Raw genomic sequence first — 55014 nt, 5'->3', positions numbered from 1 at the left:
CGCTGCGCCCGGTTCGACACGACGAGACGCTCGCCTGCTCCGCCGCCTTCCCGCGTTCATCGGGGGTCGAGCACGAGCGCGTGCGCCGACCCCGTCGATGCCCCGAATCCGCCATGCGCACGGAAGCCGTGGTCGAAACACCCGCCGCTCGTCCGGCGAGTACCCGCACTTGTGACGAATGATGAGACGGAAGCAGTACGCCTCGGCGCGCGTCGCTGCGGTTGCCCGCCTCGGCTCCGGTCTCCGTCGCCTCGCGGCGCTCAGCGGCCGAGCGCGTCGAGCAGCTTCCCCCAGATCCCCCCGAACGCGCCGTTCGACATGGCGACCACCGCGTCGCCCGTGCGGCTCGCCGCGGCGATCGCGGGGACCATCTCGTCGACGCTCGCGAAGGCGCGGGCCGGCTTGCCGGCAGCGGAGAGGTCGCGGACGAGGGCGTCCACGTCGAGCCGCTCGCTCTCCGGTACGCGGTCCGTCGGCGCGGGCCGGAGCAGGAACACCTCGGCGGCGTCCGCCCAGGTGTCCTTCGAGGCGTACTCGCGCTGGTGCAGGTTCCGGCGGCTCGTGTTGGAGCGCGGCTCGAACGCGGCGAGGAGGCGCGCGCCGGGGTAGGCGCCGCGGATCGCCGCGAGCGTCTTCTGCACGGCGCGCGGGTGATGGGCGAAGTCGTCGATCACCGTGACGCCGCCCGCCTTGCCGCGCACCTCCTGGCGGCGCTTCACGCCGTGGAAGGCGCCGAGGCCGGCGGCGATCTCCGCGGGGGAGAGCCCGAGGGCGGTGGCGGCCGCGGCCACGCCGAGCGCGTTCTCGACGTTGTGGGCGCCGCCCACCGGGAGCAGCACCTCGGCGAGCGCGTCCCCCTTGCGCACGAGCGTGAACCGCGCCCCGTCGGGCGAGAGGGCGAGCCCGCGCGCCTCCCAGTCCGCCCCCGGGCGATCGACCGAGTAGGTCTCCACGCGGCACCGCGCGCCGCGCGCGATGCGGAGCACGCTCTCGTAGCTCGCGCAGGCGGCGAGGAACCCGTCCGCCGGGAGGATCTCGACGAAGCGCTCGAACGCGCTCTCGTAGTGCGCCTCGTCGCGGTAGATGTCGGCGTGGTCGAGCTCGCAGCTCGTGAAGATCGCGGTGCGCGGGCGGTAGTGGAGGAACTTGGGGCCCTTGTCGAAGTAGGCCGTGTCGTACTCGTCCCCCTCGACCGCGAAGTGCGGGCCCGCGCCGAGCCGGTAGTTCGAGTCGAAGTCTCGCGTCACCCCGCCCACGAGGAAGGAGGGGTCGCGCCCGGCGTGGTGCAGGAGGAAGCCCATCATCGCCGAGGTGGTGGTCTTCCCGTGCGTGCCCACCACCACCACGCCGTGCCGCGGGCCGATGAACGCCTCGCCGAGCGCCTGCGGGAACGAGACGTGGGGCAGCGCGCGCTCGCGCATCGCCGCGGCCTCGGGGTTCACGCTGCGGACGACGTTGCCGACCACGACGAGGTCCGGGCGCGCGCGGTCGAGGTTGCCCGGGTCGTAGGGCGTCATCACCTCGATGCCCCAGCGCTCGAGCTGCGTGGACATGGGCGGGTAGACGTTCTCGTCCGAGCCCGTCACCGCGTACCCCGCCGCCTTGAGCATCCCCGCGAACGAGCCCATGCCGGTGCCCGCCACGCCGATGAGGTGGATGCGCTTCACCTGCGACCAGTCGATCACGCTGCGGCTCTCCTTGAACGACACCCCGACCTCGATCCCCACCCCGACCTCGACCTCGACCCGACCTCGACCCCGACGCCCTCTACCCGATCCCCAGCCCCTCCGCCACCGCGTCATGGAACCGGCGGCGCAGCTCGCGGATTCGCGTCTTGTCCGACTTTCCGGAGGGGTGGACGTGGTTCGTGAGCAGGGCGCAGACCACGCCCGCGTCGAGGTCGATCCAGAGCGAGCAGCCGGTGTAGCCGAGGTGCCCGATGGCGCCGCGGGGGCCGCGCCCGAGGCGGCTGCCGATCGCCGGCGCCGCCCCGCTCGGAGTGTCCCAGCCGAGGGCGCGCGCGCTGCCAGGGGTCGTGCGGTCGCGACGGGCGAACTCCCGGGCGGCGTCGCAAGGGATGGGGCCGCGCCCGCCCGACAGCGCGTCGAGCCACGCCTGGCCGAGCGCGGCGACGTCGGCCGCGGTGGAGAAGACGCCCGCGTGGCCGGCCACTCCGCCCATGGCCCAGGCGTTGTCGTCGTTCACCGTGCCGCACAGGTCCTCGCGCCGGGGGGCGCTCCGTCCCGTCGGGACGAAGACCCGGCCGGCGGCGGGTGCGGGACGGGCGGCGTCGAGGAAGCCCATCGATGCGAGGCCCAGCGGGCCGAACACGCGCCGCTCGGCGAGCCCGGCGAGCGGCGTCCCGGCGAGCGCCTCGATCGCGAGGCCCAGCGCGATGAAGCCGGGATCGCCGTACACGGCCCGCGCGCCGGGCGGCGCCTCCAGCGCCTCGGCGAGGACGAGCTCCCGCACGATGGCGCGGCCCCGGACCGCCGCCGCGGCGAGGAGCGGCGGCGGAGGCCGCTCGCGGGGGGGCAGGAAAGCCTGGCCCGCGACCGGATCCCGCGCGGCGTGCTCGAAGTAGGGCCGCCACTCCGGGAGCCCGCTCGCGTGCGAGAGCAGGTGGCGCGCGGTGACCGCGCCCTTGCCGGCCGCCTCGAAGCCAGGGAGCGTCTCCGCGACGGGTACGTCGAGCCGGAGCGCCCCCGCGCCCGCGAGCTGCGCCGCGAGCGTGGTCGTCGCCATCACCTTGGTGAGCGAGGCGACGTCGAAGAGATCGTCGGCCCGCAGGGCGCGGGAGCCCGGCCCGTCGAGCGCGCCGTGGCAGCTCGCGTGCACGCGCCGGCCCTCGGCGATCACCACGGCCGACAGCGCTCCCGCGACGCCCTCGCGATGGCCGGCCTCGAGCACGCCCGCGACGGGCGCGAGCACCGCGGTCACGCGGCGCCCCCCCCGTCCGTCCAGCCGTCGAAGACGAGCCGCGGCGCGCCGCCCTCGCCAAGCGCCGGGGCGACGAGCGTGGCCCGCGCGCCGAGCGGGAGCGCGAAGTTCGCGTCCTCGTGCCCGGCGGGGAGCCCCTCGATGGCGGGGACGCCGAGCGCGAGGATCGCCTCCCGGACCACGTCGGCGCCGTGCGCGTTGGCGTCGTCGCAGCCGGTGAGCTGGCCCACGGCGATCCCGGCGACGCCGCGGAGCGCGCCGGCGAGGGCGAGGTGCGTGAGGTAGCGGTCGAGCCGGTAGGGCTTCTCGGCCACGTCCTCGAGGAAGAGGATCGCGCCCTCGAGGCGCGGCGCGTAGGGGGTGCCGGCGAGGTGCGAGAGGAGTGTGAGGGAGCCGCCGAGGAGCGGGCCGGAGGCGCGCCCGGGCCGCACGGTGGCGCGCCCCACGAGCCCCGCGCCCGGCGCGGGCGGCGCGCTCCCGGCGGGCGGCGCGCTCCGGCGGAGCAGCGCCTCGAGGTGCTGGAGCGCCTCCTCGGGCAGCCGCGGGAGCTGGGTCACGCCCGGCCCGTGCACGGTCGCGAGGCCTGCGCGGTTCAGGAGCGCGTGCAGCGCCGTGATGTCGGAGAAGCCCACGAGGAGCTTCGGGCGGGCGAGGAGCGGCGCCGGGTCGATCGCCGGGAGGATGCGCAGGGCCCCGTAGCCGCCGCGCGCGCAGACGATCGCGCGCGCCTCGGGATCGGCGACCGCCTCGCGCCACTCCTCCGCGCGGCGCGCGTCGTCGCCGGCGAGGTAGCGCCAGCGCGCCGCCACGTCGGCGCGCATGCGCGGCCGCAGCCCGAGCCGCGCGGAGAGCACGGTGAGCCCGCGCTCGAACGGATCCGGGTCGAACGAGCTCGACGGGGCGATGACGCGGACGACGTCTCCGGGACGCAGCGCGGGGGGGAGGATCACGGCGCTCCGAGGATAACCGCGTGCGGAGGTCCGGTCGAGACGGCGCGCCGCGCCGCGTCACGAGGTTGTGAGCGGCCTCCCAGGGGCGGCGCGACGATCGCCCCCCACTCGGGACCGGCTTTCGCTACCCTGCTCTGAGAATTCTTTTCGGCTACACCCATGGACACCCCCCGCTCTCCGGCGGTCCGCCGCGGGCCGGCGCCCGGGAGCAAAAGGAGTCGCGTCATGAAGAACCCGCAGGAGCTCGAGGGTGAGGTCTTCTCCCCTTCCGCCGAGGTCGTCGCCCAGGCCCGCGTGAAGGACTGGGAGGCGCTCGCGCGCCGCGCCGCCGACGATCTCGAGGGCTTCTGGGCCGCCGAGGCCGAGGAGCTCGAGTGGTACCGCAAGTGGGACAAGGTCCTCGATCAGTCCGAGCGGCCGTTCTTCAAGTGGTTCAAGGGCGCCCAGACGAACATCGTCCACAACTGCCTGGATCGACACCAGCGCACCTGGCGAAAGAACAAGCTCTCGCTCGTGTGGGTCGGCGAGAAGGGCGAGGTCCGCACCTACTCGTACTTCGCGCTGAACCGCGACGTCTCGAAGTTCGCGAACGTCCTCAAGGCCATGGGGGTGAAGAAGGGCGATCGCGTCACGATCTACATGCCGCGCATCCCCGAGATCGTCATCGCGATGCTGGCGGCCGCCAAGATCGGGGCGATCCACTCGGTGGTCTACGGCGGGTTCTCGGTCGACGCGCTGCAGGGGCGCATCGAGGACTCCGAGTCGAAGGTCGTCGTGACCGCCGACGGCGGGTTCATGAACGGCAAGGTCGTCGAGCTCAAGAAGACCGTCGACGACGCGGTCCGGCGCTGCCCCACCGTGGAGACGGTCATCGTCGTGCAGCGCACCGGGCACGAGGTGCGGATGGAGCCGGGGCGCGACTACTGGTACCACGAGCTCATGAAGCTCCCCCTCGCCACGGGCCACTGCCCGACCGAGGTGATGGAGTCGTCCGACCCGCTCTACGTGCTCTACACCTCCGGCACGACCGGCAAGCCCAAGGGGCTCATCCACGGGCACGGCGGCTACATGGTCGGGATCTACTCGACGCTCAAGTACGTCTTCGACGTGAAGGACGAGGACCGCTACTGGTGCGCCGCGGATCCGGGCTGGGTCACGGGCCACAGCTACATCGTGTACGGGCCGCTGCTCATGGGCGCGACGACGTTCATCTACGAGGGCGCGCCGACCTACCCGTACCCGAACCGCTGGTGGTCGCTCGTCGAGAAGTACGGGATCACGATCCTCTACACCGCGCCGACCGCCATCCGCGGCCTGATGCGCTTCGGTGAGTCCTGGCCGAACCGCCACGATCTCTCCACGCTGCGGATCCTGGGATCGGTCGGCGAGCCGATCAACCCCGAGGCGTGGAAGTGGTACCACCGCGTCATCGGGAAGGGCCGCTGCCCGATCATGGACACCTGGTGGCAGACCGAGACCGGGATGTTCCAGATCACCCCGGTCCCGTCGCTCCCGCTCAAGCCGGGCTCCGCCGCGAAGCCGTTCTTCGGGCAGGAGGCGTCCATCCTCGACGAGCAGGGCAAGGCCGTCGCCGACGGCGAGGAGGGCTTCCTCGTCCTCGAGAAGCCCTGGCCCGCGATGGCGATGACCATCTACCGGGACCCGGAGCGCTTCGTGCGCACGTACTGGGGCAAGTACCCCGGCAAGTACATGGCGGGCGACTCCGCCAAGCGCGATCGCGACGGGTACTTCTGGGTGATCGGCCGCACCGACGACGTCATCAAGGTGTCGGGCTACCGGCTCGGCACCGCGGAGATCGAGAGCGCGCTCGTCTCCCACCCGGCCGTCGCGGAGGCGGCCGTGATCGGGCTGCCCCACGAGGTGAAGGGACAGGCGATCCACGGCTACTGCCTGCTGCGCCAGGGCTTCAAGGCGAGCCCGGAGCTCGAGGACGAGGTGAAGAACCACGTCGCCCAGCACCTCGGCCCCATCGTGCGGCCCGAGAAGGTGATCTTCGTCGACGCGCTGCCGAAGACCCGCTCCGGCAAGATCATGCGCCGCGTGCTGAAGGCCCGCGCGCAGGGCCTCCCGGAAGGTGACGTGTCGACCCTGGAGGAGTGAGGAAGTTTCGGGCGGCGCCCGGCCGGACGATGGGGGATACTCGCGCGCCGATGCCGTTCCGCGCACCGCTCTGGAAGAGACCCCGCGCGCAGCTCATCGCGCTGACGGCGGTGGTCTGGGCGCTCGTCCTCGCGATCTTCCTGATCGCGTGGCCGGTGCTCCTGCCCTTCGTGCTCGCGGCGCTCGCGGCCTACGTGCTCGATCCGCTCATCTCGCGGCTCTCGCGCACGCGCGTCGCCGGGCGCCCCGTCCCGCGCTGGACCGCGGTGCTCGTGGTGTACGCCGCGCTCGGAGCGCTCGCCTACCTCGCGGGCGTCTCGATCCTGCCGCAGATCTACCGCGAGGCGGTCCGCGGCCTCGTCGAGCTGCGCGACTTCCTCGCGAGCATCACGCCCGAGAAGATCGAGGGCTGGGTGCGCAGCATGGACGCGTTCCTCGAGCGCTACGGGATCCCCGTCGACGTGCTGCCCTACGAGGGGACGCGCCAGGGGGCGCGCTTCTCGGTGGACCTCGCGGCGGGGATCGCCGACGCGCTGCACCACGCCAGCGAGGGCATGCGCGGGCGCGTCGGCGACGTGGTCTCGTTCTCGCGCCTCGTCATCGCGGGCACCATCCAGACGCTGTTCTTCTGCATCCTGCTCTTCATGCTCACCGCGTTCATCTCGATGGACGCGCCGCGCATCGTGCGGTTCTTCGAGTCCCTCGTGCCGCGCAACCTGCGCGACGACTTCCGGCGGCTCCTGCGCGGCATCGACTCGGGCCTCTCCGGCGTTGTGCGCGGCCAGCTCACGATCATGGTCGTGAACGGCACGCTCACGCTCGTCGGCCTCCTGCTCATCCCCGTGCCGTTCGCGTTCGCGCTCGCCGCCCTCGCGACCGTCCTCTACGTGGTCCCGATCTTCGGCACGATCCTCTCCTCGGTCCCGATCGTGCTGCTCGCCCTCACCGCGGGCGGCCTCTCGAAGGCCGCGCTGGCGCTCGGGTGGATCCTCGTCATCCACGCGCTCGAGGCGTACGTCCTGAACCCCAAGATCATGGGGGACGCCTCCAAGATCCACCCCGTGCTCATCGTCCTCGCGCTCGTCATCGGCGAGCGCACCTGGGGGCTCGTCGGCGCGCTGCTCGCGGTCCCCGTGGCGAGCGTGTTCGTCGCGATCTTCAGGTTCCTGCACCGCAAGCTGGCGGAGCTCGACGCTCGCGCCGCCGAGGCTCGCGCGGTGCCCGCAGCGACCCCGCAGGACGCGACGCTCGAAGCGCCGCACACGAAAGGAAGCTCCACATGAAGAAGTCACTCGCCCTGCTCGCCGCGCTCTCGCTCGCGGCCTCCGCGCACGCCCAGACCGGCAAGGCGGCCGAGAAGAAGCCCGCCCCTGCCCCGGCCCCGGCCGCCGGCGCGCAGAAGGAGAGCCCGGCGGACACCGAGAAGACGCTCTACTCGGTCGGCCTCGCGGTCGCGAACAGCCTGCAGGTGTTCGCCCTCTCCCCCGCCGAGCTCGAGATCGTCATGAAGGGCATCCGCGACGGCGCCACGGGCAAGGCGAAGACGGACCTCGATCCCAAGACGGGGCAGGCGGTGAACGACTTCGCCCGCGCGCGCATGGAGAAGGCGAACGCGGCCGCGTCCGCGAAGGAGAAGGAGTCCGGCCCGGCGTTCCTCGCCAAGGCCGCGGGCGAGAAGGGCGCCATCAAGACGGCGTCCGGCGCGATCGTCCTCCCCATCAAGGAGGGCACGGGCGCGACCCCGACCGCCGCCGACAAGGTGAAGGTCCACTACACGGGCACGCTCGTGAACGGGAAGGTGTTCGACAGCTCGGTGCAGCGCGGCCAGCCGGCGGAGTTCCCGCTCGGCGGCGTCATCAAGTGCTGGACGGAGGGGCTCCAGAAGATGAAGGTCGGCGGCAAGGCCAAGCTCGTGTGCCCGTCCGACATCGCCTACGGCGCCCAGGGCCGCCCGCCGGTCATCCCGGGCAACGCGGTCCTCACGTTCGAGATCGAGCTCCTGGATATCGTCAAGTAGCGGGGGCTTGGGCATTTGAACGGGGGCTGCCGCCCCCGCCCCGTCGACGGCTGACCGCCGTCGCCGGGGGCCCCACCCCTGCTCGGCGGGGCCCGTGAACCTGCGCGCCCGCTTCGCGGGTGCGCGCAGGTTCCCCGCCGGAGGGGCTTCGCCCCTCCCGCGCTTCGCGCGGGGCCCTCCCACGGTAGCGGCCGTTGTGCCCCGCGGGGGCGCCTCTGCCGCATGGCTCGCGTTGGGCGTGAACGGGGCTTCCGTCCGGCGTTACGGTTCTTCGACATGGCCGACGAACTCATCCTCTACGGCACCGACAGCTGGACGAGCCCCTACGCGTTCTCCGCGTTCGTCACCCTGAAGGAGAAGGGCGTGCCGTTCCGGATGGAGCTCCTGTCGCTCGAGCGGCGGGAGCACCAGCGCCCCGAGTACGCCGACGCGTCGATCACCGGGCGGGTGCCGGCGCTGCGGCACGGGGACTTCTGGCTCGCCGAGTCGTCGGCGATCGACGAGTACGTGGACGAGGCGTTCGGCCCGCCGGCGTATCCCCGGCTCTACCCTGCCGACCCCCGCGCCCGCGCGAAGGTCCGCATGATCCAGGCGCTCGTCCGGAGCGACCTCGGGGCGCTGCGCGCCGAGCGGCCGACCTCGACCTTCTTCTCGGGTGAGCCCGCGAAGCCCCTCACGGCGGTCGGGCGCGCCGACGCCGAGCGGCTCGTCCGCATGGCGGACCGCGCGCTGCCGGCCGGAGCGTCGTTCCTCACCGGCGCGTTCACGCCCGCGGACGCCGACCTCGCGCTCATGCTCCAGCGCCTCGCGGCGAACCACGACCCCTGCCCGGAGCGGCTCGCCGACTACGCGCGCGCCATCTTCGCCCGCCCCTCCGTCCGCGAGTGGCTCGGGCACACGCGCTGGAAGGACCGGGCCTGAGCGGCGCACGACCCCCGAGGCCCCCAACCGGCGCGCGTCCGCGCGCGCCGCAGCCCCCATGATTCGAGCATGGCCTCCGACGATCCCCACGGGTACGCCACGCTCCTCTCCGGCTACCGGACCGCGATCCTGACGACGCGCGGCGCGGAGGACGGCCACCTCCACGCCCGCCCCATGGCGATGCGCCAGCAGGTGCGCGGCGAGGAGATCTGGTTCGCGACCTCGGTCGCGTCGAGCAAGTGCAAGGACCTCGAGGCCGACGCCCGCTGCGCGCTCGCGTTCTTCGACGCCGCCGACGGGACGACGGTCTCGGTGTCCGGCCGGGGAGAGGTGCTGAAGGACAAGAAGCTCGCGCAGGAGCTCTGGGATCCGTCGTGGGTGCGCTGGTTCCCCGAGGGGCCGGAGCAGCGCGAGCTCGCGCTCCTGCGGGTCATCCCCGAGCACGTCGAGCGGTGCGACGGCCGGACCGGGAAGCTCGAGGTGCTGTTCAGCGCGCCGCGGCGGCGCTGACGGCGCCCGCGCCGCGGGTCAGGACTTCGTCGCCGCCCTCAGGAACGTCGCGAGCTCGTTCAGCGCGCGCGCCTCGCGGTCGACCTCGCGCGTCGAGGCGAGCGTGTCGTCGGTGGCGTGGGCGATCTCGTTCATCGCCTTCAGCACCTGCTCGATCGCGCCCTCCTGCTGCTGCGCGACGCGCGCGATCTCCCGCGCCGCGCGGGACGACTCCGAGAGGGCGGTCGCGAGCCCGCGGATCGTCTCGGCGGTGCGGATCGCGGCGGAGGCGCCGAGCTGGGCGTGCGCGATGCCCCCCTCCGCGGCGCTCACCGCGTCGAGCATCGCCCGGTGCACGTCCGCGAGGGTCTGGCGCGCCTGGGCGGCGGCGCTGCGGGTCTCGGCGCCCTGGCGGCGCAGCCGCTCGGCCACGTCCCCGAGCCCCTCCGCGCCGGGGGCGCGCGCCGCGATGCCGGCGGCCCCGTCCGCGAGCCGCTCGGAGCGGTCCGCCACGTCGCGCAGGAGATCGCCGAGGTCGTAGACGTCGCGCATCCGCGCGTCGAGCGCCTCGATCTGCCGCGACAGGCCGCGGACCTCCTCGGCGAGCCGCAGGAGCTCCGCGCCGGAGGCCTCCGCCTGCGCGAGGCCCTGCGCGCTCTGGCGCTCCGCCTGGACGGCGAGGCCGATCACCGTCTCCGCGGTGAGCGCCGCGGAGCTGGCGCTCTGGGAGAGCTGGCTCATCGCGGAGGTGGTCTCGCGGACGCTCGCGGCCGCCCCGGAGCTCGTCCGGGTGAACGCCGCGACGTTCCCGAGCAGCCCCTGCGCCGCGTGGAAGAGCTCCTTCGCCGTCCGATCGAAGCTCTCGCGGCGCGCCTGCTCCAGCCGCACGATCTCGTCGCTCTGGCGCACGATCTCCGCGCTCTGGCGGAGGAGCTCGCCGCGCTGCCGCTCCACGAGCCTGCCGACCGCGCCGAGGACGAAGGGCGTCGTGTCCATGAGCCAGAGCAGCGGCTGGTGCAGGTGGGTGTGGACGAGCGCGCCGGGCGTGAGCGTGCCGAGGTGGCGATACGCCTCGACGAGCGTCGCCACCACGGGCAGCCCCACGCCGATGAGGGCACCGAACCAGTCGTAGCCGAGCCGCTTCATGTCGCCGCCGTCCCCCTCGTCCCGGGTGCCGCCGGATTGTGCTGCAACGCCCTCCGCCCCGCCACACTCCCGGCCGGCCGACCGCGCGCCGCGACGTCGCACCTCCGCGGTCCGCGTGGCACGGTCGGGCCCGCGCCGTCGGTCCGCTCGGGGCAGCGCGGACGGGGATGCTATCCTCCGCGCGGACCATGCGCCCGCTCGCCCTCTCGTTCCGCCAGAAGATCGTGGCCCCGTCGCTCATCGCGGCCGTCGCGACCCTGCTCGCCACCGTGGTCTCCTCCCGGCTCTCCTCGTCGGCCGCGGACGAGCTCCGGCGCGTGGAGACCCGGGAGTTCCCCACGCTCCAGCTCTTCCAGGACCTGGAGACGAGCCTCGCGCGGGTGCAGCGGCAGCTCGAGGAGGCGTCGGAGCAGCGCGACCCGAACTCGCTCGAGGCGGCCGACGTGCTCCAGGAGGACCTCCTCGCGCGGCTCGCCGCCGCGCCGACGCGGTCCGTGGACGACGATCGCGCGGCGATGCTCGTGGACGGGCTCCAGGGCTGGTACGGCGCGGCCCGGGAGCGCGCGGCGGCGCGCGTGCGGGCCACGACCGCGCCGGCCGACGACGCGACGGCGCGCGCGGCGTCGGCCCGCTTCCTCGCCGTGAAGGACGCGCTCGCGGCCGAGACGCAGCGGGCGCGGCAGGCGATGGCGAGCGGGTTCCAGGCGGCGCGGGACCTGCAGCGCCGCGCCATCGTGGTGAGCGCGGCGATCCTGCTCGCGGCGGCCGTCGGCTCCGCCGTGCTCGCCTGGGTGCTCGCCTGGCGCCTCTCCCGCCCGGTGATGGCGCTCAACCGCGCCGCGCTCCGCATCGCCGACGGCGACCTCACGCACGACATCGACCTGCGCACCGGCGACGAGATCGGGACGCTCGCCTTCAGCTTCCGGCGCATGAACGACCGGCTCCGCCAGATCGTCGCCGCGCTCAAGCGCTCGTCCACCGAGCTCGGGGGCGCCGCGGAGCGGCTCGCGGAGCACGCCCGCGCGCAGAACGCGATCCTCGAGCGCCAGGCGGCGGGCGTCTCGGAGACGAGCGCGACGACGCGGGAGCTCGAGCAGACCTCCGCCGTCGCGGCGAGCCGCGCCGCCTCCGTGCTCGACGTCGCCCGGCGCGCGGCGGAGCTGTCGAGCGAGGGGCAGTCCGCCGCCGAGGTGAGCGTGGAGGGCTTGCACCGGATCCAGGCGGCGGTCGGGGAGATCCTCGGCCGGTCGTCGCGCCTCCTCGATCAGACGCAGCAGGTGAGCGACATCGTGGAGACCGTCCGCGACCTGTCGGTGCAGTCGCACGTGCTCTCGATGAACGCCTCTATCGAGGCGGCGCGCGCCGGCGAGGCGGGCAAGGGGTTCGGCGTGGTCGCCGCCGAGGTGCGCGCCCTCGCCGAGCAGTCGGGCCAGAGCGCGGGCCGCATCGCCCGGATCGTCGAGGACATCGTGGGCGCGGTGCGGGCGACGCTCGACACGACCGAGAGCGGGACGCGCGGCATGGAGAGCTCGGTCGCGCGGATCCGCGCCTCCGGGGACAGCCTGCGCGAGATCGGGGCGTTCGTGCGGGAGACGAGCGACGCGGCGCTGCAGATCGCGACCGCGGTCCAGCAGCAGTCACAGGGGGTCGCGCAGATCGCCGGCGCGATGCGGGACCTCGACCGCGGGATGGAGGAGACGGTCGCGCGCGTGCAGCTGCTGCAGGGCGCCGCGCAGGAGCTGACCGCGACCGCGGCGCGCATCTCGGCGATCGCCGACGGGTTCCGGGTCTAGGGGCACCGTCCGCCGTCCGGGGCAGCCCGCGCCGCGGCGCCGCGCCGGTCCGCCCTGGCGCCGGCGGCCGGCGCGCGGTACGAAAGCCTCCGCCCATGACCACCGCCGCCGCCACCCCGGGCGAGGCCCCCCTCGCCGCGCTCCTCCCGTCGCCGGGCGAGACCCTCGCTCCCGACGCCGTGCTCGACCGCTTCGTCTCGTGGGTGGGCGCCACCGGCCTCACGCTGTACCCGCACCAGGAGGAGGCGATCCTCCAGCTCCTCGACGAGCGCCACCTCGTCCTCAACACGCCCACCGGCTCGGGCAAGTCGCTCGTCGCGACGTTCCTGCACTTCCAGGCGATGGCCGAGGGGAAGCGGTCCTTCTACACCTGCCCGATCAAGGCGCTCGTCAACGAGAAGTTCTTCGACCTGTGCCGGCTGTTCGGCCCGGACAACGTGGGGATGATGACGGGCGACGGCGCGGTGAACCGCGACGCGCCCATCGTCTGCTGCACCGCCGAGATCCTCATGAACCTCGCGGTGCGCGAGGCCGGCCCCCGCGTGGACGCGGTCGTCATGGACGAGTTCCACTACTACGGCGATCGGGAGCGCGGCGTCGCCTGGCAGGTGCCGCTGCTCGCGCTCGAGGACACGCGCTTCCTCCTCATGTCCGCGACGCTCGGCGACACGCGCGCGATCGAGGAGTCGCTCCGGCAGGTGACGGGGCGCGAGGTGGCGGCGGTGCGCCACGCGGCGCGGCCGGTGCCGCTGGAGTACGAGTACCGGGAGACGCCGCTGCACGAGACGCTGGAGGCGCTCGTCACGGCGAACCGCGCCCCCATCTACCTCGTCAACTTCACGCAGCGCGCCGCGGCCGAGCAGGCGCAGAACCTCATGAGCGCGAACTTCTCCTCGAAGGAGGAGAAGGCGCGCATCGCCGCGATGCTGGAGGGCGTGCGCTTCGACTCGCCCTACGGCAAGGACCTGCAGCGCTTCCTCCGGCACGGCATCGGGCTCCACCACGCGGGGCTCCTCCCCAAGTACCGGCTCCTCGTCGAGAAGCTCGCCCAGGGCGGGCTCCTCAAGGTCGTCTCGGGGACCGACACCCTCGGCATGGGCGTGAACATCCCCATCCGCACAGTGCTGTTCACCCAGCTCTGCAAGTTCGACGGGCAGAAGACGGGGATCCTCTCGGCGCGCGACTTCCACCAGATCGCCGGGCGCGCGGGGCGCAAGGGGTTCGACGAGCGCGGCTTCGTGGTGGCGCAGGCGCCCGAGCACGTCATCGAGAACAAGAAGCTCGCCGAGAAGGCCGCCGCCGGCAAGAAGGTGGTGAAGAAGCAGCCGCCGACGAAGGGCTACGTCCACTTCGACAGGAGCACCTTCGAGAAGCTCATCCAGAAGGAGCCGGAGCCGCTCGAGAGCCGGTTCGATCCGACCTTCGGCCTCCTCGTGAACCTCCTGCAGAGCGAGACCTCGCGGGTCGGCGGCGGCTACGGCCGCCTCGTCGCGCTCATCGGGCGCTCGCACGGGAACGACCACGTCCGCGCGAAGCACCGCCGGCTCGCGGCGCAGCGCTTCCGCACGCTCCGCGGGGCGGGGCTCGTGGAGGTCCGCCGCGTCGACGGCTACCGGGGCGCCTACGTGCGCCCCTCGCGCGGCCTGCAGAAGGACTTCTCGCTCTTCCACACGCTCGCGCTCTACCTGCTCGACACGCTGCCGCGCATCCCCGCCGAGCGCGAGACCTACGCCCTCGACGTGCTCTCGACGGTCGAGTCGATCCTGGAGGACCCGGACGTCATCCTGTGGAAGCAGCTCGACAGGGCGCGGGGCGAGGCCATCGCCGAGATGAAGGCGAAGGGGATGGAGTACGACGAGCGGATGGCGGAGCTCGAGAAGGTCGAGTACCCGAAGCCGAACCGCGACTTCGTCTACGCGACCTTCAACGAGTTCGCCGCGAAGCACCCCTGGGTCGGGCAGGAGAACATCCGCCCGAAGTCGGTCGCGCGAGAGATGGTCGAGCGGTTCATGACCTTCGGCGACTACGTGCGCGAGTACGAGCTGCAGCGCTCCGAGGGCCTCGTGCTGCGCTACCTCTCGGAGGCCTACAAGACGCTCGTGCAGACCGTCCCGGAGACCTACCGGGACGACGCGCTCCTGGACGTCATCGCCTTCCTGCGCGCCACCGTCCGCGGCGTCGACTCCTCGCTCATCGACGAGTGGGAGCGGATGCGCGACCCGGCATACCAGGCGCGGGTGGTCGACGCGCGCGCCGCCGTCGCGGAGACGCTCGGGCCGCCGCCGATCTGGGCCGACCCGCGCGCGTTCGCCGCGCGGATCCGCACCGAGCTGCACGCGCTGCTCGTCGCGCTCGCCCGCAAGGACGCCGCGGCCGCCGTCGCCGCGCTCGCGCCGGGCGGCGACCTCACGCCGGCCCGCCTCGAGGAGGCGATGGCGCCGTACTGGGCCGAGCACGAGCGGATCGACACGACCCCGGCCGCGCGCCGCCCGCACAACACGTTCGTGAAGGAGCTCGGGCCGCGGCGCTGGGAGGCGGTCCAGCGGATCGTGGACGAGCAGGGAGAGGTCGACTGGATGATCCAGTGCGAGATCGACCTCACCTCGCCGCGGGACCCGGACCTGCCGCTCCTGTCGCTCCAGCGCGTGGGGGCGTGACGGGCGGAGCTACGGCCGGAACAGCTCGGGCGGGAAGGACGCGGGGAACTCGACGCGGGAGAGCACCGTCTCCCCGGTCGTCTTGCCGTTCGCCCAGTTCTCCTCGTGGAACGGCACGAGCACTCCGTCCACCGTGCGGAAGTCCGAGTAGGTCGTGATGAACTCGACGGGCGCCGACCCGGCCCCGCTCCCCCGCGAGCGCAGGATCCGGCCGGAGTCGGGGTCGATGGCCGCCTCGACGACGACCCCCGGCGCGAGCTCGAGCGCGAGCACCCGCAGCTCCTTGCCGCCGAGCGCGAGGGTGCCGCGCGCCGAGACCTGGGCGCCCGGCGCGGCGAGCAGCGCGGGCAGGTCCATGCGCGCCGCCTGCAGGATCATCGAGGTGAGGAGCGGCCCCGTGACCTCCTGCCCGCGACGCCACCCGCGCCCGCCGTCGAGGACGCGGATCTCCGCGTCCTGCGCGTCGCCGAACGCCACCTCGACGCGCAGGCGGGCGGGGCGCGCGTAGGCGCGGCCGATGCGGCCCGGCGCGCCGGGGTGGAGGAGCGAGGTCACCGTCCCCTCGTGCACGCTCCGCGCGGCGCGCGCGAGGGCGGCCTCGCCGCCGTAGGCCTCGACGCAGCGCCGGACGAGCGCCGCCACCTCGCGCGGGAGCGCGCCGCCCTTCGCGGGCGGGGAGCGCACGGCCGCCGGGGGGACGGGCCGGGCCCTCGCCACCGGTGCGGCGAGCGCGGCGGCGAGCAGGAGGGCGAGCGGGAGCGTGCGCACGGGGTTCCTCGGGGCGGGAGGGGGCGGGAGTGTCGCCCGACGGGCGGGGCGAACGCAAACGGTGGCCGGGCCCGGGGCGGAGGCGCACCGTTCACGGGTGACCGAGCTCCTCGGCTGGCTCAGCTCCCTCGTCCTCGTCGCGACCCTCGCGAAGCAGGTGCACAAGCAGTGGAAGGAGGGATCGAGCGAGGGCGTCTCGCGCTGGCTCTTCGTGGGCCAGATCGCCGCCTCGACCGGCTTCACGCTCTACAGCGCGCTCGTCGGCAACCCGGTGTTCGTCGCGACGAACGCCGTCCTCCTCGCGAGCGCGGTGGTGGGGCTCGTCATCGTCCTCCGCCACCGGCGCCGCGATCGTCGGGCGCGGGCTCGGGGTACGTCACCTGGCGCCCCTCGATCCGCGCGAACGGCGTGAGCCGGTGCGGCCGCGTCCGCCCGCGCCCGACGATGTGCTGGACGACGACGCCGCGCGCGAGCAGCGCGTCGGCGATGAGGGAGCGGTGGCAGCGCCACGGGACCGCCTCCGCGCACAGGATCGCGACGGGCCCCCCGCGGGCCACCGTGCGGAGCTGGACGAGCCCCTCCTCGAACTCGGGCGTCGCCATGTGGTCGGCGTAGCCGCGGAAGCTCGCGTTCCTCCACCCCGCGTTGGGCGAGTCCTTGCGCGCGCGCCGGAGGCCGCCGAGCGCGGGCAGGTGCTCGTAGCCGATGCCCGCGGCGGCGAGCGCGCGCGCGAGCGCCGGCCCCTCGTACTGCGGGTTCGCGCGCGAGCGCGGGATGGTCCGGACGTCGGCCACCGTGACGACGTCCGCGCCCCGGAGCAGCTCGACGAGCTCCGCGATCGGTCGCGTGGAGTGGCCGATGGCGAGGACCTGGGCCTTCCCCCACCCCGGGGCGGCCCGCTGCCGGCGTTCGCGTTCCTCCTCCATGCGACGCCATCTCATGGGTGGAGTGGGGTCCTGCGTCCAGCCCGCGACGGGGCCTCCTCGCGCTCCCTCTCCCCTCACCCACGGACGGCCCGAGCTCCGGAACCCTCCACGCGGAGAACGGCTCCAACGCACCCATGACCTCCCAGCCCGACCCCGTCATCGAGATCGAGCCCCGCGCCCTGGAGACGCTCCGCGCGCTCGCCAGCACGGGCGAGCACGCGCAGTACGTCCGGATCCACGTCGGCCATGGCTGAGGGGGCGTGAGCTTCAACCTGTCTCTGGACGAGACGGCCGACCCGCAGCGCGACGTGGTGATCGAGGAGGACGGGATCCGGTTCCTGGCGGAGGCGCGCCAGCGGGAGCTCGTGGACGGGCTCCGCATCGAGATCCAGCGCGTCTTCGGGCGCGAAGGGCTCGTCGCCTTCAACCCCCGGCTGGAGCCGGGCGGCTGCTGACGAGCCGCCCGCCCCTGCGCCGCTCCGCGGCCGGGGGAGGCGGACGCTCCGCTCCCACCAGGTCCCAGGGGAGCCGATGATTGACAACCACCCGGCCTCGGCCGCATAAGTTCCCGCCGATGCTGGGCAAACGCAACGAAGCGAAGCGATGGCCGCGCGGGCAGAAGTTCACGCTCTCCCCGGAGGGCGCGGACGCCGAGGCCGCGTACCGCAACGTCGTCGCGGAGGCGCGCTCGAGCGGCCGGGCCGCGCTCGACGCCGCGCTCGCGGCGTGGGCAGGGCCGCATCGCGTGGCGCCGGCGGACGGGATCGTGCTCGCGGAGCTCCGCGGCAAGCGGCTCGGCGTCCCGGATCTCGTCCGCGAGCTCGAGGCGGCGGGCATCGCCGCCGACGAGGTGCGCGCCTCGCTCGAGCGGCTCGTCGCCGCGGGGGTCGTGGCGCCGATCCCGCTCGCGTCGCAGCTCGGCAACTGAGGTCGAGCCGCGAGCGCCGCGCGCTCTCACCTCGCGCCCGCGGCCGCTCGCGCGCCGCAGGCCGTCCTTCAGTCCCATCCCCGCCGCGTGGCCTTCCGCTCGCCGCGCCGCTTCTTCTCGGCGATGCGCCGCTCCTTGGAGCCGCGCGTCGGCTTCGTCGGCCGGCGCGGCTTCGGGCGGTGAGCGAGCGCGCCGAGCCGCTCTCGCAGCCGCGCGAGCGCCGCCGCGCGGTTCTGCAGCTGGCTGCGCCGCTCCGTCGCGGTGACCGTCACGCCGGTGGGGCGGTGGACGAGGCGCACCGCGCTCTCGGTCTTGTTGCGGTGCTGACCGCCGGGGCCGCTGCCCACGAAGAACGCCTCCTCGCACTCGGCGAGCAGCGCCTCGTCGGGGAGCGCGCCGGCGCGGCGGGCGGCGGCGCGGAGCTCGTCGGATGTCACGCGGTCCTCCGGTTCGGTCGTGCGGAGCCTACGCGCGGTCGGGCCCGACGTGGAGCCCGAACACGCCGCTCGGCCGAGGTGCGCGTGCGCACCGCTCGCCGCAGGATGTCCCACCTGTCGGCGAAGGGGGCGAGGGAGCGCACGGTTGACCGGGCGGAGAGTAGCCGCGATCATCCGCCGCACCCTCATGTCCGTCGCGCACCCCCGGAAGGTAGCCGTCACGATCGTCGCCCTCGTCGCGGCGACCGCCGGCCTGATGCTCTACAAGGTCCGCGCGCTCGGCTACTCGCTCGCGGACGTCCTGCCGGTGCGGCAGTACGAGGTCACGTACGCGCTGCGGCTCGACGGGCACGGCGGGGACGTGCGCGTGCGGACGTTCCTCCCCGCGAGCGACGCGCGGCAGACGATCTCCGACGAGCGGACCGAGTCCGCCGGCTTCCACCTCTCGCAGGTGTTCGACGGCCCGAACCGCGTGGCGACCTGGGTCGGCGCGCAGGTGCCGGACGGCGCGGAGATCCGGCAGACCGTCAAGATCGTGCCGCGGCGCGTCTCGTACCGCATCCCCGCCGAGCTCGCCGTGCCATCCTCCTATCCTCCCTCGACCGCGGCGGCGCTCCGCCCGGAGAAGGAGATCCAGGTGGACGCGCCGGAGATCGCGGCCACCCTCGCCCGCATCGGGGCGGACCGCGGGACCGTGATGGAGCGGCTGCGGCGGATCCACGACTACACCCACGGGCTCACGACCCGGCCGTTCAAGGGGACCACCGACGCGCTCACCGCGCTCCGCCTCGGCGAGGCGAGCTGCAACGGCAAGAGCCGCCTGTTCGTCGCGCTCGCGCGCGCGACCGGCATCCCCGCGCGCCTCGTGGGCGGCCTCATCCTCGAGCCCGGCGTGAAGCGCACCTCGCACCAGTGGGTCGAGGCGTACGTGTCCGGCCACTGGATCCCGTTCTGCCCGACGAACGACCACTTCGCCGAGCTGCCCGAGCGCTACCTCTCCCTGTACTACGGCGACGAGGTCCTGTTCCGGCACACCTCGGACGTGAACTTCGACTACCGGTTCGACACGCGCACGCAGCTCGTGCCGTCGCCGCGCGCGAAGGCCTCCTTCACCTTCCTCGACGTGTGGGGCCTGTTCGATCGCCTGAAGCTGCCGTTCAGCCTGCTCCGGACGATCCTCATGCTCCCCATCGGCGCGCTCCTCACCGTGCTGTTCCGGAACGTCGTCGGCATGCCCACGTTCGGCACGTTCCTGCCGGCGCTCCTCGCGGCCGCGGCGGGGGAGACCGGCGCGGGCTACGGCGCGCTCGCGGTGCTCATCGTGGTCGCGGCGGTCGCCACCGCGCGCTGGGCCGTCGCGCGGCTCGAGCTCCTCCACTCGCCCACGCTCGCGATCCTCCTCTCCGCGGTGGTGGTCACGCTCGTCGGCACCTCGATGCTCGCGGAGCGGCTGGGCGTCGCGGGGCTCACCCACATCACGATGTTTCCGCTCGCGGTGCTCGCCATCTGCGCGGAGCGCTTCTACCTGTCGCTCACCGAGCACGGCCCGCGCGCGGCGGGCAAGGAGCTCGGGGGCACGCTCGTGGTGATGCTCGCCTGCTACGTGGTGATGAACTCGCTCGCGCTGCAGGTGCTCGTCATCGGCTTCCCCGAGGTGCTGCTGCTCGCGGTCGCCGCGAACGTGTACCTCGGGCGCTGGGTGGGGATGCGCCTCAGCGAGTACCGCCGGTTCCGCGGGCTCCTGACCGGAGGCGCGCCGTGAGCCTCCTCGCCGCGGCGCGCGGCCGCGTGCGCGCGCTCCTCGCCCGCCGCGAGGCGGTCTACGGCATCAACCGCCGCAACCTCGTCCTCGTCTACCCGAACAACGACCGGCGCGACTACCCGCTCGCCGACGACAAGCTCCTCGCGAAGGAGCGGTTCGCGGAGGCGGGCGTGCCGGTCCCGGAGACGCTCGCGGTGTGCGACGGGCTCTTCTCCGTCCCCGGGGTCGTCGAGGCGCTGCGCGGCCGGTCGCGGTTCGTCGTGAAGCCGGCCAACGGCTCGGGCGGCGGTGGGATCCTCGTCGCGGGCGAGTGGCTCCCCGACGCCGGCGGCTGGCGCCGCGCCGGCGGCGCGCTCCTCACCCCGCACGCGCTCGCGCGGCACCTCGCCGACGTGGTCTTCGGGGTCCACTCGAACCAGCTCGAGGACCGCGCCTTCGTCGAGCGCCGCGTCGACCCGCACGACGTGTTCGCCGCGCTCTGGGCCGACGGGCTCTGCGACGTGCGCGTCATCACCCTGCGCGGCGAGCCGGTGCTCTCGATGATCCGGGTCCCCACCGCCGAGTCGGGCGGTCGCGCGAACCTGCACCAGGGCGGGCTCGGCATCGCGGTGGAGCTCGAGACGGGCCGCACCTCCCGCGCGCTCCACCACGGGCGCGCCGTGGAGCGCCACCCGGAGTCGGGGGCGCCGCTCGTCGGGATCGCCCTGCCTCGCTGGCCGGAGATCCTCGACGTCGCGCGCCGGGCCGCGCGGGCCGTGCCGCTCGGCTACCTCGGCGTGGACGTGGTCGTCGACCGCGAGCGCGGCCCGCTCGTCCTCGAGATCAACGCCCGCCCGGGCCTCGAGATCCAGAACGTGACCGGCGTCGCGCTCGGGGACGCGCTCGCGGGGCTCCCCGCGGTGGTCGAGGTCCCCGGCGCGCTCGCCGCGAGCGGGAGCGCCGCATGAACCGCCTCGTCCTCGACCGCCTCTGGCCCATGCTCCTGTTCCTCGGCGTGCTGCTCGCGGGCGCGCTCGCGCTCGAGGGGTTCGCGGCGCGCCGCGGCAACGACCCGCTCGTCATCTCCATCGCCGGCGACGAGGAGTCGCTCGGGGACGAGGGCGACGCGCCCGCCGCGCCCGCCGCGGCCGGGGAGGAGGGGCCGGTCTCGGAGGCCCACGCCCGCGCCCGGCGCGCCGCACGCCGGGGCGAGAAGCCGGAGGCGCTGAAGCTCTACGAGGCCGCCCTCGCCGAGAGCCCCGGCTCCGCCGCCGTGGAGGAGGAGCTCGGCGCGGTGCTCCTCGCCGCGGGCGACGCGGCGACGGCGCTCCCGCACCTGGTGCGGGCGGAGCAGCTCGGGCCGGGCCCGCAGCGCGCGCTCCGCGTCGGGCTCGCCCGCGCGCGCCTCGACGACCTGGACGGCGCCGAGCGCGATCTCCGTCGCGCGCTCGCGCTCCGGCCCACGGGCGAGGCGCGCATCGCGCTCGGGAACCTGCTCCGCCGCCGGGGAGATCCCGTCGGCGCCGTCGCCATCCTCGCGCCCGCCGCCCAGTCCGGCTCGAACGAGGACCGCGCCCGCGCGCTCGTGGCGCTCGGCACGGCCGAGCTCGCGGCCGGCCGGCGGGAGGACGCCGAGCGGCGCTTCGCGAAGGCCATCGAGTACGCGCCGGCGAGCGCGGAGATCCTGCTCGGCACCGCGCGCGCCTGGCTCGGCACCGGCTCCGCCCCGGACGTGCGACGCGCCGTGCAGGTGCTCCTCCGGGCCGCCGAGGTGGCGCCGGACCTCGCCGCGGTCCACTCCCTGCTCGGGCGCGCGCACGAGCGGGCCGACGAGACGGCGGCGGCGCTCGAGTCGTACGACCGCGCCCTCCGGCTCGACCCCACCCAGCGCTACGCCCGCCGCCGCCTGCTGCGGCTCGCGCTCCAGTCGCGCGACTTCTCCCGCGCGCGCCACGAGGCGGACCGGCTCGTCGCCGACGCGCCCGCGGAGCCGGAGCATCACTTCCTCGCGGCGCTCGTCGCGGATCGCGACGGCCGCGACGACGACGCGCGCAAGGCGTACCGCAAGGCCATCGAGGTCGCGAAGGGCGACTACCCGGAGGCCTACCTGAACCTGGGCGTGCTCGAGAAGCGCGCCGGGGACGCCGCCGCGGCGCGCGCCGCGTACGGCGAGGCCCTGCGCCTGCGCCCCGCCTACGGCGCCGCCTGGGTGAACCTCGGCAAGCTCGAGGAGGCGGGCGGCGATCGCGCCGCGGGGGAGGCGGCCTACCGCAAGGCGATCGCGCTCGACGAGAAGTACGCGCCCGCGTGGCTCGCGCTCGGGCAGCTCCAGTCCGAGGCGGGGAGGTTCGACGAGGCGCGGTCCTCGCTCGGGCGCGCGCTCGCGGCGCGCCCGGGGTACGACGCCGCGCAGCTCTCCCTCGGCGTCGCGGCGGCGCGCGCCGGGAAGCCGGACGAGGCGATCGCCGCGTACCAGGCGCTGCTCGCCCGCTCGCCGCGCAGCGTGTCGGCGCTCTACGACCTCGCCCTCGTGCTCGGGACCGTCTCCCGCCGCGACGAGGCGCGCGACGCCCTCGCGCGCGCGCTCGCCATCGACCCCGCCCATGCCCCCTCGCTGCGCGCGCTCGCCGAGCTGCACCTCGACGCCGGCCGGCTCGCGGAGGCGCGGAAGGCGTTCGAGGAGCTCCTCGACCTCGTCCCCGGCGATCTCGAGGCGCGCGCCGGCCTCGCGGAGCTCACGGCCCGCCAGGGCGACCGCGCCGCCTGCGAGCGCACCGCGCGACGGCTCCTCGCCGAGGCCCCGAAGGACCCGGCCGTGCAGGGCCTCCTTTCACGATGCGCGGGCACGGGCGCCCCCGGCCCGCACCTCGCCACCCCCACCACCGCCGTCGCGCCCTAGCGCCCCACCGAGGAGCTCCCCCGTGCACCAGCGTCACCTGAACATCTCGCGCGGCCTCGCCTGCTGCGCCGCCCTCGCCGCGCTCGCGCTCGCGTGCAGCGGCGGGCATGACGGCGCGAGCGCGCCGGGCAAGGTCCCCATCGATCCCAACCGCCCCGGCGACTCGCTCTTCGCCGAGGGGCTCGCGCTCTACGACGCCGCCAACGTCGCCGCGGCCGACGCGCGGGCCCTCGCCGCGACCGACCCCGCCGCGAGCGCGGCGAAGGCGGCGCTCGCGCTCCAGGACTACGCGGACGCGCGGGCGAGGTTCGACGCCCTGCCGGTGCAGTTCCCCACCTCGATCCGGCTCGACAACGCCGCCTACCTCGCCGGTCGCTGCAGCTACGAGCGCGGGGTCCTCGGCGGGGATCCGGCGGAGCTCCAGGACGCGGCGCTGCGCCTCGACGCGATGCAGACCGCCTTCGCCTCCTCGCCCTTCATCGACAACGCCGCCTACTTCGACGGCCGCGCCCGGTTCCAGCTCGGCGACTACGCCGCCGCGCGCCCGCAGTTCCAGCGCTCGCTCGCGGCCTCCCCGACGGGCACGTACGCCGACAACGCGCAGTACTACCTCGGCCGGTGCGACTTCGAGATGGGGCTCGCGCGCGCGAACGCCGGCGACGGGCTCGGCGCGGCCGCCCTGCTCGACCTCGCCGAGGCGGAGCTGACTGCGGTGCCGGCCACGAGCACCTACTACGACAACGCGCAGTACTACCTCGGGCGGAGCTACCTCGAGGAGCCGGTGAACGCAACCGCCACCGTCACCGGGCTCTCCGCCTCCGAGGCGGCGGCCCGCAAGGCCAACCTCGAGGCGGCGATCGCGGCATTCCAGCGGACCCTCGCGGTGCCGGCGACGACGTTCGCGGGCTCCGCGCAGTACTGGCTCGGCCGCGCCCGCTACGCGCACGCGTTCTACTACGCGAGCGCGGGCCTCGACCCGGCGGACCTCGCCGCGGCGGACGCCGCGTTCCGGGCCGTCCCGGCGACGAGCACCTACGCGGACAACGCGCTGCACTACCTCGCGCGCACCTACGTGAACTCCACCTGGCAGTTCTGCACCACCCCGCACGCGTCGGATCCCGCCCCGGCCTCGGCCTGCGCCGCCTACGCGAAGCTCTCCGCCGACTTCCCCTCGAGCCCCTACGTCTCCTCGACGGCGACCTACCTCGCCGGCGCGACCCCGCCGTGCGTCTGCCCGTGACAAGGAACCCCGCGATGATCCGCTCCCTCGCTCTCGCCTCCGCCCTCACCCTCCTCGCCGCCGCGCCCCCCGCCGGTGCCGCCGACGCCACGCCGCAGTGGACGCTCGACGCGCGCGCCGGCCTGTACGCGGGCGCCTTCGACGGCTACGGCGTCCGCCGCGACTCGGGCACGCTCCTCCTCGCCGAGGGTGCGCTCACGCCCGAGCTCCGGAGCGGCGCCTTCCAGCTCGACCTGCCCGTCCGCTTCGCCCACCGGCAGACCTTCGGCGCGACGCTGTCGGAGACCACCGGCTCGGTCGGCGTCGAGCCCGAGTACCGGGTGCTGAAGCGGCTCCGCCTGGGCGCCGAGGCGTCGGTCGGGGGCGCCTGGCGGCCGGGCTGGGAGGACCTCTACCAGCGCGACGCGCTCGGCGACATGCCGGGCACCGACCGCTACGGCTACTTCACGTGGCGCGCCGGCGTGAACCTCTACGCGACGCCGTTCGCGCACCAGCACCTGCGGCTCAAGTACCGCTACGTCTCGTACTCCTACGTCGAGGACCCCAACTTCGACCCGGCCGTGCCGATGCACCTGACGCCCCGCGACAACGGCCAGAACCAGCTCGAGGCCTCGTGGCGGATCCTGGGCGAGCGCTACGCCACGGCGTTCCGGATCGACTACGCCCACCGCCAGGACTTCACGCTCCTCGCGCGCGACGCCGGCACCGGCGCCACGAGCGGGAACCCGGAGCAGGAGCTCGACACGCTCGAGCCCTCCGTGGAGGTGGAGCTCTCGAAGCTCGGCGGCAAGGTCGACGTGTCGCTCCGCTACGGGTACGAGGTCCAGCGCGACGCCTGGCAGGGCTACTACTCCTACCAGGGGCAGCACCCTCGCCTCATCGTGAAGTCCCCGCTCACCGAGCGGCTCGCGGCCGAGCTCCGCGCCGAGGCGTGGCTGCGGGGCTACGGGCCGGACTCGAAGACCAACACGTCGGACGGGGCGCGGCTCCACGACAACCGCCTCGCGCTCGGCGGCGAGCTCCGCTACGCGCTCGCCGGCGGCCTCGCGCTGCGCGCGGAGGCCGAGTGGATCACGCGCGACACGAACTACCCGGACTACGTCCCCGGCGTCTATCCGGCCGGCCGCTACTACGACATCCGCTGGAGCTACGACAACGTGCGCGCCGTCGCCGGCCTCGAGTGGCGCATGCCGCGCGCCGGCCGCTGACGCCACCGGCCTCGCCGCTCCGTGTGCGCCACCGCGGTCCTCCCGGCCGCGGTGGCGCCCGGCGGGCGCGGCTCGATTAGGCTAGGCCCGTGTCCCGCCACGGCGTCCGCGTCTCCGATCCCTCCCGCTGGGTCTTCAACCGGCTCGCGGAGGACTACCGGCAGCGGCCGGGCTACCCCTCGCCGCTCGTCGCGCGGCTGCTCGCGCTGGCGGGCGGTCCGGGCGCGCGCGTCGCCGACCTCGGCGCCGGCACCGGCCAGCTCGCGCTCCCGCTCGCGGCGCTCGGCGCCGAGGTGCACGCGGTCGAGCCGGCGCGCGCCATGCTCGACGTCCTCGCGGCGGCGGGCGCGCCGCGCGTCACCGCCGTGCACGCCGCGGCCGAGGAGACCGGCCTCGCCGCGGCGGCGTTCGACCTCGTGGTCCTCGCGGACGCCCTGCAGTGGGTCGATCCCACGCGCGGCGCGCGCGAGGCCGCGCGGCTCCTCGCCCCGGCGGGCGTCCTCGCGGTGGTGACCCCGCGGCTCGCGGACACCCCGTTCCTCGCCGCGCTCACGGAGCGGATCGCCGCCGCGAACTTCAAGGCCCGGCCGGCGGCGCCGCCCGTCGGCCTCCTCTTCTCCGTCGCGGGGCTCGGCGCGCCCGAGACGGAGGGCTTCGACGACGAGGAGGAGCTCGGGCCGGAGCGGCTCGACGCCGTGCTTCGCTCGCTCTCCTACGTCGGCCCCGCGCTCGGCGAGGGCGCCCTCGCGGCGCTCCTCGCCGACGCCCGCGCGCTCGCGAGCGTCCACGGCGGCGCGGTGTGGCGCCGCGAGCTCACGCTCGCCTGGGCGCGCTGAAAGACCGGCCGCTCACCCGCCGAGCCGGGGGTGCTCCTCGCGCCAGCGCCGCACGGCGACGAGGCGCTCCTCGCGCTCGTCCGCGAGGTGGCGGCGCACGGCCACGTCGAGCCGGGGGTCGAGGTGGAGGTGGGCGCTCCAGGTCTCCGCCGGCTCGAAGCCACGCGCGACCTTGTGCTCCCCGCCCGCGCCGCCCTCGAAGACCCGGGTGCCGCGCCGGATGCACTCGTCGATGGAGTGGTACAGCGCCACGTTGAAGTGGAGGAACGGGTGCGACTCGACGCAGCCCCAGTAGCGCCCGTACAGCCGGTCGGGGCCGGCGACGTTGAACGCCATCCCGACGAGCTTCCCCTCGCGTCGCGCCTCCACCACCTCCACCGCGTCGGGGAGCCACGCGAGGGCGCGCTCGTAGAAGCCGAGGTTCACGAAGCGCATCCCCCACACCATCCGGTCCGTCGAGGCCCGGTGGAGCCGGTAGCACGCGCGCGCCCAGCCCTCCGGGTCGCGCGAGAGCTCGTCGCCGCGCACGGTGCGGATCGCGATCCCCTGGCGCTCCGGCGCGGCCCGCTCGCGGCGGAGCGCGTTCCGGCGCTTCGAGGGGAAGCGCGCGAGGAACTCCTCGGGCGAGGCGTAGCCCTCGTTCCGCCAGTGGTACTGGAAGTCCACGCGCAGCGCGAGCCCGACCTCCTCGAGCTCGCGCGCCTCCTCCGCGTCGGCGAAGAGCACGTGGAGCCCGTGCGCGCCCTCGTCCTGCGCGACCCGCCGTGCGCCCGCGAGGAGCGCGGCGGCGAGCGCGCGCCGGTCCTCGCCGCCGGCGACGAGGACGCGCCGGCCCGTGGCGGGCGTGAAGGGGACGGCGAGGACGAGCTTCGGGTAGTACGGGATCCCGGCGCGCTCGGCCGCCGCCGCCCACTCCCAGTCGCGCGAGAAGTCCCCGTCGGAGCCGCCTCTCAGATACGCCGGCGCGGCGGCGACGAGCGTCCCACCGCGGCGGAGGGCGAGGTGGCGCGGGCGCCAGCCGGTGCGCGGGGAGGCCGAGCCGCTCTCCTCGAGGGCCCGCAGGAACGCGTGGCGCACGAACGGGCTCGCCCGGGCCGGCTCGTGGGCGAAGAGGGCGTCCCACTCCTCGGCGGGGAGCTCCGAGATGGAGGCGTGCGCGGAGAGCGAGAGGGCGGTCACGGGCGGTTCTTATAGCCCTGCTCGCCCGGGATGCTCTCGAGGGCGGCGCGGCGCCTGCCGCGACGCGGCACGGCACGGCCGCCCGCTCGCCCTACACGGGACGCCCCGCGCACCTCGCGTCTCGGGCGGGCGCCCATTAGACCCTTCGCCCGAAGATGCGCCTCGCGACCTTACGTGACGGGAGCCGCGACGGGCGGCTCGTGGTGGTGCGCCGGGACGGCGCCGCGTTCGCCGACGCCTCCGGCGTCGCGCCGACCTTGCAGGCCGCGCTCGACGCCTGGGAGGCGCGCGAGCCCGCGCTGCGGGCCCTCGCCGCGTCGCTCGACGCCGATCGCGCCAGGGCGGAGCCCCTCGACCCTGCCCGGCTCCTCTCGCCCCTGCCGCGCGCGTTCGAGTGGGTGGACGGCTCGGCCTACCTGAACCACGTGCGCCTCGTCCGCAAGGCGCGCGGCGCGGAGCCGCCGCCCACCCTCGAGCAGGATCCCCTGGTCTACCAGGGCGGCTCGGGCGTGCTGCTCGGGCCGCGCGAGGACCTGCCCCTGCCCGATCCGGCCTGGGGCATGGACTTCGAGGCGGAGGTCTGCGTCGTGCTCGGCGACGTGCCGCGCGGCGTCGCGGCGGCCGACGCGGAGCGGTACGTCCGGCTCGTCTGCCTCGCGAACGACGTCACGCACCGGAACCTCGTCCCCCCCGAGCTCGCCAAGGGCTTCGGGTTCTTCCAGTCGAAGCCAGCGACGGCGTTCTCCCCGTTCGCCGTCACGCCCGACGAGCTCGGCGAGGCCTGGCGGGGCGGCCGGCTGCACCTGCGCATGACGGTGCGCTGGAACGGCGAGCGGGTCGGCGACGTCGAGACGGGGCCGGAGATGCACTTCTCCTTCCACGACCTCCTCCGGCACGTGGCGAGGACGCGCGCCTTCACGGCCGGCACGATCCTCGGCAGCGGCACGGTCTCGAACGCCGACCGCGCCCGCGGCTACTCGTGCATCGCCGAGCAGCGGGCCCGGGAGATGATCGACCACGGCGCGCCGCGGACGCGGTTCCTCGCGCCCGGGGACCGGATCGAGATCGAGGTGCGGGACCTGGCCGGCCGGAACGTCTTCGGCACCATCGACCAGCGGGTGGTGACGCCGTGATGCGGCTCTACTCCTACTGGCGCTCCTCGTCCGCCTGGCGCGTGCGCATCGGGCTCGCGCTGAAGGGGCTCCCTTACGAGTACGCCCCGGTGAACCTGCTCGCCCAGGAGCAGTTCGACCCGGTCTACCAGCAGCGGAGCCCGATGGCGCAGGTGCCGGTGCTGGAGGTCTCGGAGCACGGGTTCTCGGTGCGGCTCGCCCAGTCGATGGCGATCCTGGAGTGGCTCGACGAGCGCTACCCGCAGGCGCCGCTCCTGCCCCGCGACCTCGACGGGCGGGCGCGGGTCCGCGCCCTCGCCGAGCACGTGAACTCCGGTATCCAGCCCCTGCAGAACGCCATCGTGCTGCGCACCCTCCGCGAGAAGCTGCCCGGCTACGAGAAGGAGTGGGCGGCGCTCTGGATCCGCCGCGGCCTCGAGGCGCTCGAGCGCGCCCTGCAGGACGACGAGACGGGCCGCTTCTGCCACGGCGAGGCGCCCGGCCTCGCCGACTGCTACCTCGTGCCCCAGCTCTACAACGCGCGGCGGTTCTCGCTGGACGTCGCGCCCTACCCCACGCTCCTGCGGATCGAGGAGGCGTGCGCGGCGCTCGCGCCGTTCCAGGACGCCCACCCCGACCGCCAGCCCGACGCACCGCCGAAGGACCGGAGGACACCATGACCACGACTCTCGAGCCCCTGGGGATCGTCCGCATCGAGGCCCTGCACTACTACGTGCACGATCTCGAGCGGAGCCGGCGCTTCTACCTCGAGCGGCTGGACTTCGCGGAGACGGGCGCGTCCACGCCGGACCTCGATCGCGAGGGCCACCAGCGCTCCGCCGCGTTCGAGGCCGGCGACGTCCGGATCCTCTGCTCCCAGCCGCTCGGCGAGGGCGGCCGCGCGTGGCGCTACCTGCGCAAGCACCCGGACGGCGTCGGCGCGGTGATCTTCGAGGTGGAGGACGCGGCTCGCGCGTTCCGGCTCCTCGAGGAGCGCGGCGGCACGCCCGTCACCGACCTCCAGGTCCACGAGGACGAGGGCGGCACGCTCCGCACCTTCAACATCACGACCCCGCTCGGCGACACGACCTTCCGCTTCGTCGAGCGGCGCGGCTACCGAGGGCTCTACCCGGGCGTCGCCCGCCACGCGGCGCCGAGGGGGGGCGCGAACGCGTTCGGCTTCGGCTACATCGACCACCTCACCTCCAACTTCCAGACCATGAAGCCGGCGCTCCTCTGGATGGAGCACGTGCTCGGGATGGAGGAGTTCTGGGAGGTGCAGTTCCACACGAAGGACGCGGCGGAGGCGAAGCGCGCCGCGGTCCAGGCGCAGAAGGGCTCCGGGCTCCGCTCGGTCGTGATGAAGGACCTGCGCTCGGGGGTGAAGTTCGCGAACAACGAGCCGTGGCGCCCCGCCTTCAAGTCCTCGCAGATCAACGTGTTCAACGAGGACCACCGCGGCGACGGCATCCAGCACGCGGCGCTCACCGTGACGGACATCCTCTCCGCGGTGCGCGGCCTGCGCGCGCGGGGCGTCGAGTTCATGCCGACCCCCGCCTCCTACTACGAGGCGCTCCCGGCGCGCATCCAGCAGACCGGGATCGGGCGGATCGACGAGGAGGTGAAGACGCTGCAGGAGCTCGAGATCCTGGTGGACGGCGCGGGCCCGGGCTCGTACCTGCTCCAGATCTTCCTGCGCGAGGCGGCGGGGCTCTACCACGAGCCCGAGGCCGGCCCGTTCTTCTTCGAGATCATCCAGCGCAAGGGCGACCAGGGCTTCGGCGCGGGGAACTTCCGGGCGCTCTTCGAGTCCATCGAGCGCGAGCAGCAGCGCGAGGGGCGCGCGTAGCGCGGGCCGCCATGCTCGACCGGATGGTCCAGGGCGAGGTCCCGCGGAAGCACCACATCGCCTTCCGCGACGCCGGGGGCAGGCTCCTGCACGAGGAGGCGTTCACGCGCGCCGGGTTCGACGGCGCGTACACCCTCGCGTACCACCGGCACCGGCCGCACGCCACGCACGCCGCGGAGGTCCGCCACGGCTTCACCCTCCCGCAGGCCGCGCCGCCCCGCGCGCTCCTGAAGCGCCACTACCGCACGCAGGATCTCCCAGCCCCGTCCGGCCCGGCGGTGGACGCGCGCGTCCCGTTCCTCTTCAACGCCGACGTGGTGGCCGGCCTCGCGACCCCCTCCGCCGAGGACCCGGTCTACTTCTCGAACGGCGACGGCGACGACCTGTTCTTCGTGTTCGAGGGCGGCGGGCTCCTCCGCTCGCCGCTCGGCGACCTGCGCTTCGCGAAGGACGACTACGTCTACGTGCCGAAGGGCCTCCTCCACCGCTTCGTGCCGGATCCCGGCCCGCAGCGCTGGCTCTCGCTCGAGTTCCCGGGCGGCGTCCACCTGCCCTCGCAGTGGCGGAACGACACCGGGCAGCTCCGCATGGACGCCCCCTACTCGCACCGCGACTTCCGCCGCGTGGAGTGGAAGGGGCCGATGGACGAGGGGATCCGCGAGCTCCTCGTGAAGCGCGCGGGCGCGTTCCACGGCTTCCGCTTCGACGAGTCGCCGCTCGACGTGGTCGGGTGGGACGGCGCCGTCTACCCGTTCGCCTTCCCGATCCTGAACTTCCAGCCTCGCGCCGGGCTCGTGCACCTGCCGCCCACCTGGCACGGCACCTTCGCCGCCCGCGGCGCGCTCGTCTGCTCGTTCGTGCCGCGCGTGGTGGACTTCCACCCCGAGGCGGTCCCCTGCCCCTACCCGCACGCGTCGGTGGACGTGGACGAGCTCCTCTTCTACGTCCGCGGCGAGTTCACCTCGCGGCGCGGCGTGGGCCCGGGCTCGATCTCGCATCACCCGGCGGGCGTGATGCACGGCCCGCACCCCGGCGCCTACGAGGGCTCGATCGGCGCGCGCACCACGAGCGAGCTCGCCGTCATGCTCGACTGCTACCTCCCGCTCGCCGCGACCCCCGCGGCGCTCGGGGTCGAGGACGGGGGCTACCAGGAGAGCTTCGTCCGCTGACGGCCGCCTTGGCCCTCGGCCCCGTGGCCTTGGCGCGCGGCGCGGGCGCCGCCCTCGCGTGGGGGGCGGGCTCCGGCGCGGGCGCGGGCTCCTCCTCGCCGGCCTCCGCTCCCTCGCGGGCCTCGCCGGGCGCCGAGACCGGCGGCGCGCCGCGCGCGAGCTCGAGCAGCCGGTCCGTGGAGATGGGGATCTTGAGGCCGCGCCCGCCGTTCTCGAGGAACAGGCGCAGCCCGTACTCGTAGTGTCGCTTCACCGCGTTCAGGATCGACTCGTAGATCGGCTGGAGCTGCTCGGGCGTCGGCGCCGCGACCTCGAAGTCCTCGAAGCCGAACAGGCTCACGATGTAGCGGGTGTCGAGCTTCTTGAAGCGGACGCGCAGCAGGATCGAGTCGCGCGCCCGCGGCTCCTCGATCGCGAGGCGCAGGCCGACGTGCCAGAACGCGTCCGCGTCGAGGTGCATCGCGTCCTCGATCCGGTGGGTCGGCGCGGCGGGCACGTCGCCGGGGAGCGGCTCGTAGGTGACGAGCTCGCGGGGCCACCCGGCGTACTCGATGAGGCCGCGCGACAGCGTGGCGGCGAACAGCACGCACTCGGAGTGGTAGGCGGCGAACCGGGACCGGGCGTCCTCGAGCGTCTGGCAGAGCTGCTGGTATCGATTGCTCACGCGAACCTCCAGACCACAGTTCCTTTCACCTCGGCTCGCCTCCGGTGCCGCGAATGATGGGCCGTCTCGCGCGCCGGCCCCCGGTGCGGCGGGCCCTCGTGAGGGCGGCGGCACGGCGGGCGCCCGATCGCCCCTCTGGCAGCGCGGGGCCGGCGGGTATATTGACGGCTCCATGTCCACGAACCCCTCCCAGTGGGGCGGCCGGCCGGTCTGGGCCGAGGTCGACCTCGACGCGCTCGCTCACAACGTCCGCCTGCTCGCGGGCCGCGCGGCGCCTGCCCGGCTCTACGCCGTCGTGAAGGCCAACGCGTACGGCCACGGGGCGGTGGCGGTGGGGCGGGCGGCGCTCGCCGCCGGCGCCTCGGGGCTGTGCGTGGTCTGCGTGGACGAGGCGGAGGAGCTTCGCCGCGCCGGCGTGGACGCGCCCATCCTGGTCATCGGCTACACCCCCCCGAGCGACGCCGAGCGCGTCGTCGCCCTCGGGCTCCGCCCGACGGTGGGCGCGGCCGACGTCGCCGAGGCGCTCGCGGCCGCCGCGAAGCGGCGCGGCGCGGTGGTCCCGGTCCACCTCGAGCTCGAGTCGGGCCTGAACCGGCACGGGCTCCGGCCCGACGCGCTGGTCGCGCTCGCGAACCGGCTGCGCGAGATCCCCGAGCTCTCGGTCGAGGGCCTCTTCACCCACTTCGCCGCGGCGGAGGAGGGAGATCAGCGCTTCACGCGCCGGCAGTTCGAGATCCTGCGCGACGTCTCTTCACGCCTCCCCTTCGTCAAGGAGCGCCACTGCTCCGCCTCGGCGAGCGTCCTCCTCGATCACGAGATGGCGCTCGAGGTCGTGCGCACGGGCCTCTCGATGTACGGCTACCGGCCGGCGCCGTGGTGCGGCACCGACGCGGAGCTCGTGCCCGTGCTGTCGCTGCGGAGCCGGATCGCGCGCGTGCTCGAGATCGAGCGCGGCGCCACCGTCGGCTACGGCCGCACCTGGGCGGCGCCCCGCCCGTCGCGCGTCGCGCTCGTCATGTGCGGCTACGCGGACGGGTACCGTCGCGCCTTCGGCAACCGCGCCCACGTGCTCGTGCGCGGGCGCCGGGCGCCGGTGGTCGGCCGGGTCGCCATGGACATGTGCATGGTGGACGTGACCGCGGTGCCCGAGGTGCGCGCGGGAGACGTCGCGACGCTCCTCGGCCGCGACGGCGACGAGCGGGTGGACGCCGACGAGCTCGCGTCCCTGGTGGACACGATCTCCTGGGAGATCCTCGCCGGCCTCACCGCCCGCGTGCCGCGGCTCTACCTCCGCGGCGGCGCGGTCGAGGCGGTGTCCACGCTCGCCGAGCGGGAGCCGAGAGACGCGCGGTAGCCGATCGACGGCGGCCAGCCGTCGGCGGGGCGGGGGCGCAGCCCCCGTCAGATCAATGCAGCTCCCGCTCCGAGACCGACCGCATGGTCTCGGCCGCGCGGCGATCGTCCTCCTCCTCCACGATGTCGGAGAGGCTGATGACGCCGACCAGCCGGCCCTCCTCGTCCACGATCATCATCCGCGACTTGCGGTAGCGCGCCATGAGCTGCTCGGCGGCCTCGATGGGATCGCTGTCGCGGCAGGTGATGGTCTCGCGCGTCATCACCGCACCCGCCCGCGTCTCGCTCGCGCGGCGGTCCTCGCCGCAGACGCGGAGGGCGAGATCGCGGTCGGTGAGCACGCCCACCGGGTGACCGTCGCGATCGCAGATCGGCACGAAGCCGATGTTCACCTCGCGCATGCGGCGGGCGACGTCGATCACCGGGTCCGTCTCGCGGAACGTCTCGACCTCGCTCTTCATGACGTCCTGACACAGCATGGCGCACCTCCCGTCCGGCGGCGCCTCCGGCGCTTCCCCGTGCATAGAGCCCGCGGGCGCAGGCGGGGCACGCCCGCGTGGGGGGACCCCGTGCTGGCCCCGGACGGGCGTCCACACGCTCGCCCCTGTGCGCCCCGCGGCGCTCCTCCGCCCGGTATATTCCGCGCATGCCCGTGACCGTCGAGACCGGCACCACCCTCGCCTTCGACCGCTTCTGGCGCTGGCTCAAGCGCCACGCGAACTGCATCCTCCGCGCGGGCACGGCCGACGCCTACCTCTACGACCACGAGGACCTGCACTGGCACCTCGAGGAGGACGAGGACCGCACGCCGACCATCCAGGTCCTCCGCGGCAAGCAGCTCCTCGGCGAGATCCTCATCGAGTCGCGCGAGGTGATGTTCGTCCAGGCGATGCCCGATCCCGACGGGGATCAGGGGCAGTTCCTGTTCGAGCTGGTGGGCGGCTCCGGCGAGGAGCCGTACGCCGTCTACCACGTGGTGGTCGCGCACGGCTTCGACGAGGAGGCCCAGCACCGCCCGCAGCTCAAGCAGTGACGCCCGCCGCGCTCGTCTTCACGATCGGGTACGAGGGACGCTCGGTGCGGGCCCTCGCCACCCGGCTGCGCGAGGCGCAGGTGACGCGGGTCCTCGACGTGAGGCGCTCCGCCCGCTCGCCGAAGCCCGGCTTCTCGAAGGGCCCGCTCGAGCGCGCCCTCGTCGCCGCCGGGTTCGAGTACCGCCACCTGCCCGAGGCGGGGAACCCGTTCCACGCGGAGGCGGCCGCCGACCTCCCCGGCGTCCTCGCGCGCTACCGCGCGCACCTCGCGGAGCGCCCCGAGGCCGTGCGGGCGGTGCTCGACGCGGCGGCCGGAGCGCGGACGGCGCTCCTCTGCGCGGAGGCGAACCCCGCGCGCTGCCACCGCTCGGTGCTCGCGGAGGCGCTCGCCGCGGCGGAGCCGGGCGTGCGGGTCGTGCACCTCTGACCTCTGACCGCCGCCCGGCTGCGCGGGGCGGCGCCCCCCGGGCGAGCGCTCGCGCGCGCACGAACGAGCGCGGCTCACCGCCCACGCGCCGCGATCGTCCCCCATCCGGCGAGCGTCGCCCGCACGCGCTCGTAGCCTTCGAGCTCGCGCGGCACGACGAGGCCGCGGCCGTCGCGCGCGCGCACGGCGAGCCCGGCGGGGACGTCCTCGATCGCCGCCACCTCCGCGCGCAGGATCCGCACGGGCGGGAAGCCCACCACCGCGCGCCCGATGGCCTCCTCCTCGAGCGAAATCTCGAACGACGCCCACCGCGCGCGGAAGCGGCGCATCCGGCGCACGTACGAGAAGGCGGCGAGCACGAGCAGGAGCGCGAACGGGACCACGAGCGCGTCGAAGCCGCGGCCGGGATCGCGCAGCCCGGCGCCGTACGCGGCGAGCACGAGCGCGACCACCGCGACGAGCGTCGCGAGGAAGCGGCGGTTCATGCGACGCGCGGTGGCGCGCGACGCCTCCGGGCGCAGCCGGTAGCGGGACACGGTGCGGTGCTCCAGCTCCATGGGGCGCGCATGCTACGTCCCGCGCGCGCCGGACGCCACCCGGCTGCGCGCGGACGGAGCGGCGCCCGATCGGTCGGCGCCGCCCCCCGCGCGCGGGATCCCAGCCGGCAGGCGCGGCAGGCTGCCGCGCCACTTACGGTCCTTCCCGGCAGTTCCGCGGAACAGGAGGCGCCACATGCTGGGGAATCGTCACTTCACGGCCATGCTGCCGGTCACCGACATCACCCGGGCACGCCGGTTCTACGAGGAGAAGCTCGGGCTGCACGCGACCCGCACCCTGGAGAACGGAGACGTCGTGTTCGAGGGGGACGGCGGTGAGTTCGCGCTGTATCCGCGCGAGACCCCGCCGCAGTCCGACCACACCGCGATGAGCTGGGAGGTGCCGGACGTGCCCGCCGAGGTGAAGGACCTGCGGGCGCGCGGCGTGAGCTTCGAGGAGTACCCCGCCCTGAAGACCAAGGACGGCATCGCGGAGGTCGGGAAGGAGACCTGCGCCTGGTTCAAGGACCCGGACGGCAACATCCTCTGCATCCACCACCAGGCGTGAGCTCGATCCGAGGCGCTGCGCGCCCGGCCCGGGAAGGCCGCGCGGCGCCTCCCTCCCACCGCTAGGGCCTCCCGCGGGCGCGGCGCCATCGGCCCGCGCGTACCGGTGCGCAGCTGGGACGTCATCGTCGTCGGCGGAGGCCACAACGGCCTCGTCCTCGCGGCCTATCTCGCCCGCGCGGGCGAGCGCGTCCTCGTGCTCGAGGCGCGCGACCGCGTCGGGGGCGCGTGCACCACCGAGGAGACGTGGCCCGGGTTCAAGGTCTCCACCGCCGCGTACGTGGTGAGCCTCTTCCGCCCGGAGATCGTCCGCGACCTCGAGCTCGCGCGCCACGGCTACCGGGTGCTGCGCCGCGATCCCTCCTCGTTCACGCCGCTCCCCGACGGCCGCTCGCTGCTCCTCGGGCCGGACCTCGCCGGGAACCAGCGAGAGGTCGCGAGGTTCTCGGCGCGCGACGCGGCGCGGCTCCCTGCCTACGAGGCGCAGCTCGAGCGGATCGCCCGCGCCATCGAGCCGGCGCTCCTCGAGACGCCGCCCGATCCGTTCTCACGCCGCCCGCGCGAGCTCTTGCGCCTCGCGCGCATGGGCGCGCGCCTGTTGCGCCTCGGCAGGGAGGACGGCCCGGCGGCGATGGAGATCCTCGCCGGCGCGGCCCGCGACGTCCTCGACCGCTGGTTCGAGTCCGACGCGCTCAAGGCCACGCTCGCGACCGACGCCATCATCGGCGCCTGGGCCTCGCCCTCCACCCCGGGCACCGCCTACGTCCTCTTCCACCACGTGATGGGCGAGGTGGACGGCGCCCGGGGCGTCTGGGGCTACGTGCGCGGCGGCATGGGCGCGCTGTCCGAGGCCATCGCCGCCGCGGCGCGAGCGTCCGGCGCCGAGATCCGCACCGGCGCGCGCGTCGAGCGGATCCTCGTCCGGGAGGGCGCCGCCCGCGGGGTCGCGCTCGGGGACGGGACGGAGCTCCTCGCCCGCCGCGTCGCCTCGAACGCGGACGCGACCCGCACGCTCCTCGGCCTCGTCGGCGAGGCGCACCTCCCGCCCGCGGTGGCGGAGCGGGCGCGGCGCATCGACTACGCGAGCGGCTCCGTGAAGATCAACGTCGCGCTGTCGGCGCTGCCCCGCTTCAGCGCGCGGCCGGGGGGTGGCGGCGGCGAGCCGGGGCCGGAGCACCGCGGCACGATCCACGTCGCGCCTTCGATGGACTACCTCGAGCGCGCCTTCGACGACGCGCGCGCGGGGCTGCCCTCGCGCGCCCCGGTGCTCGAGTGCACCCTCCCCTCCGCGGTGGACGACACCGTGGCGCCCGCCGGCAAGCACCTCATGTCCATGTTCGTGCAGTACGCGCCCTACCGGCTCGCGAGCGGGGGCTGGGAGGAGGAGCGCGAGCGCTTCGCGGACCGCTGCTTCGCGGCGCTGGAGGAGTACGCGCCCGGGTTCACGGCGTCGGTCCTCGCGCGCGAGGTGCTCGCGCCGCCCGACCTCGAGCGCCGCTTCGGACTCACCGGCGGGAACATCTTCCAGGGGGCGATGACGCTCCCGCAGCTCTTCTCGATGCGGCCCTTGCCCGGCTTCGCCGACTACCGCACGCCGATCGCGAACCTGTATCTGTGCGGCGCGGCCACACACCCGGGCGGCGGGATCATGGGGGCCTGCGGCTACAACGCAGCGCGGGAGATGCTGCGCGACCGGCGCCGCGGGTGGCGGCGGAGCTGAGCGGTCAGGGCGCGCGCGCCGCGAGGTTGCGCCGGACGGCCGGCCTGGACGAGACGCGCTCGGCCCAGCGCGCGAGGCGCGGGAGGCCGAGCGCCGCCGGGGAGAGCTCCGGGCGGCGCAGCGCAAAGGGCGCGAGCGCGATGTCGGCGAGGCCGAAGGCGCCGAGCAGGTACCCATCCTGCGGCGTCTCGCGCTCGACGAGCTCCAGCGCGGCCCGGGCCGCCCGCTCGGCCTCGGGCCTCGCCTCCGGTCCACCCTTCGCGAGCTTCCCGATCGCCGCCGCGAGCGGAGCGACTCGATCGAAGAGGAGCCGCGTCCGCGCCCGGCCGAGCGCGTCGCGCGGGAGGAGCGGGACCTCGCCGCCGTGGCGCTCCTCGAGGTACTGCGCGATGACGAGCGAGTCGGGGATCACCGCGTCGCCGTCCACCAGGATCGGCACCCCGCCGAGCGGCGGGTTCATCGCGAACACCTCGGTAGGCTTCCTCGCGAGATCCATCTCGCGCGACTCCCACGCGAGCCCCATCTCGTCGAGCTGGATGCGAGTGCGCTGGCAGTAGGGGCAGGCCCACGCGTGCCACAGGGTGAGCATGTCGTCTCCGTCCTCCGTTCCGAGAATCTAGCGGGCGACGGCGCATCCCGCCGCCGCCCGCCGCGCGGAGCTGCGGACGCCTCGCGGGCCGGGCTCCGGGACGGAGCTTCACGCGGGCGGCGGCGGCAGCCCGCGCGCGCTGCGGACGTGCAGCTCGTCGATCTCGAGCCGGCCGATCCGCGCGTGGCTCACGGCGAGCTTGCGGATCGCGAGCGCGCCGACGGCGACGCTCCCGACCGCGAGCGCGCCGAGGGCGGCGGCGCCGACCGCGATCGCGAAGGTCGTCTTCGCGAGGCGAGCGGATGAAGACCTCGCCCGGAAGAGCGCACGCCCCTGAGACCTCCTCGCACGCTTGCCCCCCGCTCGTTCCGCCATGCCGTCCTCCGACCGTCGTGATCGCAGCATGGGCCTCGCGCCCGGGGCCGGCTCGGCTGGCCGGCCGGGTGCGCGGCGCGGCGCCGCGCTTCACGCAGCGACGAGCCGCGTAGACTCTACCGAGGACCCCACAACCCGGGGCGGTAGCCGGAGTCACAGGAGGATGCCATGCGGGGGATCGCGCTCGATCGCGCCCGCGAGTTCCTGGCCCAGAAGCGCATCGCCGTGGTCGGGATCTCGCGCGACGAGAAGGACTTCAGCCGGCAGGTGCTGCGCGCGCTCGTGAAGGCGGGCTACGAGGTCGTGCCGGTGAACCCCGCCCTCGACGTGGCCGAGGGAAAGGCCTGCTTCCCCCACGTCCAGGACGTGAAGCCGCCGGTGAACGCGGCGCTCCTCCTCACCCCGCCCACCCAGACCGAGGAGGTCGTGCGCGACTGCGCCCGCGCGGGCGTGCGCTACGTCTGGATGCACCGGGGGATGGGCGTCGGCGCCGCGAGCGCGGAGGCGGTCCGCTACTGCGACGCGCACGGGATCTCGGTCGTGACCGATCTCTGTCCGTTCATGGTGCTCCCGGAGACCGGGTTCCCGCACGCCCTGCACGCGTGGGCTCGCACGCGGTTCGGGAAGGCGCGCCTCGAGCACGCCTGACCCCGTCACGGACCGCGGTCGCCGCCGGCCGCCGCCTGCGCCGCGGCGCGCCGGGCGCGGGCGAGCCCCTCGGCGCGCCGGCGGATCCCGAGGAGCTGCGCCCGGACCATCATGAGCTCCTGCGGCTCGATCATCGCGACGAGCGCGGTGCTGCGGAGACCCGGCGGCGCCGCGCCGCGGACGCGCAGCACGAGCCGGGTGGTCTCCGCGTCGACGGGGTAGATCCCCCACGCCTGCGTGACGAGCGCCTCGCCGTGCTCGATGCGCAGGACGAGCGAGCGCTCCCGCTCGACGGCGTGCACGGGCCACCCGGGCGTGCCGCCGATGGGCACGACGTCGCCGGGCTTCAGGTCCTGCCACTCCGGGTGCACCCGCTCCTCGCTGGGCGCGTCCAGGACGCCGAGCGCGCGATCGAGCAGGTCGAGGCTGTAGAGGCCGCCGCGCCCGTTGCCCATCTGCGCGAGCCACGGCCAGATCTCCTCCGGCCGCGCGCGGACGGTGATGGCGCGCGTGGACCGGTAGCGCGGCCTCGAGACGAGCTCGTCGCCCGGCATCGGGCGGGCGATCTCCTCGTCGGTCGCGCCCCAGCGGCGGAGCCAGGGGCGGACGAACGCCGCCCAGCCCGCCACGGCCGCGGCCGGCAGCGCCACGAAGAGCCCGGCCCGCTTCAGCGTCGTTCGTGCGTCCATGTCCCCCCGGTATCGCGCTCTCGCGCGCCCCGCTCGCCCCGGGCGCGACCGCGGCGATCCCGGCAGCCGCTCGCCCACCCGCCCCCACCCCGAGCGATCGCGCGTTGCCCCGGCTTCCGCGGCCGGGTATACCATTCGCGGCCGTTTCGTTCGTACCGCGCCCGAAGCCTGTCCGCCGGGAGATCCCGGCCCGCGCGGTCCTCCCGTTCAGCCGGCCTCACTTCAAGACGCGCGCCGCGAATCGCCGCGCGCCTCCCACGAGGAGCACCCTCTGTCGACGTCGAAGTCCTTCGCTGATCTGAAGCTGTCGCGCGAGGCGCTCACCGCGCTCGCGCACGCCGGGTTCGAGCACCCGACCCCCATCCAGGCCGAGGCCATCCCGCCGGCGCTCGCCGGCCGGGACGTCATCGGCACGGCCGCCACCGGCACCGGCAAGACCGCCGCCTTCCTCCTCCCCATCATCGAGCGGCTCGCCGGCAAGCCGGCCGGGACGCGGGCGCTCGTGCTCGCGCCCACCCGCGAGCTCGCCGTGCAGATCGGCGAGGAGCTCGAGCGCTTCGGCCGGGGCCGCCGCGTGCGCGGCGCGGTGATCATCGGCGGCGTGGGCATGGGCGCCCAGGCCGAGGCGTTCCGGGAGCGGCGCGAGATCGTCATCGCGACGCCCGGGCGGCTCGTCGACCATCTCGAGCAGGGCAACGCCAAGCTCGACGCGATCGAGGTGCTCGTCCTCGACGAGGCCGACCGGATGCTCGACATGGGCTTCAAGCCCCAGCTCGACCGGATCCTGCGGCGGCTCCCGAAGCAGCGCCAGACGCTGCTCTTCTCCGCGACCACGGCGGGCGAGGTGGCCGACTTCGCGCGCGCGCACCTCAAGGATCCGGTCCACGTCGAGGTGGCGCGCAGCGGCACCACCGCGGCGCGCGCCGAGCAGCAGGTGTTCCTCGCGGGGCAGCACGAGAAGCTCCCGCTCCTCCTCACGCTGCTCGAGCGCGACGGCGACTCGACGCTCGTGTTCACCCGCACGAAGCGGCGCGCCGACAAGATCTGGAAGCACATCGGGCGCGCCGGCCACAAGGTCGCGCGCATCCACGCCGACCGCTCGCAGGCGCAGCGGCGGATGGCGCTCGACGGCTTCAAGGACGGGACCTACCGCGTGCTCGTCGCGACCGACATCGCCGCGCGCGGCATCGACGTGGCCGAGATCGGCCACGTCGTGAACTTCGACCTGCCGCACGTGCCCGAGGACTACGTGCACCGCATCGGCCGCACCGCGCGAGCGGCCGCGAGCGGCAGGGCCTCGAGCTTCTCCGCCCCGGAGGAGCGCGATCTCCTCCACGCGATCGAGCGGCTCACGCGCGCGGTGCTCCCGCGCGCCGAGGTGCCGCGCGACGCGGAGATCTTCCAGGTCGAGCTCGCCCGCGCCGCGTCCGCCCAGAAGGACCCGGGCCCCGCGCAGCCGCGCCACCGCCCGCAGCAGGCGAAGCCCGCCCGCGCCCGCGTGCGCGGTGACGGCCGCGCGCAGCGGTCGGGCGCCTCCCGGTCGCAGCACGGAGGCGGCGCGAGCGCGACCGACGCGGGCTCCGGCTCCGGCGGGAAGTCGCGCCTCGTGGGGTCGTGGAGCGTCGGGCGCAGCGGCCAGAAGCGGCGCCGCTGAGCGACGGCTCGCGAGGATCTGCCGCCTGGCGAACGGGTTCCCCGGCGCGGGCCGCTCCCGCCGCCGGCGCGCCGCTCGCCCTTGAAAGGACGGCCGCGCCCGTGCTTCAGTCCCCTTCATGCTCAAGCACAACGCGTACTTCGACGGTGGCGTCCAGAGCGTCGGGTTCGAGCGGAACGGGCGGCGCCACACGGTCGGCGTCGTGGACGCGGGCGAGTTCCACTTCGGGACGGACGCCGCGGAGCGGATGACGGTCGTGTCCGGCGAGCTGTGGGCGAAGCTCCCGGGGGACGCGACCTTCCGCCCGTTCCCCGCCGGGACGACGTTCGAGGTCCCGGCGAAGAGCGGCTTCGACGTGAAGGCGCTGGCGCCGGCCGCGTACCTCTGCGAGTTCCTGTAGGGCGCCGACCTTCTCGCAGCGTCACATCCCGCTCGCGGGCGTCTCTCGTTCCAGGACCACCCTCCTCGACGAGGTGCCCGTGCCCGCGTCCACCCGCGCCGCCCTGCTGCTCCCGCTCCTCGCCGCCCTCGCCTGCCGCACCGGCGGCGCGCCGCCCGCGCGCGACGGGGCGCGGCCGGCGCCGGAGCCGGGCGCCGACGATCCCGGCCGCCTCTACCTCCGCGCGTGGACGCAGAGCGGCCGAGGCGATCCCGACGGCGCGCTCGAGACGCTCCGCGCGCTCTACGCGCGCGGCTGGGACATCCCCCTCGACGCGCGGGACTTCGCCGGGCTCGCCGGCCGCGACGCGTTCCGCGACCTCGCGGCGCGGATCGCCGCCCGCGCGCCGGCGACGGACCACGCAGGCGTGGCGTTCACGCTGCAGGAGCGCGGCCTCGTCGCGGAGGGGATCGCGGTCGATCCGCGCGACGGGACGCTCTACGTGGGGAGCATCCGGCTGCGGAAGATCGTCCGCATCGCCCCGGGAGGCGCGGCGACCGACGCGGTCCCGGCCCAGGCTGGCGGGCTCGGGCGCGTGCTCGGGGTGAAGGTCGATCCCCGGCGCGGGCTCCTGTGGGCCGTGGCGAACCGTGGCGACGCGGCGGATGGCGCCGCGAAGACCGGCTCGCGCTCGGGCGTGTACGCGTTCGACCTCGCGAGCGGCGCGACGAGGCGCAGCGTCACCCTGGACGGAGAGGGGCACCTGCTGAACGACCTCGCCGTCGCCGAGGACGGCACGGTGCTCGTCACCGACAGCGAGGCCGGCGCGGTGTACCGGCTCGACCCGGGCGCGACGGCCCTCGCGCCGGTGGTCCCTCCGGGCACGTTCACCTACGCGAACGGGATCGCCTTCGCGGAGGCGCGGCTGCTCGTGGCGGACGCGTTCGGGCTGTGGGACGTGCCGGTCGCGGGCGGCGCGCCCCGGCGGCTGGCCGGACCGACGGGCTTCCCGCTGGGCGGGATCGACGGGCTGTCCGCCCAGGGGCGGACCCTCGTCGCGATCCAGAACGGGCTCGGCGCACCGCGGATCGTGCGGCTCGAGCTCGCGCCGGGCGCCGAGCGCGTCGTCCGCGCCGGGGTCGTCGAGGCCGGGAACGCGCGCTGGCACACGCCCACGACCGGGGCCCTCGACCGAGGCGCCTTCCACTACATCGGCAACAGCCACGTCGACGCGTGGAAGGAGGCCGAGCTCGATCCCGCCGGGATGGAGGAGACGCGCATCCACCGGCTCCAGATCCGGATCTGACGCGAGGCCCCGGTGAGCTCGCCTCGCTCCTAGACCGGCTCCGGGTCACGACCCGCCGCTCACTGCGTGGCGCGCGCCTCCCCCGCGCCGGCGCGCCCCGCCTTCCGGAAGCGGTTGAGATCGCGCACCGTCTCGAACGGCTCGCCGAACAGCGCCGAAAGGCTGCGGAGGATCGCGCGCACGACGCGCTGCTCGCACGCTCCATCGAACCGGATCTGGTCGTCGAGCCAGCGCTCCAGCCAGCCCGGATCGGGCAGGCGGCTCTGGACGGTGTCGTTCGGGAAGAGGGAGCGGTTCACGTGCAGGTTCGTCGGGTGGAGCGGCTTGCCGCCCCGCCCGCCGCTCGCCATGAGGACGCCGATCTTCGCGAACGCCGCGCGCGCCGTGTCGCCGTGTCGCTCGAGCGCGCGGCGCATGTACTTGAGGTACGCGCCGGCGTGGCGCGCCTCGTCCTCGGACACGAGGCCGTAGACGTGGCGGATCACCGGCTCCTCGTGCCACTCCGCGGCCCGCCGGTACCACTGCGTGAGCCGCACCTCGCCGCAGAAGTGCAGCATGAGGGTCTCGAGCGGCGGCGCCGGATCGAACTCGAAGCGCACGGCGTGGAGCTCGTCCTCCGTGGGGAGGAGGTCCGGCCGGAAGCGCCGCAGGTACTCCATGAGCACGAGGGCGTGCTTCTGCTCCTCGTAGAACCAGATGGACATGAACGCCGAGAAGTCGCTGTCGTCGCGGTTGTCGCGGAGGAACATCTCCGTCGCGGGCAGCGCCGACCACTCGGTGATGGCGTTCTGCTTCACCGTGAGCGCCTGCTCGCCGGTGAGCTTCGCCGGGTCGAAGCGATCCCAGGGCACGTCGTCGGCCAGGCTCCAGCGGGCGCGCTCCATCGAGCGGAACAGATCGGCGTAGAGGGGCATCGCGGCTCCGTGGTCCCGAGGAGCCGGGGAGATAAGGGCGCCGTGTCTCCGGCATGTCACCGCCGCCCGAAACGTTCGCTTGCGCCGCCGCGAGCAGGCCCCCGTCCGCGAGAGCGCAGGCGCGTGGCACGGCGCGATCAGGGGAGCTCGAGCTCGGCGACCACCCCGACGTGATCCGACGGCCAGCGCCCGCCCTCGAAGCTCGCGGCGTCCGCGCCGGCGAGCGCCGCGGACCGCGCGGTGAAGCCACGCTGCAGCACGAGGTCCACCCGCTGGGTCACGCCGGCCGCCGGGTCGGTGAGCGAGTCTCGGCAGCAGGTGAGGCCCGCTCCCTCGCCGGCCTCCCACGCGTCGCGGAGCCCCGAAGTGCCGTTCACGAGGAGCTCGTACGCGTCGTCGCCCGGCGCCGAGTTCATGTCCCCCACCACGATCACGGGGAGGTCGGTCCCGGCGAGCGTCACGAGCTCCGCGGCCTGGCCCGCCGACACCGCCTCCACCGTCTCGAGGTGCGTGCAGAGGAAGCGGAAGCGCCGCCCGTCGAGCTCGACGTCGACGCTCGTCCACGCGCGCGGTACGCCGAACGAGCCGCCGCCGGGGAGCGGCACGGGGAGCGGCAGCCGCGTCGCGTAGAGACCGCCGCGAGGGTTCGAGACGGCGAGCCCATCGCGCGCGAGCACCGCGACGCGATCGGCGAAGCGGTAGGAGCCGCGCGCGCCCGGCAGCGTCGGCTCCGCCGACGCCTGCAGGGACACGAGCGAGTACGCCGCGCCGCGCGCGCGCAGCTCCGCGAGGACGAGCCCCACGAGGTCGTACTCGATCGTGGCGGAGCCGTCGCGCAGCTCCGCGCGCCACAGCGCCGCCTCCTGCAGGCCGACGAGATCCGGCCGCGCGGAGGCGATCTCGGCGGCGACCTTCCGCATCCGCGCGGGCGGATCGCTCGCCACCACCCCCGCCCACAGCGCGTCGAAGGCGGCGGGGAGGTTCCCCGTCTCCGAGAGGACCCGATCGAACGCGCCCCCGTGGAGGACGTTCCAGGTCATTCCCTTCACGGGGATCGGCCCGGCCGGAGCCCCGGATCGGGTGCCGTCGCGCCCCCCGCAGGACGTCACCGCGAGCGCGACCGCGAGCGATAGAGCCTTCGTGCACGAGCGGATGCGCATGGCGCCTCCCGATGATTGACGGCCCTGCCCCCGTCTGCTTTAAGCCACCGCCGATGCGCGCCGAGGTCGAGGCGATCCTGGCCCTGATCCGCGAGCGATCCGGGGTCGACTTCCAGCACCACCGCCCCCACTTCGTGGAGCGGCGACTCCGCCAGCGCATGGCCAGCGCGGGGGTGCACCACGCCGGCGACTACCTCGCGCTCATCGCCGAGGACCCCGCGGAGGTGTTCCGGGCGGTCGAGCGGCTCACGATCAAGGTGAGCCGCTTCTTCCGGGACGCACGCGCCGCGGAGGTGGCGTGCGCCGCTGCCCGCGGGGCCGCGCCCGGCTCGCCGCGGGCTCCGGGCCTGGAGCGCCGGCTGCGCCCGGGGCGAGGAGGCGTACACGCTCGCGCTCCTGCTCGGGGCGGACACGACCGCGCCGGAGATCCTCGCCACCGACGTCGACCCGCTCGCGCTCTCGTCGGCTGCGGAGGGAAAGTACCTCGCGAGCGCGCTCGCTGACGTCCCACCGGCCTTTCACGCTGCGTTCGAGCCCGCCCCGCCGAGCCCGCCGGCGGGCCCTCCCGGAGCGCTCTCCCCGTGCTCCCCGCGCCGCGAGCCCCCGCGGCGCGTCCGGCTGCGGGCGGGCATCCGCCGGCGCGTGCGCTTCGCGCGCCACGACGTGTGCGGCGACGCTCCGCCCGCGGGCGCGCCGTTCGATCTGGTCGCGTGCCGGAACGTGCTCATCTACTTCCAGCCGGAGCTGCAGGAGCGGGTGTTCCACGCGCTCCTCGCCGCGGTCCGGCCGGGCGGCGTCCTCTGGCTCGGGGAGGCGGAGTGGCCCTGCGCGTCCGTGCTGGCCGAGCTCGAGGTGCTGGACCCCGCGGCCCGCGTCTTCCGCAGAAGGAGGTCCGCGTGACTCGACTCGACCTCGGCATCGGCGCGCGGCTCGCGCTGGGCTTCGGCGTCGTCCTCGCGATCGTGGTGGTCACCCTCGGCTCGACGTTCGCCTGGTACCACCAGCTCGAGCGGCTGCAGCGTCACCAGGCGGAAGGGATGGAGCTCTCCCGCGGCGCTGCGGCGCTGGAGGTGGCGGTGCTGGACCGGGCCGTCGCGACGCGACGGTTCGCGATCACGCGCTCCGTCGAGCACTTCGACGCCACGGCGGCGGCGGCGCAGGAGGCCCGGCGCGCCCTCTCGGAGCTCGAGCGCCGCGGGGCCGTCCCCGGCCGCGGGGCCGAGGACGCGGCGGTGCTGCTCGAGTCCTTCCTCGTCTCGGGCGATCGGTTCCTGGAGCGCGTGAAGGACGGCGCGGACGCGACCGCGCTCCTGCAGCCGGAGGCGGAGATGACCACGCGCCGCGACCGGCTCGCGGCGGCGGTGAAGCGCCTCGAGGGGACGATCGAGGCGGAGCTCGGGCGCGCGAGCGCGTCGGCCTCGGCGGCGCGAGAGGCGCTCGTGCTCCGCACGATCCTCGCGGCGGTGCTGGCGCTCCTCGCCGCGGCCTCCGTCGCGACGCTCACGACGCGCGCCGTGCGCACCCCGGCGACGGAGCTCGTGAGCGCCGCCCGCGCCCTCGCCGACGGCGATCACGGGCCGGCCCTCGCGCTCGCGCCGCCGGCTCCGGCCGCGCCGGGCCCGAGGCCTGCCGTCCGCGACGAGCTGCGCGAGCTCGCCCGCACGTTCGCGTCGGCGGCGGCGGCGCTGAAGGAGCGCGAGCGGCGGCTCTCGTCGGACGCCCGGCTGTCGCGCGCGCTCGCCGCCACGATCGAGCCGGAGTCCATCGCGCGCGATGCGCTCTCGGAGGTGGTCGGGTACGCGGGCGCCGAGCTCGGCGCCGTCTACCTCGCGGACGAGGGCTCGCTCCGGCCCATCGCGACGTTCGCGCTGCCTGCGGAGGCCGCGGGGCGGGGCGAGGGACTCCCGGCCCAGGTGGTCGTGAGCGGGACGACGCTGCGCGTGAACGCCATCCCGGCGGAGACGCCGTTCCGCGTGCGCTTCGGCTTCGACGAGGTGCCCCCGCGCTCGCTCGTCGCGACGCCGCTCCCGTTCCAGGGGCGGACGATGGGCGTCCTCCTCGTGGGCAGCGTCCGCGAGCTCGGCGACGCGGCGGCGGAGTTCGTCGAGGCCGCCGCCCCGCGGCTGGCGATCGCCCTCCAGAGCGCGCTCGCCCACCGCCGCGCCGTCCACCTCGCCGCCGAGCTGCAGGACCGGAACGAGCGGCTGCAGGCGCAGAACGAGGAGATCCAGTCCCAGAGCGAGGAGCTGCAGGCGCAGAGCGAGGAGCTGCAGGCCCAGAGCGAGGAGATCCAGGCGCAGAACGAGGAGCTGCTCGCCCAGAACGAGGAGCTGAACCGGAGCGGGGCGGAGCTGCGCCGGGGCCGGGAGGAGCTCGCCCGCGTGGATCAGCTCAAGGACGAGTTCCTCGCCGCGCTCTCGCACGAGCTCAGGAACCCGCTCGCCTCGATCTCAGCGGCCGTGCAGCAGCTCGACTGCGCCGACGCGGAGCGCGGCGGCAAGCGGCGCGCCACCATCGCCCACCAGACGCGGCGCCTCGCGCGCATCGTCGACGACCTGCTCGACGTCACCCGCATCAACAAGAACAAGCTCGAGCTGCGCCGGGCGCCGGTGGACGCGGCGCGCATCGTGGCCGACGCCGTCGACGCGGCTGCGCACGCGTTCGCGGGAGCGGGCGTGGAGCTCGTCGCGACCACGGGCGAGCCGGTCCCGGTGCACGCCGACGCCGCGCGGCTCGAGCAGGTCGTCGAGAACCTCCTCTCCAACGCGCAGAAGTTCACGCCCCCGGGAGGCCGCGTCCAGGTCTCGGTCGAGCGGGAGGAGACCGACGCCGTGATCCGCGTCCGGGACGACGGCATCGGGATGCCTCCGGACGTCCGCGCACGCGTGTTCGATCTCTTCTTCCAGGGCGCGCGCGCGGCCGGGCGGCACCAGAACGGCCTCGGCGTGGGGCTCTCGCTCGTGAAGCGCATCGTGGAGATGCACGGCGGGACGGTGACCTGCGCGAGCGAGCCCGGGGCGGGGACGGAGTTCACGGTCCGGCTACCCGCGGCACCGCCGGGGACGGAGGTGACCGCGGCGCCGGTGCGGCCCGGGCGTCGGGACGCGAGGCCGCTGCGCGTGCTCGTCGTCGAGGACAACGACGACTTCGCGTTCCTGCTCGAGGACGCGCTCACGGGGTGGGGCCACGCGGTCACCCTCGTGCACCGCGGCGAGGAGGGGCTCGCCCTCGCGGCCGCGGGCGGCTACGACGTCATCCTGCTCGACGTCGGGCTCCCGGACCTCGACGGCTACGAGGTGGCGCGTCGGATCCGGCAGGCGGCTCCGGCGCCGCGCGCGCCCATCGTGGCGATGACCGGGTACGGCCGCCCGGAGGACGCCGCGCGGGCCGCGGAGGCCGGGTTCGACGTGCACCTCGTGAAGCCGGTCGATCTCGACCGGGTCGAGGCGCTGCTCGCGGAGCTCGGCGCCCGCGGCGCCAGCCTCGCAAGAGGCTGAGCGCGCCGCGCCGCCGTTCATCGCCGCCCGCCGCTCGCCTCCACCCAGCGCACGACGCCGTCCAGCGAGCGGAAGTCCGCCACCGAGCGGGCGCGCGCGCCGGGGATGGCCTCGGCGGCCATCCGCGCGAGGGCGTTGCCCGGCCCGAGCTCGAGGAACACCGAGCAGCCCAGCTCGGCGGCGGTCGCGAGGCAGCGGCCCCATTCGACGCGCCGCGCGAGCTGCACGGAGAGGGCCGCCACGGCCGCGGTCCGGGTCCGCGCCGGCGCGCCGGTGACGCCCGCCAGGACGGGCGTGGGGGGATCGCGAAGCCCGGAGCGCCCGAGCGCGTCCGCGAAGGGCTCGACCGCCGCGTCGAGGAGGTGCGTGTGGGCGGGGACGCCCACGGGGAGCCGCTGGACGGTCGTGGCCCCCAGGGCGCGCGCGCGCACCTCGAGGAGCGCGAGCGGACCGGCGGCGCCGCCGACGACGCAGTGATCCGGCCCGATCGCGATGGCGAGCTCCGCGCCGACCTCCCCGGCGAGCGCCTCCGCCCGGGCGAGCGCGATGCCGCGGAGCGCCAGGAGCCCGCTGCCGGCGGGGGCGGCGGCGTCCATGAGCGCCGCCCGGCGCGCGGCGAGCGTCACGGTGTCCCCGGGGGAGAGCGCGCCCGCGCAGCCGTAGGCCGCGAGCTCCCCGAGGCTGTAGCCTGCGAACACGCGCGCCGGGGGCAGCGCCTCGCGGAGCGCCGCCCAGGTCGCGAGCTCGGCGGCGCACAGGAGCGGCTGCGCGAGCGCGTTCGCGAACAGGTCGGGGCCGCCGCGCCGCGCGCGCTCCACCGGATCGTCGCCGAGCGCCGCGCGCGCCGCGGCGAGGACCTCGGCGCCGCGCGGGCTCGCGAGCGCGAGATCGAACATGGCCGGGTGCTGGCCCCCCTGCCCCGGACAGAGCACCGCGAGGCCGGCCGTCCCCGTCATCCCGCGCCCCCGGCGGGCGAGGGGTCGAGCGCGCCGAGCCGCTCGACGAACAGCGCGGCGGCGAGCAGGTCGGCGCTGCCGCCGGGCGAGAGGTCCCGCCCGACGAACGCCCGGTGCAGCGCGCGCGCGTGCTCTCGCCAGCCGCTGCGGTGCACGCCGCCCCGGGCGAGGAAGAGCTGCGCGGCCGCGCGTGCGAAGGTGAGGCCGGCCGCGCCGCCGCGGTAGAGGAGGTTCGTGTCGGGGAGGACCGCGATCGCGGAGAGCAGGCACTGGACGGCCGCGGCCTCGCGCGAGGCCCCGCGGAGCAGGCTCGCGCGGAGGGCCGGCAGCGCCACGTCGAACAGGTGCGGGAACCCGGCCGCCGCCTCCGCGCGCGCGCCGCCGACGCCGTGGCGGCGTCCGGCGATCGCGCCGTGGCTCGCCACCGGCGCCGGCAGCTCGCGCAGGATCGCCGCCCCGTAGCCGCGGCGCACGGCGTCCCGGAGGGCGGCGGGCCCGAAGGGCGCGCGCGCGGCCGCGAGGCGCCCCGCCGCCGCGGTCAGGAGGCCGAGCGAGAAGATCGCGCCGCGGTGGGTGTTCACGCCGCCGGTCGCGTGGAGCATGCGCGCCTCCGCGTCGAGCGCGAGCGGGCGCAGGGCGGCGAGCGAGGCCCCCTCCGTCCCGGCGCGCGCGACCGCGTGGAAGTAGCCGCGCAGGGCCGCGATGCTCGCGCGGAAGGTCCGCGCGTCCATGTCCCGGTGCGCGCCGCGGTCCCGCGGCGTGACGAGGCCCGGCTTGGGCTCGGCCTCGAGCTCCTCGTGCAGCGCCGCGACGGCCGCCTCGCCGATCGCGTGCGCGACGCTCGCGGTGGGGGGACGCTTCACCGGGAGGCTCGCGGAGGCGGTCGTCACGGCCACGGCTCCTCCCCCGCGAGCGGCCCGAGGAGCGCCCGCGCCGGCTCGAGCGCCACCGCCGTCCCGGACTTCACGAGGACCCGCGCGGCCCCCGCGGCGAGCTCCCGCCACGAGACGCCTCGCCCGCCGGGGAGCAGGACCTCTCCGTCCAGCCGCGGGATCCCGTCGCCGCGGGCGCGGAGGAGCGCCAGCGCACCGCGGAGCTCGCCCGCGGAGCGGGGCTCGACGAGCAGGTCCACGTCGGAGCGCTCCGTCACGTAGGCCCGCCCGGAGAGGTGCTGCCACGCGAGCGAACCGTACACGCGCAGGACGAGCCCCGCGTCGCGCGCTGCGTGGTCGAGCGCTCCGAGCCGCTCCCGCCACGCCGGCGGCGCGCTCCCGGCGGCCTCCCGGAGGGTCGCCGGCGCCCCGATCCGCTCCACGGCCCTCGGCTCCACGGCGAGCGCCACCCGCCGCTTCTCGCCCGCCGCGGAGGACGGCAGCGCCACCGCGAGCGGGATCGCGTCGCCGCAGGAGCCGTCGCGCCGGCACGCGACGGCGGGGAGCCGGCGGCCGAACCAGTCCCCGAGGGCGTCCAGCGCGGACGGCGCCACCGCCCCGCGCAGCGCCTCGCGCCACATGGGCCGGAGCCAGACCAGATCGTGGCGGGCCGGGAAGTCGCCCGAGACCGCGTCAGGGCTCATCGCCGTCCTCTCCGCTCACCCGCCGCGCCACCGCCGCCGCCAGGAGCCGCCCTCCTCGCTCGAGGCCGAGCTCCGCGCGGCGGTCCCGTCCGGCCGGACGGGAGAGCGCGGCCGCGAGCTGCTCCGAGAGCGGCGGCTCCCAGCGCGGCTCGATCGCGCCGAGCCGCACGAAGCGGTCGAGGCCCGGCGCGAGCACCGGCGAGCTTTGCGACAGCTCCTCCAGCCGCTCGAGCGGGAGCTTCGTCACGCGCGCCATCGCCGGCAGGCTCATCACCCACGGGTGCGCCCCCTCCACGGCGTGGACGGCGTCCGCCATGAAGCCGAGCGGCAGCACCCCGCCGCTCACCGCGTCGCCGCTCACCACGGCGACGATGGGGTGCCCGCGCCGCCGCGCGAGCTCGACGCAGGCGGCGAGGTGTCCGAGGTAGCCGTTGAGGCCGAGCACCTCGTCGCGCCGGCTCATCCGCTGGCCGCGGGTGTCCACCAGGACGACGATGGGCCGCCCCGGGTGCTCGCGCACGGTGCGGAGGACCTCTCCCGCGAGGGCGAGCGCCGCCTCGACGCCGACCTCCACCCCGCCCGCGGTACCGAGCACCGCGACTTCGCCGGCCGCGGTGTGCGCGGCGCCGACGACGATCCCGCCCTCCTCCCGGACGGCGTGCCCGGCGGGGAAGAGCGCGCCGACGAGGGCCCCGAGCGCGGGGGTCACGGCTCCTCCCCGCGCGCAGCGGCGACGGCGCGGCGGAACGCGTCCGCGTCGAGGAGCGGGAGGCGGTCCGGGTCCGGCACCGCGGCGGCGCGCCAGACGTCCGCCGCGTCCGTGCAGCCGCCGAAGTCCGCGAGCCGTCGCGCGAGGCGCTCGTGCTCGCGCGCGAGCGCGCCCTCGTCGAGCGACCGCGGGCTGGCGAGGAGCGCCGCGGCGGCGTCGCGGAAGGCGGCGAGGTCGTCCTCCACGAGGAGGTCCGCCTCGCCGAGCAGGTAGCGGTGCTTGCCGCCGTAGGTGCGCCACACGAGCGCGCGATCCGCGGCGTCGAGCTCCTCGACGCCCTTCGTCGCCTCGATCACGTCGGGCCCGGAGATCCCGAGCCTCCCCTCCTCGCTCATGGCGAGCGCGTCGCAGCAGCGCGCCACGATGCCCATCCCGCCGAAGCATCCCCAGCCGCCGCCGATGAGGCCGACGACCGGCACGCCGGCGGCGCGCGCGCCGAGCAGCGCGCGCATGATCTCGGAGACCGCCACGAGGCCCGCGTTCGCCTCCTGCAGCCGCACGCCGCCCGAGTCGAGCAGGAGGAGCACGCCCGCCGGGCGCTCCCGCTCGGCGCGGCGGAGGAGCCCGACGAGCTTCGCGCCGTGCACCTCGCCCACCGCGCCGCCCATGAACCCGCCCTCCTGGCTCGCGGCGAGGACCACCCGGCCGCCGAGGAGGCCGCGCCCGACCACGACGCCGTCGTCGAAGGCGACGGCGAGGCCGAGGCCGGCGAGGTGCGGGCTCGTCACGCGCTCGGAGGGGCCGAGGAGCTCGGTGAAGCTGCCGGGGTCGAGGATCCCCGCGAGCCTGCGCCGCGCCGTCGCCTCGCGATAGCTCCTCCGCGCGGGGAGGTGACCCGGGTTCCCCGGCGTCACGGCCGCTGCCCCAGGTACTCCTCGACCGCCTGGTCGAGGCGCAGGCTCACGACGGCGGGGGTCGCCCCCGCGTCGTTCACGGACAGCGCGAGCCCGGCGACCGCGTTCCGGGCCGCGAAGTCCCGCAGCACGGCGTCCCAGATCTCCGCGAACCCGTTCGCGGACGTGGCGACCTCGACGCGGCAGCGGCCCGCGAGGTCCCCCGGCTCGACGAGCACCTCGAGGTTCCCGGACGCGACGACGCCGACGACGACCGGCGGCGCGCGCGGCGCCGGCGGGCCCGCCGACTCGAGCTCGAACGCGAGGCGCTCCATCCCGTCCCTCCCCTCACCAGCTCCGGAACCGGGCGGGCGGCTCGTAGAGCCCGCCCGACCAGCGCACGAGGTCCTTCACGCTGCGCGCGGCGAGCAGATCGCGCGTCGCCTCGCGCTTGTCGATGCCGAGATCCTCCGCGCGGCGGATGACGCCCCGGCGGCGGAGCTCCTCGACGGCGCGCCGCGAGCGCGCGCGCCCGACCGGCGTGTAGCCGGCGACGCCGCGGATCGCCTCGGCGCGCTCCTCCGGCGTGCGGCACAGGAGCAGGTTCGCGATCCCCTCCTCCGTCACCACGTGCGTCACGTCGTCGCCGTGGATCATCACCGGCGGGAGCGCCATGCCCATCGTCTCGGCGAGCCTCCACGCGTCGAGCCGCTCCACGAACGCCGGCTCCATGTGCTCACGGAACGTCTCGAGGAGCTGCACCACGAGCTTCCGCCCCCGCGGCATGGCCGCCGGATCCGCCTGCGCCTCGCGGCCGGCGCGGAGCCAGGCCGCGCTGGCGTGGCGACGGCCGCGCGCGTCCGCGCCCATGTTCGGCGCCCCGCCGAACCCGGTGATCCGGCTCGTCGTGGCGGTGGAGCTGTTCCCGGCGAGGTCCAGCTGGAGGGTCGAGCCGATGAAGAGATCGCAGGCGTAGTGCCCGGCGGTCTGCGAGAAGGCCCGGTTCGAGCGCAGGCTCCCGTCGCGCCCGGTGAAGAACACGTCCGGCCGCGCCGCGACGTAGCGCTCCATGCCGAGCTCCGAGCCGAACGCGTGGATCGACTCGACGAACCCCGCCTCGATGGCGGGGATGAGGGTCGGGTGGGGGTTGAGCGCCCACTGCCGGCAGATCTTCCCGCGCAGCCCGAGCCGCTCCGCGTAGGTGGGCAGGATGAGCTCGATGGCCGCCGAGTCGAAGCCGATGCCGTGGTTGAGCCGCTCGACCCCGTACTCCGCGTAGATCCCCTTCACGACCATCATGGCCATGAGGACCTGGACCTCGCCGATCTGCGCCGGATCGCGCGTGAACAGCGGCTCGATCGCGCTCTTGGCCGGCGCGACCGTGACGAAGTCCACCCAGCCGGCGGGGATGTCGACGCGCGGGAGCCGCTCCACGCGCTCGTCCACCTGGGCGACGACGATCCCGTCCTTGAAGGCCGTCGCCTCGACGATGGCAGGCGTGTCCTCGGTGTTGGGGCCGGTGTAGAGGTTCCCCTCGCCATCGGCGGCGATGGCCGAGACGAGCGCGACGCGCGGCGTGAGGTCCACGAAGTAGCGGGCGTAGAGCTCGAGGTAGGTGTGGATGGCGCCGATCTCGATCCGCCCGGCGGCGACGAGCTGCGCGAGGCGCGTCCCCTGCGGCCCGGAGAAGGAGAAGTCCAGGCGGCGCGCGAGGCCGCGCTCGAAGAGCTCGACGTGCTCGGGGAGCGCGAGCACCGACATGACGAGGTGCAGATCGTGGACGCGGGCGGGATCGGCCCGCGCGAGGGCGCGCGCGAGGAAGTCGGCCTGCTTCTGGTTGTCGCCCTCCAGGCAGACGCGGTCGCCCGGCTCGAGGAGGGCCTCGAGGAGCGGCGTCACGCGCCCGGGATCGACCCAGCGTCCGCCGCCGACGGCGGCGCTCGCGCGCGCGAGCCGAGCGAGGCGGCTCCGCCGGGCGGTGTCCCAGACGCGCGTCACGGGGCCTCCCGGGCGCGCCGCCTCGGCCGGCCGCGGGGGCGGCG

At 75.3% G+C, this 55014-nt stretch carries 54 protein-coding genes and 1 pseudogene; 32 read left to right on the top strand and 23 right to left on the bottom strand.

The features are described from left to right. Positions 1-260 precede the first annotated feature (260 nt). From mpl to MNZ29_RS10235, 3 genes are all read right to left on the bottom strand, one after another. Entirely contained in the window at positions 261-1685 is a 1425-nt protein-coding gene (mpl, locus tag MNZ29_RS10245) for a UDP-N-acetylmuramate:L-alanyl-gamma-D-glutamyl-meso-diaminopimelate ligase (RefSeq protein WP_242355082.1), read from the bottom strand. An 82-nt stretch (positions 1686-1767) separates the two neighbouring features. Beyond that, positions 1768-2940 (bottom strand): serine hydrolase, encoded by a 1173-nt coding sequence (locus MNZ29_RS10240; protein ID WP_242355080.1) that lies wholly within the window; start codon positions 2938-2940, stop codon positions 1768-1770. Beyond that, the gene (locus MNZ29_RS10235) at positions 2937-3890 is read right to left on the bottom strand and encodes an LD-carboxypeptidase (RefSeq protein WP_242355078.1); all 954 of its coding nucleotides are present in this window, start codon (positions 3888-3890) and stop codon (positions 2937-2939) included. The genes MNZ29_RS10240 and MNZ29_RS10235 overlap by 4 nt, the downstream gene beginning before the upstream one ends. Before the next feature lie 225 nt (positions 3891-4115). Between MNZ29_RS10235 and acs the strand changes: the two genes are divergently transcribed. From acs to MNZ29_RS10210, 5 genes are all read left to right on the top strand, one after another. Further along, positions 4116-6011 carry an acetate--CoA ligase gene (gene acs / locus MNZ29_RS10230; RefSeq protein WP_242355076.1) on the top strand — a complete coding sequence of 632 codons (1896 nt, stop codon included), beginning with the start codon at positions 4116-4118 and terminating at the stop codon, positions 6009-6011. Positions 6012-6061: 50 nt separating this feature from the next. Beyond that, positions 6062-7294 (top strand): AI-2E family transporter, encoded by a 1233-nt coding sequence (locus MNZ29_RS10225; RefSeq protein ID WP_242339955.1) that lies wholly within the window; start codon positions 6062-6064, stop codon positions 7292-7294. Beyond that, entirely contained in the window at positions 7291-8028 is a 738-nt protein-coding gene (locus MNZ29_RS10220) for an FKBP-type peptidyl-prolyl cis-trans isomerase (RefSeq protein WP_242339954.1), read from the top strand. The genes MNZ29_RS10225 and MNZ29_RS10220 overlap by 4 nt, the downstream gene beginning before the upstream one ends. Positions 8029-8304: 276 nt before the next feature. Further along, the gene (gene yfcF, locus MNZ29_RS10215) at positions 8305-8949 is read left to right on the top strand and encodes a glutathione transferase (RefSeq protein ID WP_242339953.1); all 645 of its coding nucleotides are present in this window, start codon (positions 8305-8307) and stop codon (positions 8947-8949) included. 69 nt (positions 8950-9018) lie between these two features. Continuing rightward, positions 9019-9459: a pyridoxamine 5'-phosphate oxidase family protein gene (locus tag MNZ29_RS10210; RefSeq protein ID WP_242339952.1), complete on the top strand. Its 441-nt coding sequence runs from the start codon at positions 9019-9021 to the stop codon at positions 9457-9459. Positions 9460-9477: 18 nt separating this feature from the next. On the opposite strand, the gene MNZ29_RS10205 is transcribed toward MNZ29_RS10210, so the two are convergent. Further along, positions 9478-10584: a methyl-accepting chemotaxis protein gene (locus tag MNZ29_RS10205; RefSeq protein WP_242355074.1), complete on the bottom strand. Its 1107-nt coding sequence runs from the start codon at positions 10582-10584 to the stop codon at positions 9478-9480. A gap of 188 nt (positions 10585-10772) precedes the next feature. On the opposite strand from MNZ29_RS10205, the gene MNZ29_RS10200 reads away from it, so the two are divergent. Together MNZ29_RS10200 and MNZ29_RS10195 are read left to right on the top strand one after the other, a co-directional pair. Then, positions 10773-12377 carry a methyl-accepting chemotaxis protein gene (locus tag MNZ29_RS10200; protein ID WP_242339950.1) on the top strand — a complete coding sequence of 535 codons (1605 nt, stop codon included), beginning with the start codon at positions 10773-10775 and terminating at the stop codon, positions 12375-12377. Positions 12378-12472: 95 nt separating this feature from the next. Then, positions 12473-15034 (top strand): RNA helicase, encoded by a 2562-nt coding sequence (locus MNZ29_RS10195; protein WP_242339949.1) that lies wholly within the window; start codon positions 12473-12475, stop codon positions 15032-15034. Positions 15035-15043: 9 nt separating this feature from the next. Here MNZ29_RS10195 and MNZ29_RS10190 read toward each other — a convergent pair whose 3' ends face one another. Continuing rightward, positions 15044-15802, bottom strand: a complete 759-nt coding sequence (locus tag MNZ29_RS10190; RefSeq protein ID WP_242339948.1) for a DUF4292 domain-containing protein — start codon at positions 15800-15802, stop codon at positions 15044-15046. 97 nt (positions 15803-15899) lie between these two features. Here MNZ29_RS10190 and MNZ29_RS10185 point away from each other — a divergent pair, with 97 nt between their 5' ends. After that, positions 15900-16214, top strand: coding sequence for a hypothetical protein (locus tag MNZ29_RS10185; RefSeq protein ID WP_242339947.1), 315 nt, complete (start codon positions 15900-15902; stop codon positions 16212-16214). On the opposite strand, the gene MNZ29_RS10180 is transcribed toward MNZ29_RS10185, so the two are convergent. Beyond that, on the bottom strand, positions 16126-16728 hold the full coding sequence (locus MNZ29_RS10180; protein ID WP_242339946.1) for a DUF488 family protein: 603 nt from the start codon (positions 16726-16728) through the stop codon (positions 16126-16128). The genes MNZ29_RS10185 and MNZ29_RS10180 overlap by 89 nt on opposite strands. A 260-nt stretch (positions 16729-16988) precedes the next feature. On the opposite strand from MNZ29_RS10180, the gene MNZ29_RS10175 reads away from it, so the two are divergent. Then, positions 16989-17183 (top strand): hypothetical protein, encoded by a 195-nt coding sequence (locus MNZ29_RS10175; RefSeq protein ID WP_242355072.1) that lies wholly within the window; start codon positions 16989-16991, stop codon positions 17181-17183. Positions 17184-17302: 119 nt separating this feature from the next. Further along, positions 17303-17656 carry a hypothetical protein gene (locus MNZ29_RS10170; RefSeq protein WP_242339944.1) on the top strand — a complete coding sequence of 118 codons (354 nt, stop codon included), beginning with the start codon at positions 17303-17305 and terminating at the stop codon, positions 17654-17656. A gap of 68 nt (positions 17657-17724) precedes the next feature. Here the strand turns inward: MNZ29_RS10170 and MNZ29_RS10165 are convergent, their stop codons facing one another. Further along, positions 17725-18093: a peptide chain release factor-like protein gene (locus MNZ29_RS10165; RefSeq protein WP_242355069.1), complete on the bottom strand. Its 369-nt coding sequence runs from the start codon at positions 18091-18093 to the stop codon at positions 17725-17727. A 187-nt stretch (positions 18094-18280) separates the two neighbouring features. Between MNZ29_RS10165 and MNZ29_RS10160 the strand changes: the two genes are divergently transcribed. The 6 genes from MNZ29_RS10160 (at position 18281) to MNZ29_RS10135 (ending at position 26017) form a co-directional block, all read left to right on the top strand. Beyond that, entirely contained in the window at positions 18281-19855 is a 1575-nt protein-coding gene (locus MNZ29_RS10160; RefSeq protein WP_242355067.1) for a 7TM domain-containing protein, read from the top strand. Continuing rightward, a complete protein-coding gene (locus MNZ29_RS10155; RefSeq protein ID WP_242339941.1) occupies positions 19852-20802 on the top strand; it encodes a sugar-transfer associated ATP-grasp domain-containing protein in 951 nt (316 codons plus the stop codon). Before MNZ29_RS10160 ends, MNZ29_RS10155 begins: the two co-directional genes overlap by 4 nt. Continuing rightward, entirely contained in the window at positions 20799-22733 is a 1935-nt protein-coding gene (locus tag MNZ29_RS10150; protein WP_242339940.1) for a tetratricopeptide repeat protein, read from the top strand. The genes MNZ29_RS10155 and MNZ29_RS10150 overlap by 4 nt, the downstream gene beginning before the upstream one ends. A gap of 22 nt (positions 22734-22755) precedes the next feature. Beyond that, on the top strand, positions 22756-23973 hold the full coding sequence (locus MNZ29_RS10145) for a tol-pal system YbgF family protein (protein ID WP_242355065.1): 1218 nt from the start codon (positions 22756-22758) through the stop codon (positions 23971-23973). A 14-nt stretch (positions 23974-23987) separates the two neighbouring features. Then, entirely contained in the window at positions 23988-25181 is a 1194-nt protein-coding gene (locus MNZ29_RS10140) for a hypothetical protein (RefSeq protein ID WP_242355063.1), read from the top strand. Between the two features lie 89 nt (positions 25182-25270). Continuing rightward, positions 25271-26017: a class I SAM-dependent methyltransferase gene (locus MNZ29_RS10135; protein WP_242355061.1), complete on the top strand. Its 747-nt coding sequence runs from the start codon at positions 25271-25273 to the stop codon at positions 26015-26017. Positions 26018-26029: 12 nt separating this feature from the next. Here the strand turns inward: MNZ29_RS10135 and MNZ29_RS10130 are convergent, their stop codons facing one another. After that, positions 26030-27196: a GNAT family N-acetyltransferase gene (locus tag MNZ29_RS10130; protein WP_242340231.1), complete on the bottom strand. Its 1167-nt coding sequence runs from the start codon at positions 27194-27196 to the stop codon at positions 26030-26032. 155 nt (positions 27197-27351) lie between these two features. Here MNZ29_RS10130 and MNZ29_RS10125 point away from each other — a divergent pair, with 155 nt between their 5' ends. From MNZ29_RS10125 to MNZ29_RS10110, 4 genes are read left to right on the top strand one after another with little or no spacing between them, the layout of a single operon-like run. Continuing rightward, on the top strand, positions 27352-28329 hold the full coding sequence (locus tag MNZ29_RS10125) for a fumarylacetoacetate hydrolase family protein (RefSeq protein ID WP_242355059.1): 978 nt from the start codon (positions 27352-27354) through the stop codon (positions 28327-28329). Beyond that, entirely contained in the window at positions 28329-28988 is a 660-nt protein-coding gene (maiA, locus tag MNZ29_RS10120) for a maleylacetoacetate isomerase (RefSeq protein WP_242355057.1), read from the top strand. The genes MNZ29_RS10125 and maiA overlap by 1 nt, the downstream gene beginning before the upstream one ends. Further along, positions 28985-30157 carry a 4-hydroxyphenylpyruvate dioxygenase family protein gene (locus MNZ29_RS10115; RefSeq protein ID WP_242340228.1) on the top strand — a complete coding sequence of 391 codons (1173 nt, stop codon included), beginning with the start codon at positions 28985-28987 and terminating at the stop codon, positions 30155-30157. The genes maiA and MNZ29_RS10115 overlap by 4 nt, the downstream gene beginning before the upstream one ends. A gap of 11 nt (positions 30158-30168) precedes the next feature. Then, positions 30169-31326: a homogentisate 1,2-dioxygenase gene (locus tag MNZ29_RS10110; protein WP_242355055.1), complete on the top strand. Its 1158-nt coding sequence runs from the start codon at positions 30169-30171 to the stop codon at positions 31324-31326. On the opposite strand, the gene MNZ29_RS10105 is transcribed toward MNZ29_RS10110, so the two are convergent. Then, the gene (locus MNZ29_RS10105; RefSeq protein ID WP_242355053.1) at positions 31238-31990 is read right to left on the bottom strand and encodes a hypothetical protein; all 753 of its coding nucleotides are present in this window, start codon (positions 31988-31990) and stop codon (positions 31238-31240) included. The genes MNZ29_RS10110 and MNZ29_RS10105 overlap by 89 nt on opposite strands. A 172-nt stretch (positions 31991-32162) precedes the next feature. Here MNZ29_RS10105 and alr point away from each other — a divergent pair, with 172 nt between their 5' ends. Beyond that, complete coding sequence (gene alr / locus MNZ29_RS10100) at positions 32163-33344, top strand: alanine racemase (RefSeq protein ID WP_242340225.1); 1182 nt, start codon at positions 32163-32165, stop codon at positions 33342-33344. A gap of 52 nt (positions 33345-33396) precedes the next feature. Here the strand turns inward: alr and MNZ29_RS10095 are convergent, their stop codons facing one another. Next, entirely contained in the window at positions 33397-33822 is a 426-nt protein-coding gene (locus MNZ29_RS10095) for a CBS domain-containing protein (RefSeq protein WP_242340224.1), read from the bottom strand. A gap of 167 nt (positions 33823-33989) precedes the next feature. On the opposite strand from MNZ29_RS10095, the gene MNZ29_RS10090 reads away from it, so the two are divergent. Further along, positions 33990-34376 (top strand): hypothetical protein, encoded by a 387-nt coding sequence (locus tag MNZ29_RS10090; RefSeq protein WP_242340223.1) that lies wholly within the window; start codon positions 33990-33992, stop codon positions 34374-34376. Then, on the top strand, positions 34373-34804 hold the full coding sequence (locus MNZ29_RS10085) for a DUF488 family protein (protein WP_242340222.1): 432 nt from the start codon (positions 34373-34375) through the stop codon (positions 34802-34804). The genes MNZ29_RS10090 and MNZ29_RS10085 overlap by 4 nt, the downstream gene beginning before the upstream one ends. Before the next feature lie 74 nt (positions 34805-34878). Here the strand turns inward: MNZ29_RS10085 and MNZ29_RS10080 are convergent, their stop codons facing one another. Continuing rightward, on the bottom strand, positions 34879-35361 hold the full coding sequence (locus tag MNZ29_RS10080) for a hypothetical protein (protein WP_242355051.1): 483 nt from the start codon (positions 35359-35361) through the stop codon (positions 34879-34881). Between the two features lie 175 nt (positions 35362-35536). Here MNZ29_RS10080 and MNZ29_RS10075 point away from each other — a divergent pair, with 175 nt between their 5' ends. After that, positions 35537-35908 (top strand): VOC family protein, encoded by a 372-nt coding sequence (locus MNZ29_RS10075; protein WP_242340220.1) that lies wholly within the window; start codon positions 35537-35539, stop codon positions 35906-35908. 105 nt (positions 35909-36013) lie between these two features. After that, positions 36014-37627 (top strand): NAD(P)/FAD-dependent oxidoreductase, encoded by a 1614-nt coding sequence (locus tag MNZ29_RS10070; protein WP_242340219.1) that lies wholly within the window; start codon positions 36014-36016, stop codon positions 37625-37627. Positions 37628-37631: 4 nt separating this feature from the next. Here MNZ29_RS10070 and MNZ29_RS10065 read toward each other — a convergent pair whose 3' ends face one another. Both MNZ29_RS10065 and MNZ29_RS10060 read right to left on the bottom strand, forming a co-directional pair. Then, complete coding sequence (locus MNZ29_RS10065; RefSeq protein WP_242340218.1) at positions 37632-38216, bottom strand: glutathione S-transferase family protein; 585 nt, start codon at positions 38214-38216, stop codon at positions 37632-37634. Positions 38217-38324: 108 nt separating this feature from the next. Beyond that, positions 38325-38591 (bottom strand): hypothetical protein, encoded by a 267-nt coding sequence (locus MNZ29_RS10060; RefSeq protein ID WP_242340217.1) that lies wholly within the window; start codon positions 38589-38591, stop codon positions 38325-38327. Between the two features lie 168 nt (positions 38592-38759). On the opposite strand from MNZ29_RS10060, the gene MNZ29_RS10055 reads away from it, so the two are divergent. Beyond that, entirely contained in the window at positions 38760-39239 is a 480-nt protein-coding gene (locus MNZ29_RS10055; RefSeq protein ID WP_242340216.1) for a CoA-binding protein, read from the top strand. Positions 39240-39244: 5 nt separating this feature from the next. On the opposite strand, the gene MNZ29_RS10050 is transcribed toward MNZ29_RS10055, so the two are convergent. Continuing rightward, the gene (locus MNZ29_RS10050) at positions 39245-39928 is read right to left on the bottom strand and encodes a hypothetical protein (protein WP_242340215.1); all 684 of its coding nucleotides are present in this window, start codon (positions 39926-39928) and stop codon (positions 39245-39247) included. Here MNZ29_RS10050 and MNZ29_RS10045 point away from each other — a divergent pair. From MNZ29_RS10045 to MNZ29_RS10035, 3 genes are all read left to right on the top strand, one after another. Next, complete coding sequence (locus tag MNZ29_RS10045) at positions 39927-41582, top strand: DEAD/DEAH box helicase (RefSeq protein ID WP_242340214.1); 1656 nt, start codon at positions 39927-39929, stop codon at positions 41580-41582. The two genes, MNZ29_RS10050 and MNZ29_RS10045, sit on opposite strands and share 2 nt — an antisense overlap. Positions 41583-41700: 118 nt before the next feature. Then, the gene (locus MNZ29_RS10040; RefSeq protein WP_242340213.1) at positions 41701-41982 is read left to right on the top strand and encodes a pyrimidine/purine nucleoside phosphorylase; all 282 of its coding nucleotides are present in this window, start codon (positions 41701-41703) and stop codon (positions 41980-41982) included. Positions 41983-42061: 79 nt separating this feature from the next. After that, positions 42062-43267 carry an SMP-30/gluconolactonase/LRE family protein gene (locus tag MNZ29_RS10035; protein ID WP_242340212.1) on the top strand — a complete coding sequence of 402 codons (1206 nt, stop codon included), beginning with the start codon at positions 42062-42064 and terminating at the stop codon, positions 43265-43267. 59 nt (positions 43268-43326) lie between these two features. Here MNZ29_RS10035 and MNZ29_RS10030 read toward each other — a convergent pair whose 3' ends face one another. Together MNZ29_RS10030 and MNZ29_RS10025 are read right to left on the bottom strand one after the other, a co-directional pair. Then, complete coding sequence (locus MNZ29_RS10030; protein ID WP_242340211.1) at positions 43327-44181, bottom strand: acyl-ACP desaturase; 855 nt, start codon at positions 44179-44181, stop codon at positions 43327-43329. A 137-nt stretch (positions 44182-44318) separates the two neighbouring features. Then, a complete protein-coding gene (locus tag MNZ29_RS10025) occupies positions 44319-45341 on the bottom strand; it encodes an endonuclease/exonuclease/phosphatase family protein (protein ID WP_242340210.1) in 1023 nt (340 codons plus the stop codon). Positions 45342-45352: 11 nt separating this feature from the next. On the opposite strand from MNZ29_RS10025, the pseudogene MNZ29_RS25135 reads away from it, so the two are divergent. From MNZ29_RS25135 to MNZ29_RS10015, 3 genes and pseudogenes are all read left to right on the top strand, one after another. Then, positions 45353-45547 (top strand): annotated as a pseudogene (locus MNZ29_RS25135) (hypothetical protein); the annotation flags it as partial. Between the two features lie 100 nt (positions 45548-45647). Beyond that, complete coding sequence (locus MNZ29_RS10020) at positions 45648-46241, top strand: CheR family methyltransferase (RefSeq protein WP_242340233.1); 594 nt, start codon at positions 45648-45650, stop codon at positions 46239-46241. Next, positions 46238-48838, top strand: coding sequence for an ATP-binding protein (locus MNZ29_RS10015; RefSeq protein ID WP_242355049.1), 2601 nt, complete (start codon positions 46238-46240; stop codon positions 48836-48838). Before MNZ29_RS10020 ends, MNZ29_RS10015 begins: the two co-directional genes overlap by 4 nt. 17 nt (positions 48839-48855) lie before the next feature. On the opposite strand, the gene MNZ29_RS10010 is transcribed toward MNZ29_RS10015, so the two are convergent. The 7 genes from MNZ29_RS10010 to mdcA all read right to left on the bottom strand — a co-directional run. Then, positions 48856-49794 carry an ACP S-malonyltransferase gene (locus MNZ29_RS10010; protein WP_242341318.1) on the bottom strand — a complete coding sequence of 313 codons (939 nt, stop codon included), beginning with the start codon at positions 49792-49794 and terminating at the stop codon, positions 48856-48858. After that, positions 49791-50684: a triphosphoribosyl-dephospho-CoA synthase MdcB gene (mdcB, locus tag MNZ29_RS10005; RefSeq protein WP_242341317.1), complete on the bottom strand. Its 894-nt coding sequence runs from the start codon at positions 50682-50684 to the stop codon at positions 49791-49793. The genes MNZ29_RS10010 and mdcB overlap by 4 nt, the downstream gene beginning before the upstream one ends. Beyond that, on the bottom strand, positions 50681-51370 hold the full coding sequence (gene mdcG / locus MNZ29_RS10000) for a malonate decarboxylase holo-[acyl-carrier-protein] synthase (RefSeq protein ID WP_242341316.1): 690 nt from the start codon (positions 51368-51370) through the stop codon (positions 50681-50683). The genes mdcB and mdcG overlap by 4 nt, the downstream gene beginning before the upstream one ends. Next, entirely contained in the window at positions 51360-52079 is a 720-nt protein-coding gene (locus MNZ29_RS09995) for a biotin-independent malonate decarboxylase subunit gamma (protein ID WP_242341315.1), read from the bottom strand. Before MNZ29_RS09995 ends, mdcG begins: the two co-directional genes overlap by 11 nt. Then, entirely contained in the window at positions 52076-52993 is a 918-nt protein-coding gene (locus MNZ29_RS09990; RefSeq protein ID WP_242341313.1) for a biotin-independent malonate decarboxylase subunit beta, read from the bottom strand. Before MNZ29_RS09990 ends, MNZ29_RS09995 begins: the two co-directional genes overlap by 4 nt. After that, positions 52990-53307 carry a malonate decarboxylase acyl carrier protein gene (gene mdcC / locus MNZ29_RS09985; RefSeq protein WP_242341312.1) on the bottom strand — a complete coding sequence of 106 codons (318 nt, stop codon included), beginning with the start codon at positions 53305-53307 and terminating at the stop codon, positions 52990-52992. The genes MNZ29_RS09990 and mdcC overlap by 4 nt, the downstream gene beginning before the upstream one ends. A 13-nt stretch (positions 53308-53320) precedes the next feature. Continuing rightward, positions 53321-55014, bottom strand: a 1694-nt coding sequence (mdcA, locus tag MNZ29_RS09980) for a malonate decarboxylase subunit alpha (RefSeq protein ID WP_242355047.1), incomplete at its 5' end; no start/stop codon positions are given.

Origin of the sequence: Anaeromyxobacter sp. SG64, assembly GCF_022690745.1 — a bacterium.
Lineage (GTDB): Bacteria > Myxococcota > Myxococcia > Myxococcales > Anaeromyxobacteraceae > Anaeromyxobacter > Anaeromyxobacter soli.
Note: the sequence above shows the minus strand (reverse complement) of the source record. Positions and strands in the feature narration are given on the sequence as shown.

Bases quoted from the DNA above. Each gene is read 5' to 3' on its own strand.
- MNZ29_RS10025 (WP_242340210.1), bottom strand. From the start codon at position 45,341: ATGCGCATCCGCTCGTGCACGAAGGCTCTATCGCTCGCGGTCGCGCTC.
- MNZ29_RS10160 (WP_242355067.1), top strand. From the start codon at position 18,281: ATGTCCGTCGCGCACCCCCGGAAGGTAGCCGTCACGATCGTCGCCCTC.
- alr (WP_242340225.1), top strand. From the start codon at position 32,163: ATGTCCACGAACCCCTCCCAGTGGGGCGGCCGGCCGGTCTGGGCCGAG.
- MNZ29_RS10110 (WP_242355055.1), top strand. From the start codon at position 30,169: ATGCTCGACCGGATGGTCCAGGGCGAGGTCCCGCGGAAGCACCACATC.
- MNZ29_RS10170 (WP_242339944.1), top strand. From the start codon at position 17,303: ATGCTGGGCAAACGCAACGAAGCGAAGCGATGGCCGCGCGGGCAGAAG.
- MNZ29_RS10115 (WP_242340228.1), top strand. From the start codon at position 28,985: ATGACCACGACTCTCGAGCCCCTGGGGATCGTCCGCATCGAGGCCCTG.
- MNZ29_RS10055 (WP_242340216.1), top strand. From the start codon at position 38,760: ATGCGGGGGATCGCGCTCGATCGCGCCCGCGAGTTCCTGGCCCAGAAG.
- MNZ29_RS10030 (WP_242340211.1), bottom strand. From the start codon at position 44,181: ATGCCCCTCTACGCCGATCTGTTCCGCTCGATGGAGCGCGCCCGCTGG.
- MNZ29_RS10225 (WP_242339955.1), top strand. From the start codon at position 6,062: ATGCCGTTCCGCGCACCGCTCTGGAAGAGACCCCGCGCGCAGCTCATC.
- MNZ29_RS10010 (WP_242341318.1), bottom strand. From the start codon at position 49,794: ATGACGGGGACGGCCGGCCTCGCGGTGCTCTGTCCGGGGCAGGGGGGC.
- MNZ29_RS10195 (WP_242339949.1), top strand. From the start codon at position 12,473: ATGACCACCGCCGCCGCCACCCCGGGCGAGGCCCCCCTCGCCGCGCTC.
- maiA (WP_242355057.1), top strand. From the start codon at position 28,329: ATGCGGCTCTACTCCTACTGGCGCTCCTCGTCCGCCTGGCGCGTGCGC.
- MNZ29_RS10065 (WP_242340218.1), bottom strand. From the start codon at position 38,216: ATGCTCACCCTGTGGCACGCGTGGGCCTGCCCCTACTGCCAGCGCACT.
- acs (WP_242355076.1), top strand. From the start codon at position 4,116: ATGAAGAACCCGCAGGAGCTCGAGGGTGAGGTCTTCTCCCCTTCCGCC.
- mdcG (WP_242341316.1), bottom strand. From the start codon at position 51,370: ATGAGCCCTGACGCGGTCTCGGGCGACTTCCCGGCCCGCCACGATCTG.
- MNZ29_RS10125 (WP_242355059.1), top strand. From the start codon at position 27,352: ATGCGCCTCGCGACCTTACGTGACGGGAGCCGCGACGGGCGGCTCGTG.
- MNZ29_RS10045 (WP_242340214.1), top strand. From the start codon at position 39,927: ATGTCCCCCCGGTATCGCGCTCTCGCGCGCCCCGCTCGCCCCGGGCGC.
- mdcC (WP_242341312.1), bottom strand. From the start codon at position 53,307: ATGGAGCGCCTCGCGTTCGAGCTCGAGTCGGCGGGCCCGCCGGCGCCG.
- MNZ29_RS10040 (WP_242340213.1), top strand. From the start codon at position 41,701: ATGCTCAAGCACAACGCGTACTTCGACGGTGGCGTCCAGAGCGTCGGG.
- MNZ29_RS10080 (WP_242355051.1), bottom strand. From the start codon at position 35,361: ATGGAGCTGGAGCACCGCACCGTGTCCCGCTACCGGCTGCGCCCGGAG.
- MNZ29_RS10060 (WP_242340217.1), bottom strand. From the start codon at position 38,591: ATGGCGGAACGAGCGGGGGGCAAGCGTGCGAGGAGGTCTCAGGGGCGT.
- MNZ29_RS10050 (WP_242340215.1), bottom strand. From the start codon at position 39,928: ATGGACGCACGAACGACGCTGAAGCGGGCCGGGCTCTTCGTGGCGCTG.
- MNZ29_RS10205 (WP_242355074.1), bottom strand. From the start codon at position 10,584: ATGAAGCGGCTCGGCTACGACTGGTTCGGTGCCCTCATCGGCGTGGGG.
- MNZ29_RS10210 (WP_242339952.1), top strand. From the start codon at position 9,019: ATGGCCTCCGACGATCCCCACGGGTACGCCACGCTCCTCTCCGGCTAC.
- MNZ29_RS10150 (WP_242339940.1), top strand. From the start codon at position 20,799: ATGAACCGCCTCGTCCTCGACCGCCTCTGGCCCATGCTCCTGTTCCTC.
- MNZ29_RS10075 (WP_242340220.1), top strand. From the start codon at position 35,537: ATGCTGGGGAATCGTCACTTCACGGCCATGCTGCCGGTCACCGACATC.
- MNZ29_RS10200 (WP_242339950.1), top strand. From the start codon at position 10,773: ATGCGCCCGCTCGCCCTCTCGTTCCGCCAGAAGATCGTGGCCCCGTCG.
- MNZ29_RS10180 (WP_242339946.1), bottom strand. From the start codon at position 16,728: ATGGAGGAGGAACGCGAACGCCGGCAGCGGGCCGCCCCGGGGTGGGGG.
- MNZ29_RS10095 (WP_242340224.1), bottom strand. From the start codon at position 33,822: ATGCTGTGTCAGGACGTCATGAAGAGCGAGGTCGAGACGTTCCGCGAG.
- yfcF (WP_242339953.1), top strand. From the start codon at position 8,305: ATGGCCGACGAACTCATCCTCTACGGCACCGACAGCTGGACGAGCCCC.
- MNZ29_RS10220 (WP_242339954.1), top strand. From the start codon at position 7,291: ATGAAGAAGTCACTCGCCCTGCTCGCCGCGCTCTCGCTCGCGGCCTCC.
- MNZ29_RS10090 (WP_242340223.1), top strand. From the start codon at position 33,990: ATGCCCGTGACCGTCGAGACCGGCACCACCCTCGCCTTCGACCGCTTC.
- MNZ29_RS10140 (WP_242355063.1), top strand. From the start codon at position 23,988: ATGATCCGCTCCCTCGCTCTCGCCTCCGCCCTCACCCTCCTCGCCGCC.